The sequence below is a fragment of the Sporosarcina sp. Y352 genome, assembly GCF_056786535.1.
The window spans coordinates 461,371-519,041 of the sequence record NZ_JBXCJE010000001.1 but is presented as its reverse complement, the minus strand read 5'-3'; the positions used below and the strand labels follow the sequence as shown (position 1 = coordinate 519,041).

The following is a 57,671-nucleotide window of genomic DNA, read 5'->3' as shown; positions in this document are numbered from 1 at the left end:
AATGCACTTCGGCTAGGATCGATTTTAATCGAACTTATCAATGCAGTGGAAGGTACATCAAAACCGAAAAAAGATCTCATTTCGAGCATACACAGATCATGCTCATCAGTATGTTGCGTATATGTGTATAGAAAGTTCGAATCGTTCACTCATTTCCCATCCTTCACTGCGTATCATCCATAGCCTCAACCAAATTAAATATAAAATTGTACATTAGTTGTAGAATCTCTATAAATGACAATTCTTCACTAAATCCATCTACGTAGTCTAATGCAAAGTTCATATCCCAAAGTCCGTCTTCACTCGAAAACATCACACTGTATTTCGTGCCATCTCCATTTAAGTGTGTGTCGAGATATGCTTTCATATCATCGCCGTATTTCTTTTGCAATTTCAGTCCAAATAAAGCGGTATACATTTCAAAAACTTCATCAAATTCAAGTACGACCGCATCGACTCGAATGACTTCAAAAGCACTTGATTCTAAGTAAACGAATTCATTCAGATGACTTTTTAAGTATAGAATATGCTCATTTAAAAAGGACTGATCTTCTTCACGAATTAAATTTTCCGTTTCTTTAACACATCGTTCGATAGCACTGAATTTAAAGCCTTTCTCAACAACTGTTACATCACTAGGTATCAATTGATGCTTCTCTACATACTGTTGATCAATTTCAAATAACTCAATTTTACTATCAAGCGTATTTTCTGTAATATACTTATCCATCTGTTTTTTTAACACAATCAGTCATCTCCTTCATTGAAGAGAAATTAAAATGGTATCCTCTTATATAGTAGTATATCCTAAATTGGACTGTTCGGCTTCGAATTTGTAACTGGCTTTATGTGTGATTAATACAACAGAGGCTTATAAGAAATAACTAATAAGTTGAAGAAAACTGAATTAATAAGGTTGAGATTATTAGCGTTGACAAAATGTCAATGCATCTATACAATTCATCATGTGCGAACTGTACTAATACATACCTAGTATTACAGACAGGAGCATCACCCATGACGGCAGACAAGTTTAGAACAATTTGTTGACAGTCTGAAAGTACCTTTGACTCATTTAGTTGAAGACTCTGGTTTCACGGTTAATGAAAATGGTTCGAAACTGCTTCTAAGAAATTGAATCTCCTGAAACAGGTTAGCATATATATGACTCTCAATTGCAGATCTTTCCAATAGGTTACTTGGACGACGCGATTCCTGTATAATTAACGATGAATGCTTTATCAAATAACTAACAAACAGGTAAATGATAGGTGGATCTATATATGAAAAGAAGCGATAGAAGAAAAAAGAAACATAAAGGGCTCAAAAAGTTCTTTTTAGTAGTTGGATTGTTGGTGTTACTAGGAATTGGCTATGGGGTTTATCAATACTCTAGCGGTTTGTCATTAGCAAACAGTGGCATGCTGAATGATGATGAAACAAATTTTGATGAATTCGAAGGCGCGGATTCACAATTTGGAGAGATTAATGTCCTGTTAATGGGAAGTGATGCTCGAGGCGATGAGAAGGATGCACGATCAGATTCTTTAATGATTGCTCATTACAATCAAACAACGAATGAAGTGAAAGTCGTTTCCATTATGAGGGATACATATGTGGAAATTCCAGGTCACGGAAAACAGAGAATAAATTCTGCGTTTTCAATTGGAGGTCCGGAACTTGTTAGAAAAACGATTAAGCAGAATTTTGATGTAGATGTTCAATACTATGCAATCGTTGACTTTTCGGGATTCCCAAAAATTGTAGATGTTATTGCTCCTGACGGAATAGAAGTGGATATACCATATGCAATGTCTCATGGTATCGGAATGACACTACAGCCGGGAAAACAAGTTTTACATGGTGAGCAGCTGTTGGGATATGTCCGTTTCCGTCACGATATCAATAGTGATTTTGGGCGAGTAGAACGACAACAAGAAGCATTGTCTAAATTGAAAGAACAAGCAGTGAGTGTTCATAGTTTAATGAAAATACCTAAGTTACTTGGAGTTGTAAATCCTTACGTTGAAACAAACGTTGATAACAGAACGCTACTAACGATTGGGAAAGGCTTACTCAAAGGTAAATCTAAAGAGATGGAGTCGTTAAGAATTCCTGTTGCAAATTCGTTTGAAAATGAACGTGTTGACGTGGGAGAGGTTCTTAGTATTGACTTTGAAAAAAACAAACAGGCACTACAGGAGTTCTTATCATCAGAAGGCAATACGGATGACACAACGCTAGATGAAAGTGAACCTGAAGATAACAAAAATGAGTACAATCAATAAAAAGTTGAATAGAAAGTTAAATCGGAAAACGCGCATGTGTTATTAACACGTGCGCGTTTTTTTGCTTTAGTCCTTAGACGTTTTTTCAAATCATCAACGTTTTTATTACTTCCCGTTAGGCTTTATTAAATACGTAATCGATAAAAATGGGATTGAAAATATACTCATTTCATGTTGGGCACTCAATGTACTGTCTTTCCTATCACTAACGGTAAAATCCTCCGCGATGGGAAGCTTGAACGGTTGATTGGCGAGGAAAGATAGATAAATCCCCGCATCCGATTCACAACCATGAGGCTTGCTGGTCAGCCGCAAATCGTTTCCACTCTGATGCAGTTCCAAAACGCCGGTCATCGTTGAAAATGGCAGCGGCAAGGCAATATTCATATACATTCTACCAGCTGTATTATGTTGTGAATAAAGTGCGATGAATGTAGTGTCATTGGTGATTTTACGGATCCACGCCCTAACATTATCTCTGCCGTCCACTTCATCCCGAAGCGCAATTACGTTACCGGTCATTTCAACTTGTCTGCCATGAAGAGGCAAATTGATTTGTTGGGTTCTTCTGCTTATAAACGCGTAAAGGACGGCAAACAGTTTAAACCAAGAATGCCAGTTAATCGTTGCGAATAACTGGTAGTCATTGGTGTTTTCATAGAAATCAATGATACGAGGGGATATCGTTTCGCATTGAATAAAAGGCTCGTAAACCTTCATATCGTCGACAAGTCCTTGATGTTTTTCACGCAATCTGCCTTCAAGAACCTGTTCACCTATAACCGGTTTCCCCCGAATACGACTGACGGGGAAAGTGAGGGGACGCAAATTTGTTCCGGGAACTTGTAAAGACCAACCGATAATACCAAATAACGCAAATACCACACAGTTCAACACGCCATGAAAACGAAGCATGAAATCAATGTTCACGGATGTCAGCCCAAAGCCATTACCTAGGGCATATAACAACGAAAATATGATTGTTACTCCGAGCGCGCCAAACGAAAAACGAACGAGCCACTTTTGTATTTTATTTGCGAAAGTTGTTTTACAAGCAATTATAATGAAGCCACTTAAACCAATAATGTATAATCCGACAGACAGTAGCTCAATCCACCTGGAAAATGTAATACCAATCGCAACAATCAGCGGTGATACTAAAAGAATTAAACAGACAATCCCATAAATCCGGGGTTTATAAAGTCTTCCCAGTAAACCGATGAAAATCGGCAATAAGAATGCAGAGTAGTGAAAATGTATGGCAGTCAACCACGTAATAAGAGGACTGAATCCAGTGTCAATACCAGTCACATAAGCAAAGAACCAAGCCCCGCCAAGCGAGATGTAAACAAGCCCCGCATCAATCGCGAACTCTTCCGAATGCGTGAATCCCCTATTGATAAATCGCGACAAACCATACAAAGCGATACTTATCGTAAACACTAAATATACCGCCGCTAGCAGACCATTCCACTTTGAATCTGGTATTATTTGCAACAGCGCTACTGCTAAATAAGCGGGAATCGCAAAATAATAATAATGCTTAGAAAACCACTCATTCTTAGTCATAATGAGACGCAATGCAAACGGGACGTAAACGAGCTGTGCAATCGTGAGCATTAGAAAAGGCCACGGATCCTCACTGAAAACAACCACGACGATAAATAAAACACTATGTATACTTGCAGACTTAGTCATCGACATCAGAAGAAAACGCCCCTTTATACGAAAATACGATTCCAATCAGTGGATTTCTTACCGAAACATGAATTTGGTAAAGTCCTAGTTCATCGTCAAATTTTTCTGTTACGGTTGCAAGTCCTTGAAAAATCCTAGGTAATGGAATTTCGATCTTTCCAAGAACAAGCCGCTGGCGTAGTGATGTAATCGTCAAACTTCCGTTAGTTGCTACTTGAAAATCCAAATCGGCATAAATGAGGTACGGTTCACCCAGGTAATCGCGGATTACAAGCCGTCTTGCATCAAAACTCATCAGCGCGTTAAAATAACGTCTTTTTTTATCGAAATGAAAAACACGTTCCCAGTGCACCTGGCTTTCACCATTCTCCGCAACAAACGCCTTATTCGTTATTGTAAATGGGATGTTAATGCCTCTTTCCGGAAAAAGCAGTTTCCATCTAACACCTGCCTTTAAAACCGGATACAACCACTTAGGTCCGCCACCGATTTCTTTCATGACGCCGGATGCTTTAAATGTAGCACCTGTCCGTAGGTCATACCTTTTTTGCAACATGGGATGCATCCGGTTGAAATTATCACCCAATACTTGTCTGAAAATCGACATAATGTCCACCTCACCTTTTTCGTTTACAGCTTCTTGCCGAAGGCACATCTTTACTCATGAGCAAGCCAATCAGTGAAAGAACAATCAGTGACATATTGAATGTCACAGGATTGAAAGGATGGATTGCTGTTGCCGGTACAGCAATGATCGCCGCTATTGTAAGCAACGGGAATAACAGTAGCTGCACTGTGAATAAATGCCCCTTATTGCGATAAAATAGCCAACTAATCCCGAACAGCACTTCTGCAATTCCAATTAAAAGTATTGATGTCGTAATTCCTTTCTCTGATAAAGTTAAAACGCTTCCAACCATCGCCCTCTCTTCTATGTGCATTCCGATAATCTTCGGAACAAGACCTTGATAAATCCAAATGAAAGCAAACAACAACGTCATTAAATAGGTACTGAAAAATCGAAAATACTGGGAGCGGGGGACTTCATCTCGCTCAAGCCACCGCTTCAACACGTCAAAACTAAGTGCAGTCGCCCAACCAATAACAGGGCGAAATGCGAGTTTATCGACAATTTCTCCGGCACGACCAAAATTGACGTCGTAATCATACTGCGTCAAAAATTTCACTCCGTCTTTCTGTGGTTCGTATTTCCAAAAGCCACGTCCTTCTCGGATAGGGGATATCCATTGCTCTGTTCCGAACTGAAGGGATGAGGATCGCGTACCGTCTTCTTTACGAAATGATCCAACACTTTTTCCCCATCCTTTAACGTTTATGAAAGGCCCGACAGTCCTTGAATAAACGAACTCTTGGGGCTTACCTTCTTCTTTTGGCAAATAGGTAATGGAAGAGAAGCGAAGATCCCATTGTTCGTGCATGTCCGGTTGTTGCGAGGCGTTCCACACTTTCTCAATATCCGCCTGAATCGGTATTTCAACGTAAATTGGCTTTCTTTTCACCATATTCACCTCTCTATTTTTTCGTCTAGCACTCACGTAAACAGTTTCTCTACTATTTAGAACGAATAGGTATTGCTGATATTGCTTTGGTCAGATTCTACTTATCGAACGTACAGCTTCTAATGAATAAACCTTCATGAATTAGGAGATAGTTAATCTAACTATACACGGAAAAAAGGGGGAGAGTGGATGCGTTTTTGGAAAGGTTTCGGGAAGGCCGGCAAGAACGATGAAATCATTCCTGCATCTCCCCAGCATAAACCTGAAATCGTTACGATTGATGTGATACAGAAGAAGTTGGAGGGCATCACAGATGTTGTTTGTAAAGAAATTCAAACACCTGAAGAAGCTGTAACAATCATTTACTTCAGCTCACTCGTCGATCCTCTCGGTTTCCATGAAACAGTGATTGTTCCTCTAATGAAAGATGAACTGCAAAAAACAGCTGAAGTAATTGAAAATGACAATCTTCCCGGTATGTTAGCCATGATTACAGAAGGGAATACAGTACTTTACTTCCATAAAAAGAACGTATTTTTGAAAATGAATACATTTAGCCCACCCACAAGTTCAATCGCTAATTCAGATACCGAATCAACGGTCAGCGGTCCGCGGGATTCATTTACCGAATCTCTACAAACAAACTTATCCCTCATTAAAAGACGAATACAGAATACTGGATTAAAAAATCGCGACTTTAGAATAGGAACGGAAACAAATACTAAAGTTTCCGTTATGTATATCGAGAAAATTGTAAACGAGAAAAACTTGACCAAGGTGATTAGCAAAATTGAAGCGCTTGACTACAGAGGTTTTGATGATATCTCCATTTTAGCCCAGCTGATGGAAGACCATCAATTCTCTCCATTTCCTCAATATCAAGTAACCGAGAGACCCGATTTGGTAACAAGCTCTTTAATTGACGGAAGGGTCATTATTATGATGAATAACAGTATTGGCGCAATGATCTGTCCGAGCTCTTTTCTAGGATTTTTCATGTCTCCGGAAGATTATTATAATCGTTGGACGACAGCCACCTTACTTCGTTGTATCCGATTTTTCGGTTTCTTCTTAACGATAATGCTAACGCCTTTTTATATTTCAGCTCTATCTTTCCATCCTGAAATGCTACCTTACGAAGTGTTGAAAAGTATACAAGAATCCAGAAGCAGTGTTCCTTTCCCGCCAGTCATTGAAGTTCTTTTCATGGAACTGGTTATTGAAGTATTAAGAGAAGCAGGATCCCGGATGCCGACCAAAATCGGCCAAACGATTGGTATTGTCGGTGGTATCGTTATTGGGTCAGCAGCCGTTGAAGCAGGTCTTGTCAGCAATATTTTGATTGTGTTAGTAGCCATTTCGGCATTACTTTCATTTTTACCTCCTAGTTTCAAAATGAGTAATGCAAGTCGCTTTGTTCGATACATTTTTATCTTATCAGCAGGTTTCTTCGGTTTATACGGACAAATGATTGCTTTTGCATGGCTCATTTATCATTTAGTGAATTTAACATCTTTAGGGACTCCTTTTATGTCTCCGGTGATTCCTAGAAAATGGACAGACCTCCTGGACAGCATTGTTATGGCGCCATCCTCTTTCCAAAAGCATAAAAAGGGTATCGCAAGTACAGAAAGAAAAAAAGATTTCCCTGAAGAAGGGAAGGAATAGGGTATGGATCAAAACCAACCAAAGGTATTGAATGGATATCATGTCGTCTTTCTTGTCCATCTCGTGATGACCGGCAACACCTTATTAACTTTGCCAAACTTACTAAGTCCGGCAGGCTTTAGCCAGTGGTGGTTCCCACTATTTTTCGGAATTATTGCAAACCTTTTACTCATTCCGATGATTTGGATTGCCGTTAAATATAGTCATCATAATTTGTTCGCAATTCACGAGTTGCTCCTTGGCAGATGGCTAGGGAAAAGTCTGAATGGAATTCTGATTATATATTCAGCGTTGCTATTGGCTTCTTTTCTTGAGGGGTATTTAGACCTTATACAAGTTATTGCGCTGCCGGAACGGACAATAATTGGGCCATTGCTCATTTTCGTGCTTTTGCTTGTTTACATTGTCAGCGGCGGCATTAAGTCAATCGCCCGATTTTGTATCATTAGTTTTTTCCTGGTTGTGTGGATTTTCTTTTTTTTGAAATGGGCAATTGGTGAAGGGGACATTAAACATGCACTTCCTCTCTTTAACTTTACTAAACAGGAGTTTTTCACAGCAACAAAAAATGGATTTATAGCAATGTCCGGTTTTGAACTAATCCTTTTTTATTTCCCTTATATTATCCATCAGAAAAAAGCATTTAAACAAGCCTCTTTGGGTATATGGATGACCGTATCCTTATACCTTTTGACCGTCTTTACAAGTGTCATGTATTATTCCGAATGGCAACTTGAACATGTGATGTATCCAGTTTTATATTTGTTCAACGCGATCACTCTCCCTTTTCTTGAGCGAGTTGATGTTTTTGCCATATCACTGTGGGTTTTCCTAATCCTGACAACCGTGGCTGCATTTTTATGGGTTGCAAAGAAGGGATTGGATTCAATACGAGCAAAAGAAAAAAAGAGTCATTTATACATTATAGCTATTGTTGTATTTATCATAGTAAGCATTCCATTACCAAAGGAATTCCAAAATAGACTATATGAAGTTATTTATTACATTAACTATGGATTTTTGATTTGGCCGATCTTCTTGTGCATCATTCATTTACTGAAAACAAGAAAAGAGGTTGTTACATGAAACGGTTTATATTCTTCTTATTCCCAACTTTATTATTGTGTATGGCCGCCTGTACGCAAAAAGAGCGTTCAAATTCAGTTGAAGATTTATCGATGGTTAGCAGTATTGCCTTCGATTACATTAGTGAAGATGAAGTAAGGATGACGGTCTCAATTCCACAATCGACAGGTAATTCACAAGAAGTTATTCAAAACTATTCGGTCAATACACCCTTAATCCAGAAAGGGTTCACCGAGATCTCCTCTCAGGCTGGCAAAATGATTTCCTTAAACCAGCTTCGAACAATATTATTTAGTGAGGAGTATGCGAAGAAAGGCGATGTAAATAGGACAACTAAACACTTTTACCGAGATCCAACCGTTGGAAATAATATTCGTCTTGCTATTGTGAAAGATAGCGCGGAAGAAATATTGAAAGGCAATTATCCTGACATCCCAAGTATAAATATGTATTTATACGACTTGTTACAACCCAAAATGCATACAGCATTTAGTCCCTTTACAACACTTCATGATTTTATTAATTCAGCAACGGATAAGGTATCTCATTCATCTTTGCCTTATTTGGAGAAAAAAGAAGGTTCGCTCAAAATTGAAAGCATTGCTTTGTTTGACGGCGGAAAAATGCTTGAAACAATCCCACGTCAACAATCTTCATTAATCCAAGCAATGAAAGGGAAGGACAAACTAGCCCCGCTTGATATTACCCTTGAAAAGGGCTCGGATAAGGAAGAACTGCATATACAATTGATTGAAAGTAAGGTAAAGATTAAGAGTAATAAAAAATTGAATTCTCCTCAAGTGTCCATACGAATTAAATTACAGGGTTCTCTGATGGAATATGAGGGGGACAAAGAATTAAGCAGAAAAAGGGAGTTTGAAATGCTGCAGAAGGAAATTAGTAAACATGTTGAAAAGGAAGTAGAAGATCTTTTGGAAAAACTTCGAAAATTAGAAGTTGACCCTGTCGGATTTAGTGAATATTTCAGAATGTATCACAAAGGAAAGTGGAGTGAAAAGCTGACTGAAAAGGTAATTGCATCAGTAGAGTACAAAGTAAGTGTGAATTTCGATCTTCTTAATACTGGGGTTTTGAAATAAGTTATCCTATTGGCAATTCGACAAGCGTAACGACTGGTTACGCTTTTTTGAATTTCAAAAGTAGAACAAATATTCCAACTAATTGTTGCACTTTAATACTTCTTGCTAATTGATTAATTATGAAATATAATTCATGATTATACATATTAGTGCATGAAAGAGGAGATTTTAATGGAACATATGGGTATAGTATCGTTGTTGCCACCAGTAATCGCAGTGATATTAGCGATTATAACGAAAAACGTTGTCATATCGTTATTTTCAGGCGTATACATTGGTGTTTTAATATTGGTCGGAGGTCGCCCTCTTGAGGCGACGATGGAGACAATCGAAAATTATTTGTTTATACAAGTGGCAGACGGCTATAATGCTGCGATATTAGTTTTACTGTTTTTCATAGGAGGATTTGTTGCGCTTATGGAGAAGTCGGGAGGTGGGGCAGCTCTCGCAATTAATGCGACGAAATTCATTAATACACGTGCGAAAGCGCAATTGTCTGCTTGGTTCGGCGGCGTCATCATCTTTTTCTCGGATTTAGGTACGCCTCTAATCGTAGGCCCTGTATTTGAAAAGATTTTTGATAAAGCGAAAATTTCCAGGGAGAAGCTTGCCTGGATCATTGACTCCACTTCATCCCCTGTAGCGGTTTTAGTTCCGTTTATCGGATGGGGTGTCTATATCATGGGGCTCATTAAAAATGAATTTGACTTGTTGAACATTACGACTTCCGAATTCAGCACGCTAGTTCAAGTCATTCCATTTCAGTTTTATGCAATATTAGCTGTATTGATGGTGCCGCTTGTGGCAATGACAAAATTGGATTTCGGCCCTATGGCAAAAGCGGAGAGACGTATTCAACAGACAGGCGCCCTTTACTGGCCTGAATCGACGCCTCTTCGGAAGCCTCAAGAGGATGATGAAATGGCAAAAGGAAGTAATGCAAATTTAATCTTACTTCCATTATTAGTATTGTTCATTACGTTATTCGGGCTTTTGATTTCGTTTGGATTCCCAGTCAAGCCAGTACCTGGTAATGAATTTAGGGTTGCATTATCTACTGCTTACTTATTTGCGGCCGTTACAATTATTATTTTAATGCTCATCTATAAGGTGAAAAAGTTTGGCGAAATTTTCAATATTTATACAACGGGTATGCAAAAAATGGTGTTTGTTGCCGTCACTCTTGTTTTAGCATGGTCTCTTGGTAAAGTGATCAACGAGATGGGAACAGCAAACTATATTGTTGAAGTGATGCAAGGAAATGTGCCTGCGTTCATTATCCCGGCAATACTATTCCTTGTAGGAGCAGGAATGTCACTTGCGTCCGGGACCTCTTGGGGAACCTTCGCAATTATGCTTCCAATCGCCATACCGATGGCCGTTACCCTTGATGCACATCTGTTAGTCTGTATAGGTGCGGTTCTTTCAGGCGGAATCTTCGGAGACCATTGTTCACCGATTTCAGACACGACGATTCTGTCGTCAACAGGCGCGGGAGCCGATCATATCGATCACGTGAAAACACAATTCCCGTATGCTCTTCTAAACGCGTCAATTGCATTTGTCGGATTTATCGTAGCGGGTATTACTGGAAGCGCAGCTACGTTACTTTTGACGGTTGTTCTTCTAATCTTGGCAGTGCTTGTTTTATCGAAAATGAATGCTAATAAGTATAAAAAAGGAGTGGCAGAATAAATGAAACTTTGGGGCGGGCGTTTTACAAGTCGTGCAGATGAAATAATGGAGAAGTTTAATACATCGTTACCTGTAGATCACAGATTATATAAAGAGGACATTGCTGGTAGCTTGGCACATGTCACAATGTTAGTGCATTGTGATTTACTAACACCGGAAGAAGGGGAGCTACTCGTAAACGGTCTCCAATCGATATTGAATGACATCGAAACAGGTACTATTAAAATTGAAGGCAATTACGAGGATATACATTCATTCGTAGAAATGCATTTAACAGAACGTATTGGCGAGACTGGAAAGAAACTACACACAGCACGCAGCCGAAATGACCAAGTTGCTGTAGACATGCGCTTATACGCAAAAGGCAAGGCGGCGGAAGTGATGGACAATCTTCAAATGCTCATCGATTCGTTGTATGAAAAAGGTGCAGCAAACAATGTAATCATGCCTGGCTATACGCATTTACAGCGTGCGCAAGTCGTGACATTCAGCCATCACTTAGGTGCGTACGCTCAAATGTTCAAAAGGGATAAAAAACGTGTTGGAAACGCAATCGAAATTTTGGATGAAAACCCATTAGGTTGCGGGGCTCTAGCTGGAACAACGCATAACATTGATCGTGAAGTGACAACGGCTTTATTAGGTTTTGCAAAACCTGTGGATAATTTCCTTGATGGCGTTAGTGATCGTGATTACTTACTTGAACTAATGTCGAATTTCTCTATACTGATGATGCATTTAAGCCGATTGAGCGAAGAACTTATATTGTGGAGCAGCCAGGAATTCAAATTCATCGACATGGCAGATGCGTATTCAACGGGAAGTAGCATCATGCCACAAAAGAAAAACCCCGATGCAGCAGAATTGATCCGCGGTAAAACAGGACGCGTTTATGGCTCATTGTTTTCACTACTAACGACGCTGAAAGGGCTACCTTTGACTTATAACAAGGACATGCAGGAAGACAAAGAGCAATTTTTCGATGCACTTGATACTGTGTTGGATTGTATAGAAATTATGTCGAAAATGATTGACACACTTCAAGTAAATGCAGATAACATGAAAGCAGCGATTAAAGCTGGTTTTCTGAATGCCACAGAAGTTGCCGATTACTTAGTGAGTAAAGGGACAGCATTCCGAGACGCTCATGAAATCGTCGGGAAATTGATTATTTACTGCGAACAACAAAAGAAAGCGATTGAGGATTTGACAGTTGAAGAGTTGGCGAAGTTCAGCAATCAGATTACGGATGATATCTATGATTACATTGACTACGAAAACATCATTACAAAAGGGAATAAGCACTTGATGAAGCAAGTGGGGAAATGAAAGAAGGGACTGTCTTATCCAGACAGTCCCTTTTTGGGCACTACTTGTATATTCGCTATTGGATCGCTTGGAATTGAACAACTTCTATACCATTATCGAGATATCTTGATAAGTAGGGATGCGACTTCGTCGCATCCCTACTTATTTTTTCGGTAATCGTACGGTGGTTGTTCATCCGTCGCTCACCAAAGATACGAGTACAAGAAGTGCTGAAGCTTTTCAGGACAAAAGAATAGCTGACTTCTCACCTGGAGAGAAGCGGTCAAAGATACAATTTTGACCGCTCAAGCCTTCTACTAAGGTATCTCCATTATTGGGAGAACTTTCAATTAAAGCATAGCAAAGAATACAATATACAACGTGCTAGTGTGCCCGAAATTTCATCTTCGGGCACTTACAATCCCAATAGAAAGTCATCTATTCTTTTCTTCCCAAGCAACTGCATTTTTCACTTGAGTAGTGTAGGAACGCGACAGGCGATTAATTACAACAGTAAAACTGAAAAGAGTGTGGCTAGAAGTGACTGAGTCACTTCTAACCACACTCTGCTCCTCCGGTAAAACCGTCGTGATTAATTCGCCGAAAGCGGGCCGAAAATAATCCAGTGAAAATGGCGGTTTTCAAGCACTATTCGCCTGCGATTTATGCGAATAAATGGTTAATCAAAAGTCGTGATATAGTATATGTTTCATACCCTGAAATCGTGTCTAAGCGGGCGCATAGAGCTATTACCCCATTATATTGTAGCCGGCATCTACATAAATAATTTCACCAGTTACGCCGCGGGATAGGTTGCTTAACGTGACCAGTGTCATCTCCGCTACTTCTTCTTGTGTTACGTTACGTTTTAAAGGAGCATTCTCTTCAATTTGAGTCAAAATTTTATTGAAAGAAGCGATGCCTTTTGCGGATAGTGTCCGAATTGCACCGGCTGAAATTGCATTTACACGGATATTATCTTTTCCAAGGTCAAACGCCAAATACTTAACAGATGCTTCTAGCGAGGCTTTTGCAACTCCCATTACATTATATCCGTCAAGCACACGCTGTGCCCCCAGGTAACTCATCGTAACGATAGAGCCGCCTTCAGTCATAAATGGACGGGCTTCTTTTGCAGTTGCAATAAGTGAATAAGCGCTTGTATCCTGTGCAAATGCAAATCCGCTTCTTGTCGTTTCTACAAAGTCGTTTTTCAAATCCTCAGCATGGGCAAAAGCAAGTGAGTGGACCACTCCGTGAATTGTACCGACTTCTGCGCCGATTTTACCGAATGCTTCATGGATACTTTCATCCTCGTTTACATCACACTGCACAATCAGTTTTGCCTCGTAACCCGCCGTACCTAACAGCTTTTCAAGTTTAGTGAGTGAACGCTCTTTCCGGTATGTGAAAATCACGTTTGCACCGACTGTGAAAAGTGTTTTGGCCACTCCCCAAGCAAGACTCCGTTCATTCGCCACACCCATTACCACAATGTTTTTTCCTTTTAGTTTCAATAAATCTTCCATAGTAACCTCCTGATTAGGCAAGTATAATTCAATGCCTATTATTAGTACCAGATGCTAAATGAATTATAGCATATCTGTTTCATTCGTGTGAATAACAAAAATAATAAATGAAAACGCATTCAATAATGTAACTTACGAAATAAATAAAAATACAGTTGACTTTATAATTATGCATACATATAATAAGCTTAACTTACAAACAGGAGTGATTGTCATGAAGGTAGGAATCATTGGCGCTTCAGGGTATGGTGGACTAGAGCTCATCCGGCTACTGCACAACCATCCTGAAGTCGAAAAAATTGAATTATTCACATCATCTAAAGAAGGAATTGTCTTTTCGCATAATTTTCCGCATCTAATGAATATATCCGATCAGCCACTCCAAAAAATAGAGTACGAAAAGTTAATGGAATTCGATGTCGTGTTCTCGAGTGCACCTGCAGGAGTCGCAAGTAAGCTTCTTCCTCCGTTACTAGGGAAAGGACCTCGCCTGATCGATTTGTCCGGAGACTTCCGTTTAAAAGATTTAGCTCAATATGAGCAATGGTACCAAAAAGAACCTGCACCGGCATCCGCGGTTGAGCATAGTGTATATGGTCTGACCGAATGGAATAGTGATGCAATCAGACAAGCGCAACTAATAGCTAATCCTGGTTGTTATCCTACGGCGGTTCTGTTGGCGCTCTTGCCTTTACTCAAAGATAACTTGATTGATGCAACTCAATTAATCATTGATGCAAAAAGTGGTGTGTCTGGGGCAGGCAATACACCCAATAAAATGACCCATTTCAGTGAAACGAATGAAAATACAGCCATCTATAAATTGAATCAGCATCAGCATATACCAGAAATAGAGCAGGCATTTTCGATGTTTGCACAAGAAACAGCGCCCATCACTTTTAGTACACATCTAGTTCCGATGACAAGGGGAATACTCGCGACAATCTATGCACCCGTCATGGAAGGAATTACGGAGCAACAACTCGTGGATTGCTTAACGACAACCTACGCTGATCATCCTTTTGTCCGGGTTATGCAAGAAAATGGAAAGTTCGGTACCAATCAAGTATACGGATCAAACTATTGTGATCTCCTCGTGAAAGTTGATCCGCGGACAAACAGGGCAACCATCGTATCCGTCATTGACAACTTAGTAAAAGGGGCAGCAGGGCAAGCCATTCAAAATATGAACGTACAATTTGGTCTCAAAGAAATAACCGGTCTTTCACTTGTCCCGGCATTCATTTAACCTAGGGGGAATATTATGACGACAACATCAAGAGCGTTAAAGCGTCAATCAGGAAATAATATCGCTTCCCCAATCGGTTTTAAAGCGACTGGGCTCCATTGCGGCATAAAACACAAGAATAATGATTTGGCTTTACTAGTCAGTGAAGTCCCGGCAAGCGTTGCGGGTGTTTTTACAACAAATGCAATTCAGGCAGCACCATTGCTTGTTACGAAAGAAGCGATAAAACAAACGGGAAAAATGCAGGCAATCATCGTGAATTCAGGAAACGCCAATGCCTGCACAGGAAAACAAGGGTTGCTAGATGCACGTCTAATGCAACAAAAGACAGCAGAAAAACTTGGAATCGCTCCTGGGTTAGTCGGAGTAGCATCTACTGGAGTTATCGGTGAAATAATGAAAATGGAACCCATTGTTAAAGGGATTCCAAAACTTCAACCAAGTTCTGCATTAGAAGGATCTATTCTATTTTCTCAAGCGATTTTAACGACAGATACAGTTACAAAAAATACTGCATACAGCACGGTAATCGACGGCAAGAAGATTACTCTTGCGGGGACAGCAAAAGGATCGGGAATGATTGACCCGAATATGGCTACGATGCTTGGTTTCATTACAACTGATGCGAACATTGAATCGGTTCATCTGCAAGCAGCTCTTAAAACTGTAACAGACGTAACGTTCAACTCAATTACGGTGGATGGCGACACATCTACAAATGATATGGTACTTGTTATGGCGAATGGATTAGCCGGCAATAGTGCGCTGACACCATTACATCCAAACTGGGAACAGTTCGTTAATGCATTGCACGCAGTATCCCAAGATCTTGCAAAAATGATAGCTAAGGATGGAGAAGGGGCGACAAAGCTCATCGAAGTCGAGGTATCAGGTGCAGTTTCGGATGCTGAAGCAAGAAAAATTGCCAAAACAGTCGTTGGGTCACCACTTGTAAAAACAGCCATTTTCGGTTGTGATGCGAACTGGGGAAGAATTATCGCGGCTGTCGGGTATAGTGGTGCAACACTAGATCCAAATGCCATTAAGATTAAGATTGGATCAACAATCGTAGTAGAAAACGGTGAACCTGTTCCTTTTTCTGAAGCACAACTATCCGGCTATTTGAAACAGTCGGAAGTGAAAATTACAGTCGACCTTCACCAAGGCAACGGTCATGGGTTGGCATGGGGGTGCGATTTAACATATGACTATGTCCAAATTAACGCAACATACCGATCGTAAAAGAATTGTTATTAAACTAGGCGGCAGTATGCTTGAAGGATTGAACGAAGCCTTTTTCAATAACTTTAAACAACTGCAGGAAACAGGACATGAACTGATACTGGTTCATGGAGGGGGTCCTTTCATTAATAATGAATTGGCCAAAAATAACGTATTGTCCTCCGTGTTAAACGGTATTCGGGTAACATCGAAAGAAGCGGTAGGAATTATTCAAATGACGTTGGTGGGTCAAGTTAATCCAGCCCTTGTCCATCAATTAAACAAAGGCGGCATTGATGCGATAGGTATGAGTGGATATGACGGAAAACTACTTACATGTACAGTGCTTGATGAAGAGGTGTATGGATCTGTAGGAGAAATTCAGCATGTCCGAACAGAACTACTGGAAAATATTCTAGTAGCAGGGCTTGTACCGGTTATTTCATGTATCGGTGCGTCAGAGGACGGTGCTCCGCTCAATATCAATGCGGATACGGTCGCTAGTAAAATAGCATTTGCGATGAAGGCGGACAGTCTTCTCCTCGTCACGGATACTCCAGGTATTCAGATAAAAGGAATTGTCCAAGAAAAAGCATCACAAATAGAAATAATGCAGTGGATTGAAACAGGAGAGATTTACGGAGGCATGTTACCGAAAGTGGAAGCTGCACTTGATTGTTTACATGCAGGCATTCCGTCCGTACAAATTGTCGGTCAGCAACTAGTAGGAACTGACATTAAATACGAGGGGGCATTCATTTGAGTACGTTATTTAATAATTACGCGCGACGTTCTGTTCATCTTGTAAAAGGAAAAGGGACAATCGTCACTGATGACAAAGGGAAAGATTATCTCGATTTTACAAGTGGAATCGCAGTCGTCAGTTTAGGCCATGCAAATGAAAAACTTGTCGAAGCAGTGAAACTGCAAAGTGAGAAACTATGGCACACATCAAACTTATTTGAAAGTCCTGAACAGGAAAAACTAGCGGCTAAACTTGTGGAAGAAACTCCTTTTAGCCACGCGTTTTTCTGTAACAGCGGCGCTGAAGCAAACGAAGCAGCCATTAAATTGGCACGTAAACATACGCAGAAAAATGTCATTATTACTTTTGAACAATCCTTTCACGGACGGACATTTGGCGCAATGTCCGCAACTGGGCAACCTAAAGTTCGCGAAGGATTTGGCCCTCTGCTAGAGACATTCCGCATCATTCCTTACAATGACGTAGCGCAATTGGAAGCTGCGATTGACGGAGATGTAGCTGCAATCATGTTAGAAGTTATTCAAGGTGAGGGCGGCGTTCATCCAATCGAACCTGAATTTGCACAAAAAATAACGGAAATTTGTAAAACAAACGGAATTTTATTGATTGTCGATGAAGTGCAAACAGGTATCGGTCGATCGGGAACCCGTTATGCCAGTGAACAGACGGTTCTAAGACCCGATATTATGACACTTGCCAAAGGATTGGGAGGAGGATTCCCGATAGGGGCTATGCTTGGGTCAAGCGAGCTCTTCGATTCATTTGGACCTGGTACCCATGGCACAACATATGGCGGTAACCCACTTGCCGTTGCGATTGCACAAACAGTCGTAGACATTGTTTTCGAGAAAGCGTTCTTGCAAGTAGTTAAAGACAAATCAAACTACCTTGTTGAAAAGGTGCAGACTCTATTACCGGAGGATCAATTTTCAATTCGTGGAGCTGGATTGTTATTGGGGATTCAATGCCGTGAAGACGTGTCATCATACATTCAACAGGCAGAAGAGGCAGGGTTACTGCTCGTCCAAGCAGGAAGTAACGTTATTCGACTCTTGCCGCCTTTAACAGTTACATACGAAGAGATGGATAAAGCAGTAGAAATTATTACTACCATTTTGCTAAGTGAAAAAGTGACAACTAACTAATAGCGTACTTGAATTAAAGTGTTCAGTGAAGCACTATTCAATTGACCTAGTCAATTATTCTAGTGAATTGACCTAGTCAATTTTTCTGGTAAATTGACCTAGTCTGAAGGTACACGAAAGGACCTGCTACTAATTAGCGGGTCCTTTTGGTTTTATTTTATTTAATAGGCCTTTCATACAGTTTATTGTCATTATTCTAAACCCTCGGAATCATATTGGATAAATATTGAAACTTATTTTGAGAAAACACTGTATAGTAAGAGACTTCATTAGATAATATACAGGAGGTAAGAAAATGACAGATAGTGAGAGAATCAATCTATTCATGGGTATTCGAAACTTCCGTGAAAAACAAGTAACAGTGGGATTATCACCGGAAGAAGAAGAGTCATTATCTAGATTACTAAAACAAGTGGAAGAAGATATCGAAAAAGTACATAAAAAAATACTGAACTATAACGATGAGCAAATGAAAACCCAAATAAAAATGGAAGCAATCCGAAATATCACATTTGTTGAAAGTCCGGTTAAACAGAACTTAGTAGATAAGTTAATGAAAAAAGAGCAAATTGTCTATTATAAACTTCAAGTATCCAGTTGGGATGATCTAGACACTTATCAATTGCCGTATCACTTTGCGTTAGAAATGAAGAAATTCATGGAAGAGGTGGGCTTAGGAAGTAAGTGGAATATCATGTTACCGGTAACCATGGAAATGTCACCAACTGAAAGTTTAGATAAAGAAAAAGTTGAATGGTTGAATCTGCTACCCGATCCCAAATGGTGTTTGGCTGCTTTTAATGAAGTGGGAGAGCTGGAGAATTTGGCACAAAGGCATAGCGAAGAAATGCATGAAATCATCATTTGGTTAAAAGAGCAATGGCAAGATGGCTATCAGATTTACATTGACTATACTGAATTGGAATTTATTCAAATCTAGTAATAATAAGTTTATTGATGAAGTAGGCGGTTCTGATGAAAAAAAATAAGAAAAAGATAGAGAAGGATTGGAAACGGATAGGATATGAAGTATTAGGATTTATTTTTTTCGTTTTTCTCATAGGGATTATAATCATAAATTTGCAACGGAATGAGGACGTGAAAAATGAACAATTGATGAATGCCACGACTGCGGTTGTCTATGATAAAACTGCTGAAAAGTATTTGTTAAATGGGTTGTCCTATATCGTACTTCTTAAGCCGCAGCTCTTGGAACAAACTACACAAAGTATTGAAAGGGGCTATGCAGCCTCTGTATCCAAAGAGGAATTTGAAAAACTTGAAATAGGAGATACAATCGACGGTTTTATGATTCAAGGTGTTTTTAGCACGCAGGGCGAACTGAAATCCGATTGTAATGGTTTTTATTTTGCATTGTTTCTCGTTGGTATTTATCCAGCCGGCTATATATTGTATTTACTGTCCAAATTAAAAGGATTTGAAGCGTTCCTGGATAGGCATGACTTCGGTTTAAGCATTATATTTTATTTCATATGTTGGGGCGGCTTATTACTAATGCTTGTATTTTCATATCGTGAAATGACTGCGGACTTGAAAAATGGTTATGAAAAGTATTACGGGAAAGATTATATTGAAACCATTGCCACAATAACAGATCATTCTTTTGAAAACGGAACGGGCAGAGATTACCAGACCTATTATTATTTGGCACTTGCTTACGAAGACACAAATGGTGAACCAATTAATCTAACAAAAGAAGTAAAAAAGAACACATATCTTAAATACCGGGATGGCGTATTACCGATTAAATATAAGAAAGATAATCCATATAACGCGTTTGCGCAACAGACAGAAGTCCGAGATATAGTTAACTTTCTTTTTACGCCAGCACTTTTTATGCACTGTCTCACTATTGTATTAACAGCACTCCTCAGCTACGCCCTTTATTTGATGAATCGAAAACGTAAAACAGGGAGTTATTGGAATTAGTTAAATAAAAAGATAAGAAATTAAACGCGGAAACAAAATGTTTGACTTTAACAAGAGCGTTGGTAAATTCGAAGTTCCACCTGAATTGAAAGGTATGAAAACGTATGTTTCAGAAGATTTTCTTGAACTATTAATTCAACACTAACAACCAAAAAGCGTAGCATATAAAAAAAGTATGAAACGATGGGACTGCCCTTAACAAGGCAGACGTTTCATACTTTTTTTGCTTTTTATAAGGAAAGACTATGCAGAATTTTCTTTCTATTGTACTATTGTGTATAGAGTCTGTTAGTAGAAAAGGAGAATCTAAATGACGAAAAAATTTATGGTTATTTTTACCGCAATCCTCCTTATGTTCACCGCAATAGATACTGTTCTTGCCGCACCTTTATTCAAAGACGTTACAGACAAGCATGCATCGAAAGCGGAATTAGACTTCTTGGCTGAGCAAGGCATTATTTTTGCAGATCCATCAGAGAACTTTGGTGTGAATGAAGAAATTACACGCTTGGAAGCTTCGACTATGATTATAAAGGCACTCGGTCTCGATACTACGGATCGGCCAAATCCGAATTTCGTTGACGTAACCATTGAAGACGAAGGTTATGCCATCATTTCTACAATAGCAGATGAAGGTATTATGAACGGCAATGCAAACGGAGAGTTTATGCCAAACCATAAGTTAACAAGGGGACAGATGGCGGTAATCCTAGTGAGTGCATTTAAATTGAAAGGTACTTCTGGACATTCATTTAAAGATGTCGATGCATCATACTGGGCTTCAAATTCTATTAATACGCTATTTGCCAATGAAGTCACAAGAGGTTATCCAAACAATACTTATAAACCGACAGCCTTCATAACGAAAGCTAATTTTGCTGTGTTCCTTGCACGTATACTAAATCCCGAATTCAAAAAGAAACCTGTCTGTTCGAAGGTAGACAGTAAAAAAAACGCCGTTGTCAACGTTCAGGTGACAAACTTGTGGAAATCACCCAACAAAAACCGCGTAGTGGATCGACCGTCTATTTCCAGTCCGACCGATATTCAAAAATGGGCTAAAAGTATGTCCGTAAGCCAAAAGTTATGGCTTGTAGGAAAGACGGATACGCAAGCTTTATACGGACAGGAAGTCGTTATTTTAAAAAGTAGTGGAAATTGGCATGAAATTGCTGTGAAGGATCAATATTCGCCCAGGAACAAAGCGGGATATCCCGGTTGGGTCCCGAAAACACACATAACTGAAACAGCTTCCAATTACACTGATTGCCAAATAGCAATCATAGATACAAATATTGCCACTCTTTATAATGAACCCAAAAAAGCAAGCAAATTTATGGATATTAGCTATACGACAATTCTACCTGTCATAAAAGAAGAAGGAGACTGGATTCACGTTCAAACACCGGCAAGTGGGGTGAAGTATTTACGCAAACAAGATGTGAAAATCGTTAAAAATTTCGCATCAATACAAAAACCGACTCAAAAAGACATTGTCGATAGCGCAAAAATGTTCCTGGGTCTTCCATACATCTGGTCAGGCATATCAGGCTTCGGCTTCGATTGTTCAGGTCTTATTCATTCAGTTTACAAAAATCATGGCATTATGATTCCGCGCGATTCGTTTGTTCAGGCGGTAAACGGTACTCCTGTTGCCAAGAAAAATATGCAACCCGGAGACTTGTTATTCTTCGCTTACAATCAAGGAAAAGGGAAGGTGTACCACGTAGGAATGTATATCGGGAATAACCAAATGATTCATGCCCCGAATTCGAGCAGAAAAGTAGAGATTATATCTATCAATACACACCCATACAAAGTAAACTTTTCAGGGGCCAGAAGGTATTTAAAGTAACGTGTATTTCTGAAGATGTGATGGGGAAATAACAATAAAGCATCCTTCGGGGTGCTTTTTAATTTAAGGGGTTTATCGGAGTTAGGAGATAAAGAATAGCCAAACAGGACTCCAATTTATTCATTGGGTCCTGTTTTGATGTATTTAGCTAAAACAAAGCAACATTCTGCTGCTTTTTATTGTTCTTTACTCTAAGTAAGTCCGCTAGCGTAATAACTCCCTTATCTTCAAGACGCTTCAATAATTCGATAAATAAATGAGCGGTTGTTAAGGCATCCCCTAGTGCGCGGTGTCGCTCAAATATTTGTGTACCAAATATCCGCGCGTATTCTTCCAAATCAAACTGATCCCATGATGGATTTAAATAATTGATTAAATCAAATGTATCAAAGGTAGAAGGCACTTCATATGTACATTTAACTCGCTGTAATTCTCTTTTTAAAACCAGAGTGTCAAAACTTAAATGGTGACCAATCCAACCCCCACTATTCGTATCTTTAAAGAATTGAAAGTAGCTTTCGATTGCTTCAAGTGGGCTAGGTGCATTGTCTACATGATGTTGTTCAATAGATGTCAACTTCGTAATATGTTCGGGTATAAGACGTGATGGTTTTACAAATGTCTGAAATACACTGTCAGTGACTACGCTATTTTCAATATGGACAGCACCTATTTCAATAAGACGATCATCTGCAGAAATTGCAAATCCTGTCGTTTCAGTATCGAAGACGGTAAACGGCATATTTCTAAGCTTTGTATCTAGCAAAAATGATTGTTCCAGTTTATAGTTTGATTGTTGTTTTTTCCAAAACATAGCTTCCCCTCCAATAAATATCTCAAAATCATTTATAACTTTGCAAGTAAATGTGATTGCAAGGCGTGGACTGTTGTTAACATAGTCGTTAATTCATCCCGTTCCCATTTGCGAATCGACGCAAAGTGAATTTCAGTTGTAATAGATTCACCACGTATATGCTTTTTCCATGATAGTCGAATCCTTGTTTTTAGGGCAATTTCATATGCATGACGAATATCATCTGCAAAACCAGCGGACAGTTCTCCTTCTTTCACCAGGTCGTCGACTAATTGCAATGGCGTGCCGTTAATGATGTTTTTTTGTACACCCAATATTTGTAGGCAATGGTGCATGGGAAATAAAGCATGTTTTTTGATATCGAATATATCACGGTTACCCCTTGCTTTAAATAAAGCAAGAAAGGAATGATTAACTAGTGGTATGGGCCTATTCTGTTCCTGTTGCGCCATATAATAAAGGAAAGTTTGTGAGGATTTCAATTGTATTTGTACCATCTGGGAAAAGCGATTATTTAACGATGCATCTCCCATCAGAAAACGAAAAGATAAAAAATTATAGCCTAGTAAAATATCATCATCGGTTGCCTTCAACGCCCAACTCCGAAGTCTCTTCTGCCAATCGGAAATGGAACCGCGCCATAGTGACTCACTAGACATCATTTTTCCATCACATCTGGAATAACCGGCATTCTCCATATGCCAAACTATCGCATCTCCAAGCTGTAAAAAATAATTATCTACTTGTTGTTTGTCTTTCTCATCTGGATTAGCATAAACAAGGAAATGATCCTGGTCTGTCAACATGAATTGTTCTCCTCTGGCACCACTGCCCATCTGATACCACGCATAAGGAACGGGTGGAGTGCCTTTACCTTGTATCTCCAACCACCGTACAGCGAGTTTCACACAGTGTCGTGCGAGTCGGTCATATAATTTTGTAATTATCTCCAGCAAGTGGATGGTAGAAATTTCATCGTTAATTAAACTCGATAGCACATCGTAAATTGCATTTTTAATTGCAGGTAAACTATCTATAGAAGAAGCCTCAATCGTTTTTAAGATACCCATCGATCCACGATCCCGTTTTGTAATCAAATTTGACAGTGTAACAACGCCAACCAGTCGATTACCTTCGACGACAGGTAAGTGCTTTACTCCGTACTTATAGAATGCCGACAGGACCTCGTAATAGTAATCATGACGGGAAATCGTATGAGGTTTTTTCGTCATTATATCTATGGCTTTCAGTTCACTATTATAACCTTGAGCAAGGACTCTTTGTACTAGGTCTTTTTCTGTTATGATTCCTGTTAATTGCTCTTTTTGATCAACTACTAGAATCGAACTGATTGAGTTATCAATCATACTACGCGCTATTTGTCTTAATGCCGTGTCTTCAGTAATAGTAATGACAGGAGAATTCATAAAGTCCTCAACACGACGTACGTATGGCTCGCTTTCTCCCCACTCATCTGACAACTTCATTTGCTCACCTAAGGAAGCATAGACATTTGCCAGTCGTATAGACATACTTTTCAAAATAGCATCACGGACGTCTGTATCATCTATTCTCTTCTTCACGACAGAGATAGGAACCTGTAAGCAATAGGAATCTTCCAGTACTACCATTTCAAGATGATGCCAATCGAGTGGTCGACTTGACTCACCTAGGTAATAAGCGATGTTTGAAAAACCGATTATCTCACCTTCCTGAACTTCTTCAATAGCATAGGATGTCTCATCATCACCAATTATGAATATTTCTGCAGAACCTTTTATGATAAGGAATAATCCTTCGTGTGGGGTTCTGAAGTAGTCCGTCTTTCCGGCCTTTTGGTAATAGGTGAGTTTGCATTCAGACATTAGTTCGCTAAATGCCGTGTCGGATAATCCTTTAAATAATAGCTGCTCATGTACTAACTCATAGATTGCTTTTGTTCGCTGCTTATCATTCATTGTCATCACCTTCGTCTTTTGATAGAAAAATCTCCCTCATCTAATTAAAAATAGAGAGGGAGGACTTTTTTTATTACTTGATTAACGCTCAAGTTCTCTATAACCTGTTTCCGCTTTGAACTTCACTTCAGCATAAGAAACTTCATCAGCTTCGTGTTTTTTAGATGAAACGAGCGTACCAATAATTGCTGCTAAGAATCCTGCTGGAACAGAAATAATTGCAGGGTTCGCATAAGGGAAGAGTGGTTGTCCAACAAAGAACGCTGCTCCTTCAACAGGGTTAATAACACTTGGACTTACAGCAACCAGAACAAGTGCAACAATCAAACCAGTTAACATGGAAGCGACTGCACCTGTCGTATTAAACCTTTTCCAATAGATAGTGAATAGTATTGTCGGAACGTTTGCAGAGGCGGCAATACAGAATGCGAGTGAAACAAGGAACGCGACATTCAATTTTTCCGCACCAAGCGCTAAAAGAATAGAGAAAACAGAAACAGCAATTGCTGCGTATCTTGCGGCTCTAACTTGTTGTTTCTCTGTAACTTTACCTTTTTTAATAATTTCTCCGTAAATATCATGTGCAATCGCTGAAGCGCCTGATAATACAAGACCGGCAACAACTGCTAGAATCGTCGCGAAGGCAACCGCTGCAACGAATGACTCAAGTGCTGATCCCCCCAACACACCCGCTAACATTGGTGCGGCCATGTTTCCGGCAGCATTTTCGGCAATGATTGCATCTACGCCAACAAACTTAGCTGCACCGAAACCGAGGAAAATTGTTAGAACATAGAATATACCTATTATCCAAACCGCATAAATTACAGAAGAACGAGCTGTTTTCGCGTCTTTTACTGTAAAGAAGCGCATTAAGATATGGGGCAAACCAGCCGTACCTAAAACCAGTGCAATTAGGACGGATATTAGACCAATCGGGTCTTTATAGATTATCCCGGAATGTAAGAAGGCTTCACCATGTGGCGTAGCTGTTCTCATGGCGTCAAACATACCGATAAAGTTGAAGTTGAATTTTAATAGGACAAGGAACGAAATAACAATGGTACCTATCATAAGTAAAATGGCTTTAATAATTTGAACCCAACTTGTTGCAGTCATACCGCCGAATAGGACATAGATTGTCATCATTACACCAACGATTAGAACTGCAATCCAATAGTCGATTCCTAGAAGTAATTTTATCAGGGCACCAGCACCTACAAGCTGAGCCAGCATATAAAATAAAACAATCGTAATTGTATTTAATGCTGCGGCGCCACGAACTTTTCTTGCCCCAAAACGTGCACCAATCATATCTGCCATAGTAAACTTCCCTAGATTACGCAGTGGCTCTGCAATTAGAAACAAAACTACTAGATAAGCTGTCAACCAACCAATACTATAGTAAAAACCATCAAATCCATTTAAAGAGATTGCTCCTGCAATTCCTAGGAATGATGCAGCAGACAGGTAGTCTCCAGCAATGGCCATTCCGTTTTGCCAACCGGTTAATGATCCCCCAGCCGTGTAAAAATCACTTGCAGTTGTAGTTTGTTTGGCCGCCCAGTATGTAATCCCCAGTGTAAGCCCAATTACTGCAACGAAAATTGCGATTGATATAATATCATCCACTTGTAAGTACCCCCTTTATTTCACAACATTTTTCTTTATAATGTCTTCAACGTCCAAGTCGAAACTTTTCGCTTTATTCATGTAGATTGATGTAAATACCCATACCATGATGAACATGCTTAGTGAGTACACCCATGTCCAAGTCATCCAACCAATGGCACGATTCTCAAGAATATTTGTATATCCTGTGAGAAGAGGCAGTGTAAAATAGGCAATAAAAAAGAAAATAATATACGGTGTAGAAAATATTCTTTTTCGTTTTACTAAATTTTTGAATTCAGGTGTATTGATGATTTTTTCATAATCCAACTTCACACTCGCTGGGTTATCTGTTGAACTTTTACTCACGATTTCATCCCCTTTTTTAAAAAAAATATTTAAAACTTGTTGGCCATTGGAAATGTAACCTCCTTTTACATGAGAGCGTTTTCAAATTATGTAAAAATTGTTGTTAAACTAGTAAAATGTGAATAGTTTAACAGGAAGCTAAGTCCACATTACCAAATATTCTGTCAACGTACAAGTCATTTTTTCTAAATAATGAATTTTCTGATACATATCTGCAATTAAAAAAATTAAAACTTACCGAATGAAGAGAAATTTGTCGAAATAATTGTTGGAATAATGAATCCAATCGAACTTGAATTTACTTTCTATTTGGTTGCTAACAAGATAAAATACAGGGAGTCAAAGGACTACTATGTAACCTTTCAACATATTGATAGGAGAACGGTGAGGGTTAAGAAACGTAGGCTTATCAAGAAAATCTAAAAAAAATACCCATTATCTTCGTCAAGGAAGATGATGGGTATTTTTAAAAAAGGACTAACTTATTCTCCAGTTTCTGCAGTGAATTTACGTTGCCCAAGTTCTTTTTCATAAATATACAATGCGTTTTTATCTTCTCCGATGCGTTTCAGGTACTCGATATGTGTATCGAAGGCTGCTTCCTCTTCAACTTGCTCGTCCAAGAACCATCTCAAAAATGAAATCGTAGCATGTTCTTTTTCTTCCCAAGCTAGGTCCGTTAATTCATAAAAGTTCTTTGTAACTCCTTTTTCTTGTTGTAAACCTGATTCGAAAGTATCTAATACTGATTCAAATTCAATTTTTGGCTCAGACGTTGCGGAGAATTTTGCATGTAACCCGCGGTCATTCATATAGTTGTAAATCTTCATACCGTGAAAACGTTCTTCTTCGGCTTGTTGAAGATAATAATTGGCAAAGCCACTATAATTAGTGTGTTCACAATAAGCAGCCATTGCCATATAAGATTGTGCAGCGTCGAATTCATTGTTCATTTGCTGATTGAGTGCTTCTGCTAGTCGTTGACTGATCATATCCATCACTCCTTTTAATGTTAGGAAATACCTTCCTTTAGCATAGCCTAATCTATCCTTTCAATCACGTATTTTGATTGAAAAAACGGAATTTTGTTGTATGAGGAATTTTGGTGGAGGAAAGACTAACTTATTGTTGAATCATTGAGCAATGTATAATTGAGAATAAAAGCGAGTGCATGGCACCCCCCGGGAATGGTGGAGGGAAGGTGTACGAACAAATTAAATGTGGACTTATACTGATTAAGGATAAACAGGAGGAATAAAAATGAGTATTTTTGATGGAATAATGGGGAATGCATCTGAAATTGATGTAAGCAAAGTAGAGAAGGAAATGAAGGATTTACTTACACCAACTGAAAAAGTGGAGCATGCATATAAATTAATTAGAGATTTGTTGATATTTACGGATAAGCGTCTAATTCTTGTGGACAAACAGGGCGTCACAGGAAAGAAAAGTGAATATCATTCTATTCCATATAAAAGTGTTGTACATTTCTCAATTGAAACTGCAGGAACGTTTGATCTCGAAGCGGAATTGAAAATCTGGCTATCGGGAAGTTCTGCACCAATTCAAAAGAAATTCAATAAATCCTTGAATGTTTATAAAGTACAAAGCGTGCTAGCAGAATATGTTTTGAAATGAACTAGGTCAGTTTAAGGTGACTAGTTCCTGATTTTGTGCTTGATAAAAAAACTCCTCATGTAGTTGCTTGAGGAATTTTTTTATAGCATATAAGTGTTGCAGGTCAAGCAATTTCAGATGAACTATTAAAGTTTAGCGTATTTAGGATCAGCCACTTTTACAAGTTGCTTACCTAGATTCGTTCCTTTAAATAAACCAAGGAATGCCTCTGGTGTATTTTCAAAACCTTCAACAATTGTTTCTTCATATTTCAATTTACCTTGCAGTAGCCATTTAGCTAAGTCAGTAAACCCTCTTTCAAAATCAGTAGCAAAATCGCCAAGGGTGAAGCCTTGCATCATAGCGCTCGTCTTAATCATAGCCGATTGAATACGTGGTCCAGCATCTTTTCCTTCTGCGTTGTAGGAAGAGATTGATCCGCATAAAGGAATACGGGCATTTCGATTTAGCATAGTAAAAACAGCGTCTGAAATGTCCCCGCCGACATTATCGAAATAGACATCTACTCCGTCAGGAACGGCATTTTTAAGGTCTGTCCAAAAACTTTCTTTTTTATAATTCACAGCCGCATCAAAGCCGAGTACATTCAATAAGTAGTCAATCTTTTCATCTGAACCAGCAATACCTACTACTTTTGCCCCTTTGATTTTCGCGATTTGTCCAACTGCTGAACCAACAGCCCCGGCAGCACCAGAAACGACGACCGTTTCACCTTCTTGAGGTTTTCCGATATCAAGCAATCCAAAATAAGCAGTTAAACCTGTCAAACCGAGAATACCTAAATGTGTTGAAATAGGTGCCAACTTAGGGTCTATTTTGCGAATTTCATTTTCAGTGGCTACGGTATATTCAGCCCAGCTGAGATTTCCAGTAATTACATCACCTTGTTTGAAGGCGTCCGACTGGGATTCAACCACCTCACCCACGACACCCCCAGAAATGACCTTGTTCAATTCAAATGGAGAAATATATGACTTGGCATCTTGCATTCTTCCACGCATGTATGGATCTACAGACAAATAAAGCGTCCGTACTAAAATTTCATTTACTTTTGGTGAGGGAACTGAACTTTTTACAAAGGTAAAGTCTTCTTTGGTAGGCATTCCAGTGGGCCGATTTGCTAGATGAATTTCCTGTTGTATCAATTGTGTCATTGCAATTCCTCCTTTGTAGTTTGCCGAATGAGTTGGCAATAGAAAACCCTAACACTCAGGAGTAACCAAGGTCAATGATTATAGACTGGTGTCTCATCTTCATTGATTTGCTATTTTTCCGAATTGCTATGGTGTTGGCACCGGTGTCATAATCTCAGCAGACACCTGTGGAGGAATCCCAAAATAGTATCCAAAAGTGTTGTAATAATAGTTAACTATAACTATTATGTTATTAATATAAACTAGTGGAGGACTTTAAATAATCCTGAAGAAAAAGCACATACTTTTTTTGGCTTTGACCTTAATAGTGGCTTTACCAACGTCAGCTACTGTTGTATTAGCAACTAACGAGGCGGAAGTTCAAGCTGTTAAACAGAAGAAGTCACGACTGCCGCAAAATTTACGGATATTCCAAATAGCCATTGGGCGAAAAATGAAGTTATGCAACTTGTGGAGATTGCTTCCAAAGCATCGTTTTTATCTAATGAACAGTTAGGATACACAACGAAAATAAAGAACGGATAGCGTAATATTGGATTAACGCAATATCTTCCTGAAGAGGAAGAACGAACGGATGCATTATGAACCTCGTTCTTGGCTTAATCATAAAGAAAACACGAATTGAATAGAAGTCTGCTAGGGGAGCCAATTTGGCTGAGACACATGATGCATGTAAACCCTTCGAACCTGATCTAGTTTATGCTAGCGTAGGGAAGCAACTGAACTCTACATCAAATGAATGTAACTACGTAGAAAACAGCCGCTTTCCGATTATGGAAGGCGGCTGTTTTCTGTTCCATCGCAAATTCAATGAACTAGGGATTTCCCATCATACACGCTTCGGCGCATTCGCTCTGTTAATGCACCGAATTCAATATTGAAATCTATCCAGTACGGATTTACTTTACTAAAAATTAAATAAAGAATGGATGATTGAAATGGAAAATAGTATTAGCAACTTAGTTGATGAACGTCAAGAGGAGTTATTGCAATTACTTGCAGATCTCGTTAGTTTTCCGACAATCAGCCCTCCCGCAAGAAATACAGCCGGGGTGCAGCAGTATATTCAAGAGTTTTTAAAACAAGAAAAATTCGATACAGTCAGTTGGGATGTGTTCCCTGGTGATCCAAACGTGGTAGGCATAAAAAAAGGGACAGATGGAGCTCTGTTTAACAGCTTGCTCATTAATGGTCATATTGATGTTGCGGAAGTTGGGGATGAAACAGAATGGACTGTGCCTGTCTTTGAACTGACAACTAAAGATGGAAATGCATATGGACGAGGAACTTCCGATATGAAAGGTGCAGTGGCAGCGACTTTACTAGCCGTAAAATTATTAAACGAACTAGGTGTGGAACTGAAAGGTGATTTGCAGATTCAGACTGTCATTGGGGAGGAAGCAGGAGAAGCTGGAACACTTTCGTGCATGGAAAAAGGCTATACAGCAGACTTTGCACTCGTCGTCGATAGTAGCGATCGCCAAATTCATGGCCAGGGCGGTGTAATAACCGGCTGGATAACGATTAAAAGTAAGGAAGTTTACCATGATGCAATGAGGATGAGTATGCTTCATGCGGGCGGAAACATTAATGGGGCCAGTGCGATTGAGAAGATGATGAAAGTAATTGCCGGGCTACAAGATTTAGAGCGTCACTGGGCCGTGACAAAAAAATATCCAGGTTTTGCACCTGGTAGCAACACCATCAATCCTGCAGTTATAGAAGGCGGAAGACACGCGGCTTTTGTAGCGGATGAATGCCGGCTTTGGATCACCGTTCACTTTTATCCGAATGAAACCTATCAATCTGTGATAAATGAAATCGAAGAACATTTAAACCATGTAGCAAAAGCTGATCCGTGGTTAAGAGAAAATCCCATTCACTATCGCTGGGGTGGAAAATCGATGATTGAAGAACGCGGGGAAATATTCCCTGCACTTGAAATGAATGAGGGGCATGCGGCCGTTCAACTTCTAGCATACTGTCATGAATACACCGAAAAAAGTCCCGTAATCATCGGCATGTCAAGAACAGTAACAGATGCAGGATGGCTAGGCGAAGCAGGGATTCCCACAGTTATTTATGGTCCTGGGAAGTTGGAAGAGGCCCATAAAGTTGATGAAAAAATAAACATTGGAGAACTAATGGCTTTTACAAAAACGCTTATGATATTTATAAATAAGTGGTGCAATTTAAAAAGAATGGAGAGCAAGTAATCTCCCCATTCATCTAATACTATTATGCTATTATATGTTGCTTAATTAGTAAAGTCATTTCTAATACGTCATCAAATAGTTGGTATGTTTCAAGAGGTAGATGATCAAAGGATAACCTTATCTAGTGGTCTCCCGTCGAACGATTGGAGCTACTTCTGTTGCTAACATTTCAATACTTGCTGCGACTGAAGAAAACGGCAAGCCTCCGATATCCATTTGTGCAATGAAGCGTTGGTGTCCAAATAATTCGTGTTGGTGAAGAATCTTCTCGACTATTTGCTGAGGGCTGCCAACAAATAGTCCGGTTTCGGGACTGGCCATATGGTCGAAATCAGAACGAGAAATTCTCGTACTCATTCCACGTTGTTTGTTCACGTACCCCCAGTAATTTGCATAGTAGGGATAGAAATCGTCTTTTGCTTGTTGTGAAGTCTTTGCTATATACGTGTGTCCAGTTACAGCTATTTTTAAATCCTCTTCAAGATGCCCTGCATCTTTGCCTGCTTGACGATACAAATCAACAAGTGGCTTAAAACGAATTGGGTCGCCGCCAAGTATGGCTAATGCTAAACCAGTTCCAAGTTTGCCTGCTCGTATTGCACTTTCAGGTGTGCCACCGACACCAACCCAAATCGGCAGTTTATCTTGAACAGGCCGGGGGGCAATCATAGAATTAGTTAGAGGCGAACGGAATGACCCATTCCAACTGACGATTTCATTGGCATTCAATTGTTGGAGAAGTCGAATGTTTTCATCGAAGAGCTCGTCATAATTGTTTAAGTCATGGCCGAATAACGGAAAGGATTCTACGAATGCACCACGACCTGTAATAATCTCAGCACGGCCATTCGAAATCAAATCCAGAGTTGCAAAATCCTCGAATAGACGAACGGGGTCGACCGTACTCAAAACAGTCGTTGTACTCGTCAATTTAATACGCTTTGTGTTTTGTGCCACTGCTGCAAGAACAACTGGCGGAGCCGATACTGCATAATCCAAGCGATGATGCTCACCGACACCAAAAATATCAAGTCCGACTTCTTCAGTCAACTTTCCAATCGCCATTACTTCATGAAGGCGCTGTTGAATACTAATTGTGTTTCCTGTTTGAGGATCTGGACCAAGATCCCCGAAGGTATATATTCCAATCTCAATTCCAGATTTCTTGGTTTCTTTTGGCATAGTACTCATCTCCCAAAACTTAGTTATTCTGCTTCAGAAACAAGAGTAAAACGTTCATTTATATGTTGAGGATTCTCGATTTCATCAAGAACTGCGACTGCATAATCTGCATAACTTACGTAGCTATCACCTTTTGAATTTACCATTAAATTGTCTTTTCCTTTTTGATACGAACCCGTTCTTTTTCCTTCAGGATTGAAGAATGCTGCTGGGCTAATGAATGTCCATTTAACTCCACTCGTCTTTTGCAGATCTAGTAAGTTCTGTCCTTGATTGGAAGCAGTTGCAAAGTATTCTTTAGGGAATTCGGGTGTGTCAATTAGGCGGATGGTTTTAGCTTCATCTACAAACAAGCTACCTGCACCACCTATAACAATTAATCTTGTTTTGGGAGCAGCCTTAAACACTTCAATTAATGCTTTTCCAGCATCTACATGGAGGTGTTCTTGTCCTGCAGGTGCGCCAAATGCATTTACGACAACATCAAATTGCTGAATGTCTTCAGCTTGCAGGTTAAATATATCTTTTTCGAGAATGTTCGTTTTTTCCCCAGACATTTTTGCTGCGTTTCTAACGATAGCTGTAACTTCGTGTCCTCGGTCAATCGCTTCTTTTACAATAAGACTTCCTGCTTTTCCTGTTGCTCCGATAATTCCAATGTTCATGATAATTCCTCCAGTTTTTTGGCACATATATACTAATATGCTCCTAATGATTTGTAGCTATTCATGATAACGATTTAGAATGTAACTGTAATGGTTACAGTTACAACGGTAACCAAAAAATCGAATAAACTATCCAATTTTTTGTGTTAATACCGATATTAACTCTTCCATCGAAATTTCATGTAAAACAGATTCCATCGCATCTTGAGCCCGTAGTAAAATCAGTTCAAGAACAGCCTCGATATTGGCACCAACAGGGCAATTTGGATTTGGTTTTTCATGAAATTGAAAAAGCTCGCCTTCTTCTACGACTTCAACTGCCCTGTACACATCGAGCAGGGTAATATCTTTTAAAGATTTTTGAAGTGTAGCTCCTCCAAGACCTCGCCGAACTTGAATAAGTCCTGCGTTTCTTAGTTTACCAATTACTCTTCGTATGACTACAGGATTTGTATTCACACTTTCCGCAATCCATTCAGAAGTGCAAAGCTCGTTTCTTTCGATTGCTACGAGGGATAGAATATGAACTGCAACTGTAAAACGACTACTGATTTTCATTGCAAGTAACCTCCCGATGTAATCATTATAGTTACATCAGATGATGATTGTCAATTTTTATAATTTAAGTGAAGGGGGAATCGTGTGAATCAAGTAGAAATCCCTGTTTTATAGCAGTAAAAAAGTTCGGTTGAATGATATCAGCGGGTCACAAATTTAATGCAAATGATGCATTTGTACATATTGAAGAGTTAGGTAGTTTGGCTTTTAGAACTAACATCATTCCTAAGCCTTTCAATAATTCTTCTTTTTCGGTAAAGCATTTTACCAGCTTCAGCAATATCACTCACAGCAGAGCGATTGATGAATGCGCCGAACACGAGCCCTGCGATAGGTACCATTTGAAATAGCTTTTTCCAACCGAATTGATCCCGGAAAGAAAAAACGACCTCGCGCCAGCCTTGCAGTTCAGAAAGAACTTCGCGTTTTGTAGAGTCATCGGGATTATCGAATTGAGACAATTGTGTAAGAATGGCTTGTTTACCTACAATGTCAGCAGATACAAATTGCATGCATTTTACGATAAACAAACGTTCCTCTTTTACTTTAGGATCATAACCATAACAAATCGCAATATCCTGTAATGTTTTTAGCTGTAAACTAAGAAGTAGAGGAATGTCGATTGTTAACGTGAAAATACCGCCAATACCAGTACTAGCACCTTGAACCGTTGCAAACTTTTTTCTGCTACCAGTAATTTTTTCTACAGCTGTGTCCATTGTTGAAATATCAAGCTTTTCGACATCTTCCAATGTATTTACAGTTAAGTCGGGATAATAAGCAGGGATTTTAGTAGCTGAACTTAAATAGCTGCCGCCCGTTTGTATATATTGACCGAGTTCATCCAAAAGTAAGCCGATTTTTTTTTGAATAAAAGCAGGAGTGAATTTATCGATGATCTTAAATGGCAAACGCCCAAGCTTTTCCCAAAACCATAAATCGCTCTGATTTTTTTCCCAAACCTCAACCTTATTTAATTCCTCTGTTAACCATTCCTTAGAATCTGCCACTTTTAGTTTCGCCTCTTTCTTTGATATTAATTGTACGTTATCCCGTGTGAAAAGTTCCATTAATAACTTTTTTGCTGATTATTAGTTATGCTTGGATGTATTCTGTTATAGATTCAAATGAAATACACCCCTTTTTAATTGTCATTTGGTCAACTAAAGGAATAGGGAATAGTCTTACAAATGGGTATTGCGAATTACTATATGTACTTGGCTAGGCGTATAATGGAGGGAAAGGGGTGTCGAAAAGTGTGCCTGATTAATTTTCATTACAACGAACATCCGACTTACAAATTGATTGTCGCCGCGAACAGGGATGAGTTTTATGAGCGTCCGACTGCCTCGGCAGATTTCTGGACAGACAAGCCTGATATATTGGCAGGACGTGATTTGTTGCACAGGGGAACTTGGCTTGGTGTAACGAAATCAGGGCGATTTGCTGCATTGACGAATTACCGAGACCCGCAGGAAATCACTGTTGATAAACAATCCCGCGGCGATATCGTCGCTAGCTTTTTATCAGAAACTGTGTCGCCTGAAGAACACCTTGAAACATTGAAGAGGAAGAAAGACGATTATGCAGGATTTAATATTCTCGTCGGCGATTTTGACTCTTTATACTACTTTTCCAATAAGCAAGCAGAAACCGCGAAAATATCTGAAGGAACACATGGTTTGAGCAATCAGTTTCTGAATACGGCGTGGCCGAAAGTGGTGAAAGGGAGGACTAAGCTTCGGGATTATGTATTGGCACATGAAATCGTTAACACAGATGTTCTTTTCGATATCATTTCTGATGCTGACGTCGCGCCAGATGCACTACTGCCGAATACCGGGGTAGGCCTGGATCTTGAACGGCAACTGTCACCACTGTTCATCAAAACACCTACCTATGGAACCCGTTCTTCTTCGGTCTTGCTCATAGGTCATGATCATAGCATCACTTTCGTCGAGCGAACATATGTCAATGGGGCTTTAAATGGGGTTAAAAAATTCGAATTATGATTTAGATATTATTAACCTTGCCACTTATTTTAAATAGAGGGAGATGTAGAAAGTGGACAGTGTAACCAGAACCTACTTTGCAAATCTGGAAGCAGAGGACAAAGACTTACAATATCAAGCATTTACTACAATTATTGCAGTTATTAAAGAAGAAGTGGACTGGGCTTATGAGGTTTGGGATCAATTAAGGGATTGGTTGACGGATTCCGATAATCATCGGAGATCTAGGGCAGCACAGTTCCTAGCGGGTCTAGCGAAAAGCGATCCTGAAAAACGCATACTCAGAGATTTTCCAGCGCTATGGGAAGTGACGAAGGATCCGAAGTTTGTAACGGCCCGACATAGCCTGCAATCGATATGGAAAGTGGGCATGGCTGGAATGGAACAAAAAGAGCTGGTGATTCATCATTTAGTAGAGCGCTTTCAAAACGGTGCGGATGAAAAACATTACACCTTGATTCGGTTTGATATCATTCAAGGGTTGAAAAATTTATATGATGAATTAAAAGATGAAGAAATTAAACAAATAGCAATGGATTTGATTGAGACAGAAGAAGATATCAAATACCGTAAGAAATATAGGACTGTGTGGAAATGAAGAGTCTAGTGTGACAAACTGAAAAGCCGAGTTCACACTAGAACTGTAACCCAAACACATGGCGGGCGGCATATCGCAAATCAAGAATAGGGGAGTTCTCTACTTTCTAAATAAGCATTTAGATTTTCCAATGAATAATCGAATCCTTCTTGATTGAATTGTACGCGCGTTCCGTCCAGTTCAGTAGTTAACTCAATGGTAAACAGCATTTGATTTGAATCCCAGTAATAAGAAAATTTTTGATTTGGGATGACTTCTTTTATTGTGAAGGTCATGGGCATGCTTTCCCCTTCTTTTAGGTCGTTATATAAGCTCGGCATTAATGTGAAAACCGCTTGTTCTCCAGCTTTCAAAATTGGAATAACCCAATTGGATCCTGGAGCGTACCAGATTGAAAATTCCTTGTCGTTAGCAATCGCATTCCAAACTGTATTTATATTCTTCTTAATAACTATTGATGAACAGCCATTACTCAAACATACCAACCTCCTTTACATGTTCTTTTCAGTATAGAAAATTAATGAGGAAAAAACAAATGTGTTATGGTAAATTACTATGAAAAAAAAGTCTGATTGGAAAAGGAATGATTCTAATTATGTACGAACTAAAAACAAAAGAAAATGACAATAGTGTTATTGAGTTCATAGAAAATATCGAAAACCTTAAAAAACGTGAAGATGCATATAGATTGTTAGATATATTTACTGAAACAACAGGTTTCAAACCAAAGATGTATGGCCCTAGTATTATTGGATTTGGTTCCTATCACTATAAATATGAATCTGGTCATGAAGGAGATGCGCCGTTAGCCGGTTTTTCTCCTCGAAAAGCAAAAATCAGTTTATACTTTGAACCAGAATTCCCAAAACGAGTAGATTTATTGAAGGATTTTGGTAAACATACAACAGGGAAATCATGTGTATACATCAATAAATTAGCGGATATTCAAATAGATATATTAAAGAAGTTAATCAAAGAATCCATACGAATTACCAAAGAAGCCTATCCAAATCAGTAAATGTAGGAGGGGATTAGATGAGACCGAAAATTAATATAATTACACTTGCCGTGGATGATTTAGTGAAGTCTGTATCCTTTTATAAGGATGTATTGGAATTACTAGCGCAAGGGATAGATGATGGAGAAGACCATATTCTGTTTGAAATGCAAGACAATTTATCATTGGTACTTTATTCGCGTTCAAAGCTAGAGGTGTTAGCAAATGAAACGAACACCTCCAAAAAGTCTTCGGAATTTATCCTTAGCATTGCAGCTAATAGTGAAGTAGAAGTAGATTCAATCTTAAAAAGGGCTATAACAGCAGGTGGAACACTTCTACCTAATCAGCCAATGAAATTTGATTGGGGCTATACTGGACATTTTCAAGATCCGGATGGACATACTTGGGAGATAGTTTGTTTTAATTCAAATGAGTAGTATTTTATAATAAAGACATTTCTTCTTTGTAAAGGAATCGTCAAATGGATTGCAACAAAGAATTTATAGTTGGGAGTATTCATGTTTCACAGACTATGTTTTAGTGGTATAAGACGAGTAGGGAGGAGTTGTTGGTAAATGACTTTCATACATATTGGCGTATTTCTCATGGCGGTCGCATTTGCAATCGTTGCAGTATTCATTGCTAAAATGCTTATGAGCGTATCGGGCGTCATTGGTTCCGTCGGACAAACAATCAGTAATATGGAATCAAAACTAGACAAGACAATCAGTGAATTGGAACAAACGATTACAGAAACGAATCTAACAGCAACAGACATCGAAGAAAAATCACTAGCATTAAATAGTATTTTCTACACAGCCAAACATGTAGGCGATTCAACGTCGCTCATGAGTGATGAATTAGCTGGAAGAACAAAACGTTATTCGGAAGACACATCATTACCAGGCACGAAACCGTTCGTACGAATCATTCAGTTTTCTGAATTTGCATCAGGCCTATTCAACTCCTGGAAGCGCGGCAAGGGTGCTTCATCAAAACAATTTTGAAATGAGGGATGAACATGGATTTAACAGGAATCGGCGTATTGCTGATAGGTATTGCATTATTGGTGTTAGCAGTTTTTGTAGCACGCGTATTGAATAATTTTTCATCTATACTAAGTGGAGTGGATAAGACAATTGAACAACTGCCGGATCAATTGGATAGTATTTTACAAGAGACGGGGAATTTGATCCATAACAGTAACAAAACACTTGCCGATGTTAATGAAAAACTGGGAACGCTGACGCCATTGTTCCATATCGTTGGAGATGTAGGTGAGTCTACAAGAACATTATCATCATCGCTTGTTGATTTGACGGCTTCTGCAAAAGATAAGATGGGCGGAGCTGACCCTGGTCAACAGGATAAGCGATTAGGTGGATTATACGGTACGGCTGCTCTTGGATTTTATGCCATGCGAAAAAGCAAGGATGCTAAAAAAGGAACAGGTGCGAGGCATGCAAGGAATTTGTATACGGAAGGTGAGAAACGTACTTTTGATATTGATAGAATGAAGGCCGAAGCGAGAGAAGCTGCAAGAAGTGGAAAAATCATCAGTGAAGATGCAACATAAAAATCGTGTGGAAGGAGAGAATTCCTTCCACACGATTTTTTGTTGTTTACCTTGATTTTGTAAATGACATTGTTTCTTTAATCTCTTTTCGCCTCTGCGATAGAAAAAATAAAAATGATAGAAGCCCATAGATACCTTCATACTTTTCGCGTCTAACAAACTCTTTTGCACTGCCTGTCTGTTCTTTTAATAAATTTGTTTTAGCAAGGGCAGCTGTTGTAAGTTTTCTTGACGCTTCCCCTGCATCACCAACGATATGGAAAAGTGGGCTTATTTCATTCACTTGCTCGTTGACATTGCCGAGTGTCGCATTACTTGTTTGAAGGATATCCGAAGCTTGATGTGTCACGTCGTCGAGTACCTCTGGCAAACGATCTGCTGTCTGTTGGAGACTTGCAAGTACATCTGACAACTTTTTAATCGGTTTCAAGAGAAAAATGACCAGTACAGCAAATGCGATTCCTATAATGAGTACACCAATACCTAACCAATCCATATTCACTCACCCCGTTTTTAAGTTTATGACCTATTGTTTTGTTGCGGCATTGGCAAACGTTTTGGCTTAGCCTCAACTTCATCCGATTCGGTATTCTGTTTTTCACGTTGGAAGCGGTAATAGACACGTGCTGCTGTTTCAGTCAGTACAGACGCCTTTTCCATAAATTCTTGATACTTTTCAGGAGGTGTTGCGACTTCGTCTGAAATGGCACGAATCGATTTGTTCATATGCTCAGTGGAATCTCCGAGGTTTTTCGCGGAAAGTGTCAAGCTGTTCAAGGTTTGTAGTTTGTTTTCCGCGTCTTCAGCAATCCGGTTCGTCTTTTCCATCAACTGCTCAGACTTTTCGGTAATACCGCCAAGTTTCGTCTCGACCCGTTTCAAAGTCTCTGAAACTTCTCCTATCGTCTGTTTTGCGCTTTTCAAAGTAATGACAACAAAAACTGCAATGAGCAATAAGGATAAGGCCGCAATGATAGCGCTTGCGTATAAAAGTATCTCCATTAACATTTCATCCCCAATCCAGACTAGTAAATTGTCTTTATCTATTTTGTACCACTATACAGGCATAACTAAACACATACAACAGTTGTAAAACCAACTAGTGTATGTGTTCGATGAGTGATGTCAAACTTTTTCTAGTAACACCAACTTAAAATCGCCCACTTCATTTTCCATATATAAATTCGTAATTGAAGTCGAATAGGAATGAATCATTGCTGGAAATACAAGATTTTTTCCTGGCACTTTAACTTGGAACTCCATCTCGTACAGCAATGTGGTGATTTTATGGTAATCGCTACTTGTAACTTTAAAATCAAACCCGATTTTCCTCAGTTCTTTATTATTAGATGTATCAAGAGTAAGTTCCTCATGATAGTTAGTGATAGCAATAGACACTTCATTTAAGACCACATTATCAATCATGTTTTTCACCTCGCTGCGGATTTAGATTTACGCTTAATTATACACTCATTAGTTCTGTGCTATAGGTGAAATGCCTTGTTCGAAGACTTGTCCGGCACTTTATCACTGACTGTGTCCGGGAGTATAGATCATCCCATTAAAGCCTATTCTAGGAACAAAGATACAAACGAGGTGAGACTACTGTTTAACAAAAAGTCTAAACAATCTTCCGAAAAAAAACAGGCAACGGTTGTGAGTGAAGAAAGCACAGAAGAAAAACAAACAATGATTTCAACCTCAGGTGATATTTTCATCCAGTCGATAAAAGAAGTCACTCACAATACATCTGACTTAATCACTAAATCGTTACCTTCGAATCTCACGATCATCTATATAGATAATCTAGTGGATATCCCGACGTTAAATAATCATATCCTTCAAGATCTGTTGAAGTATACACTTGTCACACCTGAAATCATTACATCCATCCTTACAATACCTCAGGTGAAATTGGCTGATGAACTCGAGAAAGCCGTTATTGCGATGATGGATGGGATAGTGCTTATTCATGTGGAGGGATACTCACAAGTTGTATTGGCGAATATCCCCACAAATGAAGCGCGGGCTTTATCAACGCCGGAAAATGAATCCCAAGTTATCGGTTCCCAGGTCGGTTTTAATGAAAGACTGTCAACGAATGTTTCTTTGATTCGGAGGTATATAAAAAGTCCAAACCTGTGCAATGAAAGATTAGAAATCGGAAAACAATCGAAGACAGCGATTGCAATGTTATATATTAAAGGCGTTGCTTCCGACGAAATGGTGAATACGCTACGACAAAGGATCACCGACCTTAAGGTTGATGCTGTAATGGATAGTTCGATTCTTGAACAATTGATAGACGACAATTCGCTATCGATTTTTCCCAAAATGCTACTAACTGAAAGACCGGACAAGCTTAGTGCTGAACTTTTGAATGGGAAATTGGGGATCATCGTGGATGGTAGTTCCCATGCAATCGTTTGCCCACACTCATTTCTTGAGTTTTTCCAAAGTCAGGAAGATCAGAATCTACGATGGCCGATTGCTACATTTGCCCGTTTACTAAGATTTAGTGCAATCGTCCTTTCTGTTTTTTTATCTCCTTTATATGTAGCGACATTAACATTTCATTACGAAGTCATTCCCCAAACGCTCTTAGTCCCGCTGAGTGAATCAAGGGCGTTGGTTCCTTTTCCTCCATTATTGGAAGCCCTACTTTTAGAATTTATTATTGAACTGCTTAGAGAAGCAGGAGCCAGATTACCGACGAAAGTTGGTCAAACCATTGGTATTGTTGGTGGTATCGTCATAGGGACAGCAGCTGTGCAAGCAGGAATCACAAGTAATATTTTGATTATTATTGTCGCCTTGGGGGCGTTGGCATCCTTCACGACACCAAGTTATATGATGGGAAATGTCATCAGGATCATTCGGTTTCCATTAATAGTATTAGCAGGACTTTGGGGCTTTTACGGCATTATGCTGGGGCTTTGTTTCATCCTAATACACCTGTTGCGTCAATCAAGTTTGGGTTCGCCGTATACAGCCCCTTTTTACCCACCTAGACTGATTGATTGGCGGGATAGCCTTGTCAGATTGCCTTTGCCATTTACATTTAAGAGACCTTCAAATACAAGACCGGAGGATGAAGACAAATATGTACCGGAACCCATAAATCCTGAGAAAAATGAAGAGAAGGTGAAATAAGTGAAAAATTCCATGCAAATTGGTCAAGCTGACACAATTAATGGTTTTCTACTTTTTTTCATCATTCATACCGCGCAAATCGGGGTCGGGATACATGGGTTTCAGCGGATCATCTATCAGGATGCAAAACAAGATGCATGGATAGCTGTACTACTTGCAGGTCTCGCCACACATATTATCGCAATTTTTATGCTTAAAACATTGGAACTATACGGTTCAAATGATTTGTATGGTATTCACCAAGATATATTCGGCAAATGGATAGGGAACCTTTTTAATATTATTTATATTGCGTATTCTACAGCTGCATTTTTTGCCGTTTTTAGGAACTATATTGAAGTCGTTCAAACATGGGTTTTTTCCGATTTGCAGACTTGGTTTCTTGCGGCTTCCTTGTTGTTGGTCGTGATTTACTCGTTTACGGGTGGTCTACGTGTAATCGTTGGTGTTTCTTTTTTTAGTTTTGTACTTTCTATTTGGCTAATCCCGATGTTGGCTTATCCGGCGAAGTTTATGGAGCCGAGAAGCCTTCTTCCCATATTGGAGAGCAATATAAGCGGGATACTAAAAGGTGTACAGTCCATGACCTTTACGATTGTAGGATTCGAAATATTATATGTGATTTATCCTTTTGTTAAGGATAAAAAGAATGCGAAAAAGCATATTCATCTTGGTTTGTTAGTGACGACCTTGATTTACTCAGCGGTGATGCTGGTTTCGCTGACATACTATAGCGGTGAGCAATTATCGAAAACGATTTGGGCGACTTTGTCTTTATTCAGCATTGTTAAATTTCCGTTCATTGAACGATTTGAATATGTAGCAGTTTGTTTTTGGATGTTGATCATTTTGCCGAATCTTTGTCTGTTTTTATGGGCTGCTTTTCGCGGGACCAGACGACTGATAAAGGTAAGTGCGAACAAGTTTGTCTGGATATTTTCATTCATCATCTTACTTGTAAGCATAAGTTTTAAAAGTCGAACCCAAATAAATACATTTAATGACTACTATGGACAAATAGCATTTTATATTGTCTTTGTTTATCCGATAATCTTGTATGTATTTGCGGCGGCTAAAAATAAATTTAAACCACGTAAGGAGGAAACAGATTGAAAAAGCTTAGTTTTCTTTTACTACTGCTATTTCTGTGCACTGGATTGGTCGGATGCGCAGAAACGAAACTCCTTGAAAGGATTGGTTTAACCACATTAATTGGCTATGATTTTGGTAAAGAGGAAGAAGTGGAGACTACAGCAGTTGTTCGCCATGTTAGTACGGAATTACAAAGTAAAGTAACCATTATTACGGCTGAAAACGAAACGAGTCAAGGGACACGTGTCGAAATCAATCACAGGGCAGCTGAAAAGATTCTGTCAGGACAATTGAGGAGCGTCATATTTGGCGATGAGTTTACGAAAGAAGGTATTGGTCATTACATTGATGCCATGTTGAGAAATCCTGCAGTTAGTGGGGGAACGCTTTTGGCAGTTGTTGAGGGCGAGTCAAAGTCTTTACTTGAATACACATACCCAAATATCGATGACATTGGAGAACATATTTATAAAATGCTAAATCAAAATATTGAAAGTGAGGAGGTTGTTTCATCCACACTTCATGAAATAGCCCATGATTATTATTCCGTAGGTAGGGACATTGCGATGCCCATCATAAAAAGAGAAGAGGAGTTGGTAATGGTTTCTGGAATTGCATTGTTTAAAAAGGACAAAATGATTGGAAAACTTTCTGTTGATGATAGTTTTTACGTGAAGCTAAGTCGGGATGATTTTCATGCTGGAACATATGAGCTACAAATGAAAGGCTATGATGTACCATCATCATTACTGAAGAATCCCCCTGATAAAATCAATTTGGTATTCGACCCAATTACAACGCATAAAGATTTAAAATTAGGCGATCCAACAACTCCTGAAATTGATTTACGCATCTCAATGCAAGCAAGATTATTAGAAATAAAACCGTCTATTGAAATAGGGGAAGCCTATAAAAAGGAAGAACTAGAAAAAGTAATTAGTAAGAGCCTGGCAAGGGAATTTTCAAGGGTACTTGCTCACTGCCAAGAAGTTGGTTCTGACGTTTTTGGATTTGGTGAATTTTACAGAAGCTCTATACGTCACTCCAACCTGACGGAAAAAGAGTGGGATGAAATGTTCAAGACAATGAAAGTTAATGTCCATGTTGACTTTACAGTCCTTAGGGGTGGGACTTTTGAATAATAAGTATGCACTTTATCATGAATGGTTGACTGTCATGACAGACAAGAAGTTGTGAAGGAATATCTCATAATGCAGCGCAAACATTTCATTTTACAACTGTTTTTAGGGTTATTACGATCTATCTACGATATTATTTGTTGAAAATCCTCATAACGTTTTTTACCGTACTCCAATAAACAGAAGTATTGAAAACAATGAACCCAGAATAATGATTGAAATAACAAACATGAAACCGGAAAATAACATAATTGTTCCAAATCCACGCCATGCCGAAAAGTTATGGACAATCCCAATTCCTTTACTGAGGAGAATGATTCCGAAAATAGATACCCCTATTATAATCCACGTTTGCAAAAGGAAAAAACTTAAATCCATATTCGTACCTAACAGATTACTTGGTGTCTCAAAAAGCTGCTTGCCGTATAAGGAAATCGCAATAATACCAATAGGCGCTGTCCAAATGGCGGGTATTGTACTGGCACCAATTGCGTGCGCCATTTTTTGCGGTGTACCTGTTCCGCCTAGCAATTTACCGAACCAAGTATATGCAAATGATGCAATTCCCCATCCAACGATTCCAGATAATAAACTAAGAAATAAAATAAAAGTGACGGTGGATGATAATGACAATTCAGCAAATAGACCTGTGTCCGCGAATGCCATGAAGCTGCTTCCGAGAGAAGAAATGGAGATGAGCATGAACGGATAAAAAATGGATTTTTGCTCAATAATGTAGCGAATCGTTTTGCTTGGTTTTGACCAAATCGAGAAAAACGGATTCATTAAATTTCTCCTTTTTACTATGATACGCATTATATAGAATTGTAGTACTCTATGTTATTTTCATGATTATATAAATTGTCGACTCCCATTCATCATGATAAATTCCATCCATACCGTATAATTTCCATCACTGGAATCATACTACATGCAAATTGCATGAAAGGAGCGAAGAGAGTGGAGTCTTTACAGTCGCTACAACAGCTTCAGCAACTTAAACAACTACAAATACAATTACAGCAACTTGAACTTCAAATACAACTTCAACAAGAGGAACAGATAAAAAAATCGGCAGCACAACAACCACAGTCCAGACAAATTCAAAAACAACCAAAGCCTGAGTCCGCACAATCGGCACAAACAGAACAATCGACACAAGCAGAAAAGCCGGCACAGACAGTACAACCGGCACAAACAGAACAACCTGCACAACTGACACAGACAGAACAACCTGCACAAGCAGAACAACCGGCACAAACAGAACAACCTGCACAAGCAGAACAACCGGCACAAACAGAACAACCTGCACAAGCAGAACAACCGGCACAAACAGAACAACCGGCACAAGCAGAACAACCGGCACAAACAGAACAACCGGCACAAGCAGAACAACCGACACAGACAGAACAACCTGCACAAGCAGAACAACCGACACAGACAGAACAACCGGCACAAGCAGAAAAGCCGGCACAGACAGAACAACCGACACAGGCAGAACAACCGGCACAAGCAGATCAACCAACACAGGCAGAACAACCGGCACAAGCAGATCAACCAACACAGACAGGACAATCGACACAGACAAAACAACCTGCACAAGCAGAACAACCGACGCAGACAGGACAACCTGCACAAGCAGAACAACCGACACAGACAGCACAGCCAAAGGCACCCGAACAACAACAGCAAAAAACACAACCCAAAACAAAAGACAAAGCAATGGAGCCTCCCTCTTATCTTGAGCCCCCGAAAGTGATATCCACTTTGCACATAGGCTATTTGCAAAATTTGCTGAGCGCGAACTTACTTGCGGTGAAACAATATAGACAGGCCGCTCAAAACTGTCAGATGCCAGATTTAAAACGTCAATTCGAGGAAGCGGGTCAATTGCATTTGTCGCAATATGATAAATTGCTAAGTTTCTTGTCGGAAAATGGAGGTCAAGCTCAATGACATCTTCTAAAAAAATTGAAAATCCAAAGAGACCGCATTCACAAAAGTCCGGTGTCAATGACCATGATTTATTAAGTGCTGCATTAGCAACTGAAAAAAGCCTGGACATCACCTATGTAATGGCAATGCATGAAGTGGGTCAAAATGCGTTCTATTCATTATTTTTCGATTTGCTAAAAGAGACTTCTTTACTACATCGAAAGTTGCTTGAATTGCAGTTCCAACACGGCTGGAGTTCGCTAGTCCCAGCTGCCCCCGAAGAAGTTGAAGCACTAAAGCAGGAGTTCACCGATTACAGGCAGCAGCTTAAATAAGACATAACCAAAGTAAATACCACTCAATTGACGTAGATTGAGTGGTATTTACTTTAGTCTGCTTGTATAAAATTCAATATCTATCATTTTACAATACTAAGGAAATCCACAAAATATGCTGAAATAAGACCAAACTGTATAGAAGAAGGCTGAATCCCAATAAAATCTTTAAATACCTTCTCGCTTCAACCTTCGCCAATAAAACCAGCAACAGGAATGGCAGACAGATTTTAATTCCATAGAATCCCCAAACGCTTCGATCATAGACAAAACGCATTAATGGATTTGCTTCCGTAATATGCTTTTGTTGAATGCCAAAATCAGTAAAAAAGGAATCAGCTGTAGCCAACAGCAATAGGGCAATCCCCAAAGCAATAAGCTTATAATTCTTTGAAATCGGTGCGTTTACATCCATTATTAGTCCTCCTAGCCTTCTGACAATATTGAACGCCATACAACTAGGATGGGAATAATGTAACGAATTAAACCCTTGATAAAAACAGGAAAAAGATGAGAAGAATAAATTTCTTTTGTATACTATACTTGCCCATATAAGTACGTGTAGTATTGGGACAAGTGTTAATCGTGTGTGCACGAATATAATGTGCTACTTACAGGGGATTTCAAGCGCTGATGCGTCAGAGTTAGAAAGAAGGTGTTCACTTGATTCGGACAATGGGACTGACAACAGAGAATAAGATGGTTTTTGAATTTCCGCTATCAGAAATTTATACTCGAACATTCAGGTGGTATTGGATTGACTTTGATCAGCCCGAGGATAAAGAAACCGCCTTATTGGATTCGTTTTTTCATTTCCATCCACTTACCATCGAAGATTGTTTGAACCGCCTTCAAAGACCGAAAGTGGATTTTTATGATGAATACGCATTTTTGGTATTGCATTCCTTATGCGATGATAACCTAAAAGCTGAGGAGTTGAATCTCTTTCTAGGGAAGAATTATGTCATTACTTATCACTCCACTAAAATTCAAGAGTTAGAAAATGCCAGGAAACGTATTATTGAGAACCCGAATAAATGGGAGCAAGGTCATATATTTGTTACTCACCAAATCATCGATAAAGTTGTCGATGATTACTTTCCGGTACTACTTAAAATAGAAGATCATCTGAATGAAATCGAAGACAGCCTTGCACCGTCAACCGTCCATTTATCCATGGACTCCGTATTTGATGTCCGCAGCAATTTGCTTCGGTTACGAAGGACAATCGTACCGATGCGGGAACTTCTACATCGGATGATCACTTCCGGATCGCTGACATTATCCGTGAACGAACAAGCCTATTTTAGTGATATCTATGATAATCTGTTAAGGCTCGGTGATATCCTAGAAGCAAATCGAGAATTAACGGCAGATATTAGAGATAGTCAATTATCCATAAATTCCAATCAGATGAATCGGATTATGATGATTTTAACAATTGTTTCTTCGATTTTTATACCATTGACTTTTATAGCTGGTGTATACGGTATGAATTTTGACTTTATGCCTGAGCTTTCTTGGCGTTATGGATATATCATTGTTTTAGTCATAATGTTTACAATTGGGGTTGCTATGTTAGTGCTGTTCAAATATAAAGGATGGCTGCGAATGTTTAAATCTTAATCTGTCAATAGTCTAATCCTGTATAGTCTAGAGGTATCAGCTTTCAACACGCTGGTGCCTTTTTGTTACGTTACAATCAACGAAACTCATCCATTTAAACGAATACTCAATTAAGAAATTTCGTTAATAATAGGATTTTAATTAGAGTATGCAATTATGAAATTACTTCATTGATATGAATTGTGGATTATAATCACATAATCTAATACCAAATTACCGATATATACCTATCCCTGTAAGTGATGTTTAGCTTCTTACTTATAGAGGTAAACTACAATAACATTGAGAAAGGGAGTAGATCTTTGTGAATGCAAAAGAAACAGCGCTGAAAGTTTTGAAGGAAAGCTTGGTTGGAACAATGGCGACCGTTCAACAGAATAAGCCGCACACACGTTACATGACGTTTTTCAATGATGAATTTACGCTTTACACCGCAACATCAAAACAAACGCAGAAAGTGGATGAACTGGAAGTAAATCCACACACGCATATCTTAATCGGTTATGAAGGAAAAGGTATGGGCGACGAATATCTTGAGATAGAAGGTACTGTCAGTATTTCCGATGATGAAAGTGTAAAAGAAAAAGTATGGAATAAGCATTTGAAACCCTGGTTCAGTGGTCCTGAGGACTCCAATCTTATCATCTTAAAAATTTCACCCGATTCAATTCGTTTGATGAATAAAAAGGGTGAGGAACCAAAAGAGATTACACCATGAAAAGAGAAGGTACCAGCCTTAAGGGCTGGTACCTTCTTTTCGGATTTATTTGCGTAACGCTTCTTCAAGTGAACTGGTGACGTGGATTGCCTGAAGTGTTTTGTTTGTTGCGTAGTCGAGTGCACCCGTGCCGCCTAGGTAAAAATCGATTTGTTTATTATTAGCGGCAAACTGATCTAAACTCTCCAATAAATCCGGATCATTTATAAAAGGGGCCGTTGTCGTTGCTGATAGCAGTACTTTTGCAGGCTTCAATTTTTCTACCAGCGATTCTATAGCGCCAGGAGCAGGAGAAGTACCAACCAATACTGTTTTCCAGCCTTTCATCATAAATTGCAATAATAGTATGTGCAAAGGGATTTCATGTCGTTCATAAGGCAGGCATGCTCCTAAGACTAAAGGTGCACCGTCACTGCTTTGATAGTTACGACGAATTTGCACTAGGAAGTCTCGTACGACCAAGCTTGAGACAGATTCCTGATACTCGCTCCATTCCTTCCTGTGCCATTTATTACCGATCTCATTTAAAAATGGAACGATCACGGATGTTAAAAAATCGTTTAATCCGAAAGAATGATAAGCCTGCTGCAACACTAGATATAATTCCAATTCATCACAATAGGATCCTTTTTCTAGAAGTTGAAAGACATAATCATTTAGCAATTCTTGATGTTGTATCGCATGGATTGGATCTGGAACAGTATCTAACAACTTTCGTCTATCTTTTGTAAGTTCGACAGCGCGCTTAATGGAATGTCCTTGCCCAGAAAGAGTCTTCACATTTAATAGAGCGTTGATATCTGCTTCACTATATATACGATAGCCATTTTCTAATCGATTGGGTTGTACAAGATTATAACGTTCTTCCCACTTGCGGATTACTTGTTTCGATAATCCTGTCATGTCTGAAACTTGTTGTATAAAATATAAACCATTAGAATCTGCTGGAGTGATTATGTTCATTACATCCTTTCGACAAACTAGAAGTCTTTGTGTAAGTATAAGGATTTTTGGCGTTTTGTACAGTGTTGTATTTTAAACGTTATACAAAGGGGGGATTCGACGACAAAACAGTATATTTAGCTAGAGCTGTTGGTATAGGTGTTGGCTTTCCAAACAAATAGCCTTGGAATAATTCGTATCCGACCTCTTTCAACCATTCAAAGTCTTCTCTCTCTTCAATCCCTTCAGCAAGAGGGATTGCACCAACTTGTAAGGCAGCCGATAAAAACTTTTTAGCAGCTACCTGTTTAGTTAAATCACCAGATACTCCCTGTACAAATTTCATGTCTAACTTCATATAATTAGGCATTAATTGTTCAAGCACTTCAATTGTGCTAAAGCCTGCACCCACATCATCAAGCGCGTAGTGTAAACCCCTATCTCTGTAAAAACTCAATATTTTTTTCAAATGCTCAATATCATCTACACTTTCTGTCTCAACTACCTCAAATACTAATTGAGAAAAGGGGATACCCAACTGATTTGCAAGTTGAACGGTTGTTCTTAGACAATGTTCTGGAGAGTAGATTGAAGTTGGAATAAAGTTAATGAACACTTTCTTATGAATAGTAGCGGCGTTCCTAACGGCAGCCATTCTGCAAACGCGATCTAACGCATAAGTACGGTTTCGTTTTTTTGCTGCTGTAAATACATTACTTGGAGCTACAGAAATTCCGTTATCATCCTGGAATCGGGCCAACATTTCAAAAGCAAAGACCTCTTGGCTTTTCGTAACGATTGGTTGTATGTGAAATGTGACGTTGTTTTTAAGTATGACCTGGTCAATCCATTTTAATTCTAGCAATTCAACTACTTCATTAATCGGTTTCCAGTCACTTCCATCCACTTTGAAATAAATAGACTTTACTTCCATTACATCGCTGAAATAATCGTATAACCCTGCAACTGTAGCTTCTCTTACAACAATGATATTATCTCGTGCGTTTACCAATAAGCCGTTACTTTTAAGATAAGACTGAAGTTGAGGAAGGTGAGTTAAATTACTTTCCCCCGAAATGAGGATTTTGTAAAACAGTTCTGTTGGGTTACATGAAGTACATTTGTGCATAGAGTCTCCTCCTAATCTCTGGTTAGAATCATCTAAATCTATTATATAGCAACCCTTAATCTTTGTATAATGTTTTATGATTTAGGATATACAAAGATTTGACAGGTTATTTTTACTCTGTTTTAATAGTGTTAAGAAATAGAAATGAATTGAGAGGTAATGAACGGGGGAATCAGTTTTGAAATGATTAATTTAATAGGTAAAACCAGTGTCAAAGAATCTCGGAATAGTGAACTACTAAAACTAAAAAATACATAAGGATGTGAAAAGATGTTTTTAGCTTTAAATGAAATTAAGAAAAACAAATTACGCTTTACATTGATCATTGGTGTGTTAATGCTCGTATCTTATTTAGTGTTTTTTCTATCGGGTCTTGCTACAGGCCTGGAAAATCTGAATCGTGAATCTGTTGATAAATGGAAAGCAACAGATATCATTTTGACAGAGGAATCGGATAAGAGCATGTACCAATCTTCATTAACAATTGAAGATGCAAATGAAATCGATGCGGAAGAAATTGCCGTAATCGGTCAAATAAATGCAGTTGCCGGCAATGGTGATACTAAGACGAACGTATCCATTTTTGGGATAAAAAAAGATGAATTCATTATGCCAAAAGTGACGGAAGGCAAAGCGTTTGCTGAAGGCAATGAAGTTATCGCCAGTGATGCATTAAAAGAAGATGGATTTAAAGTAGGTGATGAATTGCAATTATCATCGTCTGACGAAGTATTAACTATTGTAGGTTTCACAGACAAAGCAAGATTTAATGCAGCTCCAGTTCTATATGGAGATTTGTCTACTTTCCAACAAGTGAAATTCGGTGAAGCAGCTGAAGCAAATAAGGAAAGTATTAGTGGAATAGTTGTTCGTGCGGATGATACACCAGCTAACATTAAGAATGATTCACTGGTATCAATTGAAATTGAAACATTTATCCGGAGTTTACCAGGGTACACGGAACAGAATTTGACACTGAACTTCATGATTTATTTCTTGTTTGGTATTTCAGCGGTCATTGTAGCAATTTTCCTTTACGTATTGACCGTCCAGAAAATTAGTATGTTTGGTGTCATGAAAGCTCAAGGGATCTCGAATAACTATCTTTCACGTTCAGTCATTGCACAAACATTTATATTAGCTGCAATTGGTGTGGCCGTAGGTTTTGTATTGACGTTAATCACCGGCGCATTTTTACCAAGTGCGGTACCTGTAGCATTCGATCTTGTAACGATGCTCATCTACGGACTCGTTCTGATAGCAGTTGCGATAATGGGTGCGATGTTCTCAGTTCTTACAATTGTTCGAATCGATCCATTGAAAGCAATAGGAGGGTAAATGATGGCAGTTTTAGAATTAAAACAAGTGAAAAAGACATTTGGCAGTGGCCATAAAGAAATAGAAGCAATGAAGGAAACAAATTTTACTGCAGACAGGGGCGAGCTGATAGCCATTATCGGTCCGTCTGGTTCAGGGAAAAGCACATTTCTAACAATTGTCGGCGGGCTCCTCACACCCACTTCAGGGTCTGTGGTCATAAATGATAAAAATCTAGCAGATTTAAATGAGAAAGAGCGCTCAAAAATTCGGTTGAAGGAAATCGGGTTCATTCTACAAGCATCGAATCTAGTTCCCTTTTTAACGGTCGCCAATCAGTTGAAACTATTGGACCAAGTTAAGAAAGAAAATATGACGAAAAAACAATTGGAAGAGTTATATGATGACTTGGGTATTGGGGATTTACGAACTAAATATCCTGCAGACTTATCTGGCGGAGAACGTCAGCGTGTCGCAATTGCCAAAGCGTTATACAGTAACCCTTCCATTATTTTAGCTGATGAACCAACAGCATCTCTTGACTCAGATCGTGCCTATGAAGTAATGGAGCTATTGAAAAATGAAACAAAGAACAAAAACACAACGACCATTGTCGTCACACATGATATACGTCTAGTAGGCTATTGCGACAAGGTTTATAAAATGACAGACGGTGTACTTGTTCAGGAAGAATAAAGAAGTCTGAACGGCTTACCAATGGTTAAGGCGTTCAATGACCTACATAGAAAATGAATTATATAGGGGAATTTTTGAATATGTGATGAAATCAAATAAACAGTAAATACTTAGATAGTGATAGGCGAGTGCATAGAAGTTCGTTCACTTCTTTCAAATCTGCTCATATCATCTAGGGCTTTCCTGAATCAAAAGAATGAACCTTATACGCACAAGTCAAAAACAAATCATAATACTCCATTAAATGACGAAAGACCTCTGTTTGTGAGATAATACACTAAGAATGAGAGGCTGATTACAATGACATTTCAAAATTATAAACTGAGCAAGGAGATTACTCGAGCGCTCGACGGGCTCGGGTATTCTTCACCTACAGAAGTCCAGGAGAAAGTAATTCCTGCGGCTCTTACAAAGACAGATTTAGTTGTTAAATCACAAACGGGAAGCGGTAAGACAGCTGCATTTGGTATTCCGATATGTGAAATGGTGAACTGGGATGAGAACAAACCACAGGCATTAATCTTAACGCCGACACGTGAACTTGCAGATCAGGTCAAGGAAGATATTACAAACATTGGCCGTTTTAAGCGTATAAAAGCTGCCGCGGTCTATGGGAAATCTCCATTTGCTTATCAAAAAGAAGAACTGAAGCAAAAATGCCACGTCGTTGTCGGAACGCCTGGGCGTGTATTTGATCATATTGAGAGAGGCTCAATTGCTCTTGATCGGATTGAATATCTTGTTCTTGATGAAGCGGATGAAATGCTAAACATGGGTTTTATTGATCAAGTTGAATCCATTATCAATAAACTACCGAAAAATAGAACGACAATGCTGTTTTCGGCGACACTTCCTGAGAAAATCGGAAAGCTTAGCAGTAAATATATGAAAGATCCCAAAAATATTGAAATAGCATCAACCGTTACGTTGACGGATCAAATAGACCACTCTCTAATTATCGTTAGAGATCCCCAAAAGTTTGATATGTTACGCGATGTAACTGTAGTTGAAAATCCGGACAGTTGTATTATCTTTTGTCGTACAAAAGATCAGGTGGATAATGTAACTGAACAACTTGAGCAACTTCACTATACTTGCGATAAACTACATGGAGGTATGATGCAGGAAGATCGTTTTTCTGTAATGGATGATTTTAAACGGGGTGAATTCCGTTACTTGGTTGCAACAGATGTTGCTGCACGTGGCATAGATATTGACAGTATCTCACATGTCATTAACTATGACCTGCCAGTGGAAACTGAAAGCTATGTGCACAGAGTAGGAAGAACGGGACGTGCAGGTAAGAGAGGGAAAGCAATTTCTTTCGTGACACCGAATGAAAATCATTTTTTAGAAGAAATCGAAGCGTACATTGGTTTTGAAATTCAACAAAGAAACGCACCATCGAAGGCGGCAGTAGCTGCAGCAAAAGATGCATTCACTGAAAAACTGGAAAGCTTACCTGAATTAAAAAAGAATAAAAACGAATTGGTAAATAAAGATATTATGAAATTGTATTTCAATGGCGGAAAAAAGAAAAAGCTTCGTGCTGTTGACTTTGTTGGTACAATTACAAAAATTCCCGGCGTATCCGCTGAAGACATTGGCATCATCAAAATCCAGGATACTGTGACGTATATTGATATACTTAATGGTAAAGGGAAACTTGTTTTGAATGAAATGAAAACGACAACGGTTAAAGGAAAATTATTGAAAGTACACAGAGCGAATAAATAATCATTCAATTTAAAAAGTAATCCTAAATCATTAGATACACTGATTTAGGATTGCTTTTTATCTACTGCTGCAACCAATCGCGAACTGGTTACCCTTACAGTTTCCGAGATAATTATTTACGCGTACATGTAAGAAAACTCATAGTTGTTCTTCGTATATACATAACCTTCAAAAATCATCCTTGCAGTACGTACTACTTTGATAGCACTAATATGTCCGGCAATTAAATCGACCTTTGTTTCCATAATCCCAGCAGGATGCCCCAACCGAAGCACATCGTTTTCAACAGTTATTATATCTGCTAAGATTGTATCCTTTAAAAAGGCACCTGCAGTTGTGCAAATAGCGCCTGTAATTGCAAGAGCTTGATGCGGTTTTTGCATAGATAACATCCTAATTGAACAGTCCATATCAGTAGCTTTTCTTTCTATTCCCGTTACATCGGTGTAATCCGTTGGGGATGCGATAATCGTCATTTTGGGTACAGATGGAAATTTTTTAGTTGCTTCCTTTCGAGTGGAAAATTTACACATTTCGGCTGCGATTGATCGGATAGCTTCTAACTCTGCCAATTTTTCTGAAGTGAATTCATGTGGTAATTCAGTTCCCTTAAGACCAACATCCTCTGCTCTCACAAAGACTAATGGGTTTGCGACATCAATAATGGAGATATCGATAGTGCCAGTAGGTGATTGAATTGTATCTATCGGGTTTCCGGTAGGGAACAGTTTTCCAGTTACTGCACCTTCAGCATCTGTGAAAGAGAGATAAATGGGGGAACCGGTACCTGGAACTCCAGGGATTGAACACATTCCATCTGTTTTAACTTTGCCATCAACAACCTCGACCTCCGCAATAATCATTTTCTGTGTATTTGTATTTAAAATTCTAACCTTCGTAATAGGTTCTATCGCGGGAACTAGGCCTTGCTCGATAGCGTAAGGGCCTACAGCGGAGGAGATGTTGCCGCAATTTCCTTTAAAATCCACTAACTGATTTTCAATACTTATCTGTGCAAACGTATACTCGACGTCGATTCCTTCTAAATTGGACTTTCTAATGATTGCCGCCTTACTAGTTAAAGAATTTGCTCCACCAATTCCGTCAATCTGCCTTTGATCTGGACTACCCATTATATCTAATAAAAAATCATCCCAATAAAAACGATCTTCTGGCATGTCTTCATACTTGAGAAATACTCCTTTACTTGTTCCGCCTCTCATAACTACAACAGGAACTTTCATCAAATTAACCACCTTTATATATATTTATGTATCGAATGCTCTAAAAATAGAGTAAGATAAATATGAAAATAAGTAAAATAGATATATTCTTTGGGAAAACCAAAAAAAAACTTATAACCTAAATGGAAGGGGTCAAGAAGATGGATGAAAAAGACTGGGATGCGTTACGAATTTTATATCAAGAAAAAAATATTACCCGTGCAGCGGAAAGATTATATGTTTCTCAACCAGCCTTGACGTACAGATTTAAAAACCTGGAAAAAAGTTTTGGGACTAGTTTGTTCTTTAAAATAAAAGGGGGCATCGAATTTACTTCTGAAGGGGTTCATTTAGCCGAGTATGCAACTGAGATGATTGAAAAGTTACAGAAGACGAAAGACTATATGCTCAATATGCAACATGAAGTGAGAGGAACGTTGCGACTAGGTGTCTCGAGTAATTTTGCCCAATATAGGTTGCCCGAAATATTGAAAAGTTTCTCAACCATTTATCCAAATGTACAATTTAATGTGAATACAGGATGGAGCACGGACATTATGAAGCTTCTTGATTCCTCTAGCGTGCAACTTGGAATACTCCGCGGTAACTATGATTGGTATGGAATGAAAACACTATTACATAAAGAAAGACTATGTTTGATCTCGAAAAAAGAAATTACTATGGAGGATATACCTAATCTTCCTTTCATTAATTACAAAACGGATAGTTCATTGAAAAATCTGATTAATGGGTGGTGGCACGATAGATATACAGAACCGCCGCTGGTAATAATGGAAACGGATAGGCAGGAGACTTGTAAGGAAATGGTGAAAAATGATTTGGGGATTGCTATTTTGCCAGAAATTTGCCTGCAACCTTCTGATGATCTTTTTACTCACGGTTTGTCATACAAAAATGAAGAACCTGTTTTACGAAATACCTGGTTAATGTATAATCAAGATTCATTAAAACTTTCTACTGTAAAAAGTTTTATCGACTTTTTAAATGATTATCCTAACATTTAACAACATAAAAAACGAGGAAAGCTGAATCTCGTTTTTTTTTTTTTTTACTAAAATTATTTAACTTATAGGATTATAAGTATTTTTATATGATTAGTTAAAAAAATATCTATTTTACTTATTTTCGAACATGTAATACTCTTAAAACAATAAATAGTTAGAAAACGCTTACGGAAAC

General features: G+C 38.9%; 57 protein-coding genes and 1 riboswitch (1 of these 58 running past the window's edge). Of the genes, 32 read left to right on the top strand and 25 right to left on the bottom strand.

Annotated elements, in window-relative coordinates:
* On the bottom strand, positions 1-89 hold the beginning of the coding sequence (locus tag AC1TO6_RS02690) for a TRM11 family SAM-dependent methyltransferase (RefSeq protein WP_482100123.1). It extends 796 nt beyond the left edge of the window; 89 of the gene's 885 nt are visible here — the first part of the coding sequence; it begins with the start codon at positions 87-89; its stop codon lies off the left edge, out of view.
* 74 nt (positions 90-163) lie between these two features.
* A complete protein-coding gene (locus tag AC1TO6_RS02685) occupies positions 164-745 on the bottom strand; it encodes a branched-chain amino acid aminotransferase (RefSeq protein ID WP_482100054.1) in 582 nt (193 codons plus the stop codon).
* Between the two features lie 538 nt (positions 746-1,283).
* Here AC1TO6_RS02685 and AC1TO6_RS02680 point away from each other — a divergent pair.
* Positions 1,284-2,288, top strand: coding sequence for an LCP family protein (locus tag AC1TO6_RS02680; protein ID WP_482100053.1), 1,005 nt, complete (start codon positions 1,284-1,286; stop codon positions 2,286-2,288).
* Between the two features lie 105 nt (positions 2,289-2,393).
* Here the strand turns inward: AC1TO6_RS02680 and AC1TO6_RS02675 are convergent, their stop codons facing one another.
* From AC1TO6_RS02675 to AC1TO6_RS02665, 3 genes are read right to left on the bottom strand one after another with little or no spacing between them, the layout of a single operon-like run.
* Positions 2,394-3,992: a YndJ family protein gene (locus tag AC1TO6_RS02675; protein WP_482100052.1), complete on the bottom strand. Its 1,599-nt coding sequence runs from the start codon at positions 3,990-3,992 to the stop codon at positions 2,394-2,396.
* Entirely contained in the window at positions 3,979-4,593 is a 615-nt protein-coding gene (locus tag AC1TO6_RS02670) for a DUF4166 domain-containing protein (protein WP_482100051.1), read from the bottom strand. Before AC1TO6_RS02670 ends, AC1TO6_RS02675 begins: the two co-directional genes overlap by 14 nt.
* 10 nt (positions 4,594-4,603) lie before the next feature.
* A complete protein-coding gene (locus AC1TO6_RS02665; RefSeq protein ID WP_482100050.1) occupies positions 4,604-5,509 on the bottom strand; it encodes a DoxX-like family protein in 906 nt (301 codons plus the stop codon).
* 186 nt (positions 5,510-5,695) lie between these two features.
* Between AC1TO6_RS02665 and AC1TO6_RS02660 the strand changes: the two genes are divergently transcribed.
* The 5 genes from AC1TO6_RS02660 (at position 5,696) to argH (ending at position 12,384) form a co-directional block, all read left to right on the top strand.
* Positions 5,696-7,174 carry a spore germination protein gene (locus AC1TO6_RS02660; RefSeq protein ID WP_482100049.1) on the top strand — a complete coding sequence of 493 codons (1,479 nt, stop codon included), beginning with the start codon at positions 5,696-5,698 and terminating at the stop codon, positions 7,172-7,174.
* A gap of 3 nt (positions 7,175-7,177) precedes the next feature.
* Positions 7,178-8,260 (top strand): GerAB/ArcD/ProY family transporter, encoded by a 1,083-nt coding sequence (locus AC1TO6_RS02655; protein ID WP_482100048.1) that lies wholly within the window; start codon positions 7,178-7,180, stop codon positions 8,258-8,260.
* The gene (locus AC1TO6_RS02650) at positions 8,257-9,360 is read left to right on the top strand and encodes a Ger(x)C family spore germination protein (protein ID WP_482100047.1); all 1,104 of its coding nucleotides are present in this window, start codon (positions 8,257-8,259) and stop codon (positions 9,358-9,360) included. Before AC1TO6_RS02655 ends, AC1TO6_RS02650 begins: the two co-directional genes overlap by 4 nt.
* Before the next feature lie 171 nt (positions 9,361-9,531).
* Entirely contained in the window at positions 9,532-11,055 is a 1,524-nt protein-coding gene (locus AC1TO6_RS02645; protein WP_482100046.1) for a Na+/H+ antiporter NhaC family protein, read from the top strand.
* Positions 11,056-12,384 (top strand): argininosuccinate lyase, encoded by a 1,329-nt coding sequence (gene argH / locus AC1TO6_RS02640; RefSeq protein WP_482100045.1) that lies wholly within the window; start codon positions 11,056-11,058, stop codon positions 12,382-12,384.
* A gap of 728 nt (positions 12,385-13,112) precedes the next feature.
* Here argH and fabI read toward each other — a convergent pair.
* Complete coding sequence (fabI, locus tag AC1TO6_RS02635) at positions 13,113-13,892, bottom strand: enoyl-ACP reductase FabI (protein ID WP_482100044.1); 780 nt, start codon at positions 13,890-13,892, stop codon at positions 13,113-13,115.
* A gap of 214 nt (positions 13,893-14,106) precedes the next feature.
* Here fabI and argC point away from each other — a divergent pair, with 214 nt between their 5' ends.
* The 7 genes from argC (at position 14,107) to AC1TO6_RS02600 (ending at position 22,078) form a co-directional block, all read left to right on the top strand.
* Positions 14,107-15,141 (top strand): N-acetyl-gamma-glutamyl-phosphate reductase, encoded by a 1,035-nt coding sequence (gene argC / locus AC1TO6_RS02630; protein ID WP_482100043.1) that lies wholly within the window; start codon positions 14,107-14,109, stop codon positions 15,139-15,141.
* A 15-nt stretch (positions 15,142-15,156) separates the two neighbouring features.
* Positions 15,157-16,383 (top strand): bifunctional glutamate N-acetyltransferase/amino-acid acetyltransferase ArgJ, encoded by a 1,227-nt coding sequence (gene argJ / locus AC1TO6_RS02625; protein ID WP_482100042.1) that lies wholly within the window; start codon positions 15,157-15,159, stop codon positions 16,381-16,383.
* Positions 16,346-17,125 carry an acetylglutamate kinase gene (gene argB, locus AC1TO6_RS02620; RefSeq protein WP_482100041.1) on the top strand — a complete coding sequence of 260 codons (780 nt, stop codon included), beginning with the start codon at positions 16,346-16,348 and terminating at the stop codon, positions 17,123-17,125. The genes argJ and argB overlap by 38 nt, the downstream gene beginning before the upstream one ends.
* A complete protein-coding gene (locus tag AC1TO6_RS02615; protein WP_482100040.1) occupies positions 17,122-18,273 on the top strand; it encodes an acetylornithine transaminase in 1,152 nt (383 codons plus the stop codon). Before argB ends, AC1TO6_RS02615 begins: the two co-directional genes overlap by 4 nt.
* Before the next feature lie 295 nt (positions 18,274-18,568).
* Positions 18,569-19,213 (top strand): hypothetical protein, encoded by a 645-nt coding sequence (locus AC1TO6_RS02610; RefSeq protein ID WP_482100039.1) that lies wholly within the window; start codon positions 18,569-18,571, stop codon positions 19,211-19,213.
* 35 nt (positions 19,214-19,248) lie between these two features.
* On the top strand, positions 19,249-20,223 hold the full coding sequence (locus tag AC1TO6_RS02605) for a hypothetical protein (protein WP_482100038.1): 975 nt from the start codon (positions 19,249-19,251) through the stop codon (positions 20,221-20,223).
* A 310-nt stretch (positions 20,224-20,533) separates the two neighbouring features.
* Positions 20,534-22,078: an S-layer homology domain-containing protein gene (locus tag AC1TO6_RS02600; RefSeq protein ID WP_482100037.1), complete on the top strand. Its 1,545-nt coding sequence runs from the start codon at positions 20,534-20,536 to the stop codon at positions 22,076-22,078.
* Positions 22,079-22,226: 148 nt separating this feature from the next.
* Here the strand turns inward: AC1TO6_RS02600 and AC1TO6_RS02595 are convergent, their stop codons facing one another.
* The 5 genes from AC1TO6_RS02595 to AC1TO6_RS02575 form a co-directional block, all read right to left on the bottom strand.
* A complete protein-coding gene (locus AC1TO6_RS02595; protein WP_482100036.1) occupies positions 22,227-22,892 on the bottom strand; it encodes a 3'-5' exonuclease in 666 nt (221 codons plus the stop codon).
* Positions 22,893-22,924: 32 nt separating this feature from the next.
* A complete protein-coding gene (locus tag AC1TO6_RS02590; protein WP_482100035.1) occupies positions 22,925-24,850 on the bottom strand; it encodes a DUF294 nucleotidyltransferase-like domain-containing protein in 1,926 nt (641 codons plus the stop codon).
* A gap of 81 nt (positions 24,851-24,931) precedes the next feature.
* On the bottom strand, positions 24,932-26,482 hold the full coding sequence (locus AC1TO6_RS02585) for a solute symporter family protein (protein ID WP_482100034.1): 1,551 nt from the start codon (positions 26,480-26,482) through the stop codon (positions 24,932-24,934).
* A gap of 15 nt (positions 26,483-26,497) precedes the next feature.
* Positions 26,498-26,830, bottom strand: coding sequence for a DUF485 domain-containing protein (locus tag AC1TO6_RS02580; protein ID WP_482100033.1), 333 nt, complete (start codon positions 26,828-26,830; stop codon positions 26,498-26,500).
* Between the two features lie 482 nt (positions 26,831-27,312).
* Positions 27,313-27,822, bottom strand: a complete 510-nt coding sequence (locus AC1TO6_RS02575) for a ferritin (RefSeq protein ID WP_482100032.1) — start codon at positions 27,820-27,822, stop codon at positions 27,313-27,315.
* Between the two features lie 268 nt (positions 27,823-28,090).
* Between AC1TO6_RS02575 and AC1TO6_RS02570 the strand changes: the two genes are divergently transcribed.
* Positions 28,091-28,468, top strand: coding sequence for a PH domain-containing protein (locus AC1TO6_RS02570; protein WP_482100031.1), 378 nt, complete (start codon positions 28,091-28,093; stop codon positions 28,466-28,468).
* A gap of 125 nt (positions 28,469-28,593) precedes the next feature.
* On the opposite strand, the gene AC1TO6_RS02565 is transcribed toward AC1TO6_RS02570, so the two are convergent.
* Positions 28,594-29,622, bottom strand: coding sequence for an NADP-dependent oxidoreductase (locus AC1TO6_RS02565; protein ID WP_482100030.1), 1,029 nt, complete (start codon positions 29,620-29,622; stop codon positions 28,594-28,596).
* A 628-nt stretch (positions 29,623-30,250) separates the two neighbouring features.
* Positions 30,251-30,353, top strand: a riboswitch (TPP riboswitch).
* 207 nt (positions 30,354-30,560) lie between these two features.
* Between AC1TO6_RS02565 and AC1TO6_RS02560 the strand changes: the two genes are divergently transcribed.
* Positions 30,561-31,838: an acetylornithine deacetylase gene (locus AC1TO6_RS02560; RefSeq protein WP_482100029.1), complete on the top strand. Its 1,278-nt coding sequence runs from the start codon at positions 30,561-30,563 to the stop codon at positions 31,836-31,838.
* 117 nt (positions 31,839-31,955) lie between these two features.
* On the opposite strand, the gene AC1TO6_RS02555 is transcribed toward AC1TO6_RS02560, so the two are convergent.
* From AC1TO6_RS02555 to AC1TO6_RS02540, 4 genes are all read right to left on the bottom strand, one after another.
* The gene (locus AC1TO6_RS02555) at positions 31,956-33,020 is read right to left on the bottom strand and encodes an LLM class flavin-dependent oxidoreductase (RefSeq protein WP_482100028.1); all 1,065 of its coding nucleotides are present in this window, start codon (positions 33,018-33,020) and stop codon (positions 31,956-31,958) included.
* A gap of 23 nt (positions 33,021-33,043) precedes the next feature.
* Complete coding sequence (locus tag AC1TO6_RS02550) at positions 33,044-33,685, bottom strand: NAD(P)-dependent oxidoreductase (RefSeq protein ID WP_482100027.1); 642 nt, start codon at positions 33,683-33,685, stop codon at positions 33,044-33,046.
* A 129-nt stretch (positions 33,686-33,814) separates the two neighbouring features.
* Complete coding sequence (locus tag AC1TO6_RS02545; RefSeq protein WP_482100026.1) at positions 33,815-34,243, bottom strand: Rrf2 family transcriptional regulator; 429 nt, start codon at positions 34,241-34,243, stop codon at positions 33,815-33,817.
* Between the two features lie 191 nt (positions 34,244-34,434).
* On the bottom strand, positions 34,435-35,253 hold the full coding sequence (locus AC1TO6_RS02540) for an EcsC family protein (protein WP_482100025.1): 819 nt from the start codon (positions 35,251-35,253) through the stop codon (positions 34,435-34,437).
* 246 nt (positions 35,254-35,499) lie between these two features.
* Between AC1TO6_RS02540 and AC1TO6_RS02535 the strand changes: the two genes are divergently transcribed.
* Positions 35,500-36,255: an NRDE family protein gene (locus AC1TO6_RS02535; RefSeq protein ID WP_482100024.1), complete on the top strand. Its 756-nt coding sequence runs from the start codon at positions 35,500-35,502 to the stop codon at positions 36,253-36,255.
* A gap of 52 nt (positions 36,256-36,307) precedes the next feature.
* Positions 36,308-36,853, top strand: coding sequence for a hypothetical protein (locus tag AC1TO6_RS02530; RefSeq protein ID WP_482100023.1), 546 nt, complete (start codon positions 36,308-36,310; stop codon positions 36,851-36,853).
* A gap of 80 nt (positions 36,854-36,933) precedes the next feature.
* Here the strand turns inward: AC1TO6_RS02530 and AC1TO6_RS02525 are convergent, their stop codons facing one another.
* Positions 36,934-37,329 (bottom strand): SRPBCC family protein, encoded by a 396-nt coding sequence (locus AC1TO6_RS02525; protein ID WP_482100022.1) that lies wholly within the window; start codon positions 37,327-37,329, stop codon positions 36,934-36,936.
* A gap of 119 nt (positions 37,330-37,448) precedes the next feature.
* On the opposite strand from AC1TO6_RS02525, the gene AC1TO6_RS02520 reads away from it, so the two are divergent.
* From AC1TO6_RS02520 to AC1TO6_RS02505, 4 genes are all read left to right on the top strand, one after another.
* Complete coding sequence (locus AC1TO6_RS02520) at positions 37,449-37,871, top strand: DUF1801 domain-containing protein (protein ID WP_482100021.1); 423 nt, start codon at positions 37,449-37,451, stop codon at positions 37,869-37,871.
* 17 nt (positions 37,872-37,888) lie between these two features.
* A complete protein-coding gene (locus AC1TO6_RS02515) occupies positions 37,889-38,290 on the top strand; it encodes a VOC family protein (RefSeq protein WP_482100020.1) in 402 nt (133 codons plus the stop codon).
* A gap of 138 nt (positions 38,291-38,428) precedes the next feature.
* Complete coding sequence (locus AC1TO6_RS02510) at positions 38,429-38,860, top strand: DUF948 domain-containing protein (RefSeq protein WP_482100019.1); 432 nt, start codon at positions 38,429-38,431, stop codon at positions 38,858-38,860.
* Between the two features lie 14 nt (positions 38,861-38,874).
* Complete coding sequence (locus tag AC1TO6_RS02505; protein ID WP_482100018.1) at positions 38,875-39,429, top strand: DUF948 domain-containing protein; 555 nt, start codon at positions 38,875-38,877, stop codon at positions 39,427-39,429.
* Between the two features lie 46 nt (positions 39,430-39,475).
* Here AC1TO6_RS02505 and AC1TO6_RS02500 read toward each other — a convergent pair whose 3' ends face one another.
* From AC1TO6_RS02500 to AC1TO6_RS02490, 3 genes are all read right to left on the bottom strand, one after another.
* On the bottom strand, positions 39,476-39,925 hold the full coding sequence (locus AC1TO6_RS02500) for a DUF948 domain-containing protein (protein WP_482100017.1): 450 nt from the start codon (positions 39,923-39,925) through the stop codon (positions 39,476-39,478).
* A 23-nt stretch (positions 39,926-39,948) separates the two neighbouring features.
* Positions 39,949-40,431, bottom strand: coding sequence for a DUF948 domain-containing protein (locus AC1TO6_RS02495; protein ID WP_482100016.1), 483 nt, complete (start codon positions 40,429-40,431; stop codon positions 39,949-39,951).
* A 123-nt stretch (positions 40,432-40,554) separates the two neighbouring features.
* A complete protein-coding gene (locus AC1TO6_RS02490; protein ID WP_482100015.1) occupies positions 40,555-40,854 on the bottom strand; it encodes a DUF3219 family protein in 300 nt (99 codons plus the stop codon).
* Between the two features lie 180 nt (positions 40,855-41,034).
* Between AC1TO6_RS02490 and AC1TO6_RS02485 the strand changes: the two genes are divergently transcribed.
* Genes AC1TO6_RS02485 through AC1TO6_RS02475 form a run of 3 tightly spaced genes read left to right on the top strand, consistent with a single transcriptional unit; the run spans position 41,035 to position 44,816 of the window.
* Positions 41,035-42,582 (top strand): spore germination protein, encoded by a 1,548-nt coding sequence (locus AC1TO6_RS02485; protein WP_482100122.1) that lies wholly within the window; start codon positions 41,035-41,037, stop codon positions 42,580-42,582.
* Positions 42,583-43,695, top strand: a complete 1,113-nt coding sequence (locus tag AC1TO6_RS02480) for a GerAB/ArcD/ProY family transporter (RefSeq protein WP_482100014.1) — start codon at positions 42,583-42,585, stop codon at positions 43,693-43,695. It begins immediately after the preceding gene.
* Positions 43,692-44,816 carry a Ger(x)C family spore germination protein gene (locus AC1TO6_RS02475; protein ID WP_482100013.1) on the top strand — a complete coding sequence of 375 codons (1,125 nt, stop codon included), beginning with the start codon at positions 43,692-43,694 and terminating at the stop codon, positions 44,814-44,816. The genes AC1TO6_RS02480 and AC1TO6_RS02475 overlap by 4 nt, the downstream gene beginning before the upstream one ends.
* A gap of 159 nt (positions 44,817-44,975) precedes the next feature.
* Here the strand turns inward: AC1TO6_RS02475 and AC1TO6_RS02470 are convergent, their stop codons facing one another.
* Positions 44,976-45,599, bottom strand: coding sequence for a YIP1 family protein (locus AC1TO6_RS02470; RefSeq protein WP_482100012.1), 624 nt, complete (start codon positions 45,597-45,599; stop codon positions 44,976-44,978).
* A 174-nt stretch (positions 45,600-45,773) separates the two neighbouring features.
* Here AC1TO6_RS02470 and AC1TO6_RS02465 point away from each other — a divergent pair, with 174 nt between their 5' ends.
* Positions 45,774-46,769, top strand: a complete 996-nt coding sequence (locus AC1TO6_RS02465; protein ID WP_482100011.1) for a ferritin family protein — start codon at positions 45,774-45,776, stop codon at positions 46,767-46,769.
* Positions 46,766-47,083 carry a spore coat protein gene (locus AC1TO6_RS02460; protein WP_482100010.1) on the top strand — a complete coding sequence of 106 codons (318 nt, stop codon included), beginning with the start codon at positions 46,766-46,768 and terminating at the stop codon, positions 47,081-47,083. Before AC1TO6_RS02465 ends, AC1TO6_RS02460 begins: the two co-directional genes overlap by 4 nt.
* Before the next feature lie 88 nt (positions 47,084-47,171).
* Here AC1TO6_RS02460 and AC1TO6_RS02455 read toward each other — a convergent pair whose 3' ends face one another.
* Entirely contained in the window at positions 47,172-47,498 is a 327-nt protein-coding gene (locus tag AC1TO6_RS02455) for a DUF5658 family protein (RefSeq protein ID WP_482100009.1), read from the bottom strand.
* Positions 47,499-47,746: 248 nt separating this feature from the next.
* Between AC1TO6_RS02455 and corA the strand changes: the two genes are divergently transcribed.
* Both corA and AC1TO6_RS02445 read left to right on the top strand, forming a co-directional pair.
* Positions 47,747-48,709 carry a magnesium/cobalt transporter CorA gene (corA, locus tag AC1TO6_RS02450; RefSeq protein ID WP_482100008.1) on the top strand — a complete coding sequence of 321 codons (963 nt, stop codon included), beginning with the start codon at positions 47,747-47,749 and terminating at the stop codon, positions 48,707-48,709.
* Between the two features lie 304 nt (positions 48,710-49,013).
* Entirely contained in the window at positions 49,014-49,427 is a 414-nt protein-coding gene (locus AC1TO6_RS02445) for a pyridoxamine 5'-phosphate oxidase family protein (protein WP_482100007.1), read from the top strand.
* Positions 49,428-49,472: 45 nt separating this feature from the next.
* Here the strand turns inward: AC1TO6_RS02445 and AC1TO6_RS02440 are convergent, their stop codons facing one another.
* Complete coding sequence (locus AC1TO6_RS02440) at positions 49,473-50,390, bottom strand: MerR family transcriptional regulator (protein WP_482100006.1); 918 nt, start codon at positions 50,388-50,390, stop codon at positions 49,473-49,475.
* Positions 50,391-50,469: 79 nt separating this feature from the next.
* Positions 50,470-51,498: an EAL domain-containing protein gene (locus AC1TO6_RS02435; protein ID WP_482100005.1), complete on the bottom strand. Its 1,029-nt coding sequence runs from the start codon at positions 51,496-51,498 to the stop codon at positions 50,470-50,472.
* Between the two features lie 270 nt (positions 51,499-51,768).
* Here AC1TO6_RS02435 and AC1TO6_RS02430 point away from each other — a divergent pair, with 270 nt between their 5' ends.
* The 3 genes from AC1TO6_RS02430 to AC1TO6_RS02420 all read left to right on the top strand — a co-directional run bounded on the left by AC1TO6_RS02430 (position 51,769) and on the right by AC1TO6_RS02420 (position 55,248).
* Complete coding sequence (locus AC1TO6_RS02430) at positions 51,769-52,836, top strand: ABC transporter permease (RefSeq protein WP_482100004.1); 1,068 nt, start codon at positions 51,769-51,771, stop codon at positions 52,834-52,836.
* Positions 52,837-52,839: 3 nt separating this feature from the next.
* Positions 52,840-53,511 (top strand): ABC transporter ATP-binding protein, encoded by a 672-nt coding sequence (locus AC1TO6_RS02425; RefSeq protein WP_482100003.1) that lies wholly within the window; start codon positions 52,840-52,842, stop codon positions 53,509-53,511.
* A gap of 291 nt (positions 53,512-53,802) precedes the next feature.
* Positions 53,803-55,248 carry a DEAD/DEAH box helicase gene (locus AC1TO6_RS02420; protein ID WP_482100121.1) on the top strand — a complete coding sequence of 482 codons (1,446 nt, stop codon included), beginning with the start codon at positions 53,803-53,805 and terminating at the stop codon, positions 55,246-55,248.
* A 116-nt stretch (positions 55,249-55,364) separates the two neighbouring features.
* Here the strand turns inward: AC1TO6_RS02420 and AC1TO6_RS02415 are convergent, their stop codons facing one another.
* Positions 55,365-56,495 carry a PrpF domain-containing protein gene (locus AC1TO6_RS02415; RefSeq protein ID WP_482100002.1) on the bottom strand — a complete coding sequence of 377 codons (1,131 nt, stop codon included), beginning with the start codon at positions 56,493-56,495 and terminating at the stop codon, positions 55,365-55,367.
* A gap of 137 nt (positions 56,496-56,632) precedes the next feature.
* On the opposite strand from AC1TO6_RS02415, the gene AC1TO6_RS02410 reads away from it, so the two are divergent.
* On the top strand, positions 56,633-57,496 hold the full coding sequence (locus AC1TO6_RS02410; RefSeq protein ID WP_482100001.1) for a LysR family transcriptional regulator: 864 nt from the start codon (positions 56,633-56,635) through the stop codon (positions 57,494-57,496).
* Positions 57,497-57,671 lie beyond the last annotated feature (175 nt).

Bases quoted from the DNA above. Each gene is read 5' to 3' on its own strand.
- AC1TO6_RS02570 (WP_482100031.1), top strand. From the start codon at position 28,091: ATGAGTATTTTTGATGGAATAATGGGGAATGCATCTGAAATTGATGTA.
- fabI (WP_482100044.1), bottom strand. From the start codon at position 13,892: ATGGAAGATTTATTGAAACTAAAAGGAAAAAACATTGTGGTAATGGGT.
- AC1TO6_RS02680 (WP_482100053.1), top strand. From the start codon at position 1,284: ATGAAAAGAAGCGATAGAAGAAAAAAGAAACATAAAGGGCTCAAAAAG.
- argH (WP_482100045.1), top strand. From the start codon at position 11,056: ATGAAACTTTGGGGCGGGCGTTTTACAAGTCGTGCAGATGAAATAATG.
- AC1TO6_RS02550 (WP_482100027.1), bottom strand. From the start codon at position 33,685: ATGAACATTGGAATTATCGGAGCAACAGGAAAAGCAGGAAGTCTTATT.
- AC1TO6_RS02490 (WP_482100015.1), bottom strand. From the start codon at position 40,854: ATGATTGATAATGTGGTCTTAAATGAAGTGTCTATTGCTATCACTAAC.
- AC1TO6_RS02495 (WP_482100016.1), bottom strand. From the start codon at position 40,431: ATGGAGATACTTTTATACGCAAGCGCTATCATTGCGGCCTTATCCTTA.
- AC1TO6_RS02600 (WP_482100037.1), top strand. From the start codon at position 20,534: ATGACGAAAAAATTTATGGTTATTTTTACCGCAATCCTCCTTATGTTC.
- argJ (WP_482100042.1), top strand. From the start codon at position 15,157: ATGACGACAACATCAAGAGCGTTAAAGCGTCAATCAGGAAATAATATC.
- AC1TO6_RS02590 (WP_482100035.1), bottom strand. From the start codon at position 24,850: ATGAATGATAAGCAGCGAACAAAAGCAATCTATGAGTTAGTACATGAG.
- AC1TO6_RS02665 (WP_482100050.1), bottom strand. From the start codon at position 5,509: ATGGTGAAAAGAAAGCCAATTTACGTTGAAATACCGATTCAGGCGGAT.
- AC1TO6_RS02545 (WP_482100026.1), bottom strand. From the start codon at position 34,243: ATGAAAATCAGTAGTCGTTTTACAGTTGCAGTTCATATTCTATCCCTC.
- AC1TO6_RS02440 (WP_482100006.1), bottom strand. From the start codon at position 50,390: ATGAACATAATCACTCCAGCAGATTCTAATGGTTTATATTTTATACAA.
- AC1TO6_RS02510 (WP_482100019.1), top strand. From the start codon at position 38,429: ATGACTTTCATACATATTGGCGTATTTCTCATGGCGGTCGCATTTGCA.
- AC1TO6_RS02675 (WP_482100052.1), bottom strand. From the start codon at position 3,992: ATGTCGATGACTAAGTCTGCAAGTATACATAGTGTTTTATTTATCGTC.
- AC1TO6_RS02520 (WP_482100021.1), top strand. From the start codon at position 37,449: ATGTACGAACTAAAAACAAAAGAAAATGACAATAGTGTTATTGAGTTC.
- AC1TO6_RS02425 (WP_482100003.1), top strand. From the start codon at position 52,840: ATGGCAGTTTTAGAATTAAAACAAGTGAAAAAGACATTTGGCAGTGGC.
- AC1TO6_RS02650 (WP_482100047.1), top strand. From the start codon at position 8,257: ATGAAACGGTTTATATTCTTCTTATTCCCAACTTTATTATTGTGTATG.
- AC1TO6_RS02555 (WP_482100028.1), bottom strand. From the start codon at position 33,020: ATGCCAAAAGAAACCAAGAAATCTGGAATTGAGATTGGAATATATACC.
- AC1TO6_RS02500 (WP_482100017.1), bottom strand. From the start codon at position 39,925: ATGGATTGGTTAGGTATTGGTGTACTCATTATAGGAATCGCATTTGCT.
- AC1TO6_RS02435 (WP_482100005.1), bottom strand. From the start codon at position 51,498: ATGCACAAATGTACTTCATGTAACCCAACAGAACTGTTTTACAAAATC.
- argB (WP_482100041.1), top strand. From the start codon at position 16,346: ATGACTATGTCCAAATTAACGCAACATACCGATCGTAAAAGAATTGTT.
- AC1TO6_RS02455 (WP_482100009.1), bottom strand. From the start codon at position 47,498: ATGGATGTAAACGCACCGATTTCAAAGAATTATAAGCTTATTGCTTTG.
- AC1TO6_RS02610 (WP_482100039.1), top strand. From the start codon at position 18,569: ATGACAGATAGTGAGAGAATCAATCTATTCATGGGTATTCGAAACTTC.
- AC1TO6_RS02655 (WP_482100048.1), top strand. From the start codon at position 7,178: ATGGATCAAAACCAACCAAAGGTATTGAATGGATATCATGTCGTCTTT.
- AC1TO6_RS02565 (WP_482100030.1), bottom strand. From the start codon at position 29,622: ATGACACAATTGATACAACAGGAAATTCATCTAGCAAATCGGCCCACT.
- AC1TO6_RS02515 (WP_482100020.1), top strand. From the start codon at position 37,889: ATGAGACCGAAAATTAATATAATTACACTTGCCGTGGATGATTTAGTG.
- AC1TO6_RS02595 (WP_482100036.1), bottom strand. From the start codon at position 22,892: ATGTTTTGGAAAAAACAACAATCAAACTATAAACTGGAACAATCATTT.
- AC1TO6_RS02560 (WP_482100029.1), top strand. From the start codon at position 30,561: ATGGAAAATAGTATTAGCAACTTAGTTGATGAACGTCAAGAGGAGTTA.
- AC1TO6_RS02505 (WP_482100018.1), top strand. From the start codon at position 38,875: ATGGATTTAACAGGAATCGGCGTATTGCTGATAGGTATTGCATTATTG.
- AC1TO6_RS02645 (WP_482100046.1), top strand. From the start codon at position 9,532: ATGGAACATATGGGTATAGTATCGTTGTTGCCACCAGTAATCGCAGTG.
- AC1TO6_RS02605 (WP_482100038.1), top strand. From the start codon at position 19,249: ATGAAAAAAAATAAGAAAAAGATAGAGAAGGATTGGAAACGGATAGGA.
- AC1TO6_RS02660 (WP_482100049.1), top strand. From the start codon at position 5,696: ATGCGTTTTTGGAAAGGTTTCGGGAAGGCCGGCAAGAACGATGAAATC.
- AC1TO6_RS02575 (WP_482100032.1), bottom strand. From the start codon at position 27,822: ATGATCAGTCAACGACTAGCAGAAGCACTCAATCAGCAAATGAACAAT.
- AC1TO6_RS02430 (WP_482100004.1), top strand. From the start codon at position 51,769: ATGTTTTTAGCTTTAAATGAAATTAAGAAAAACAAATTACGCTTTACA.
- AC1TO6_RS02410 (WP_482100001.1), top strand. From the start codon at position 56,633: ATGGATGAAAAAGACTGGGATGCGTTACGAATTTTATATCAAGAAAAA.
- AC1TO6_RS02470 (WP_482100012.1), bottom strand. From the start codon at position 45,599: ATGAATCCGTTTTTCTCGATTTGGTCAAAACCAAGCAAAACGATTCGC.
- AC1TO6_RS02670 (WP_482100051.1), bottom strand. From the start codon at position 4,593: ATGTCGATTTTCAGACAAGTATTGGGTGATAATTTCAACCGGATGCAT.
- AC1TO6_RS02460 (WP_482100010.1), top strand. From the start codon at position 46,766: ATGACATCTTCTAAAAAAATTGAAAATCCAAAGAGACCGCATTCACAA.
- argC (WP_482100043.1), top strand. From the start codon at position 14,107: ATGAAGGTAGGAATCATTGGCGCTTCAGGGTATGGTGGACTAGAGCTC.